Annotated in this window: 43 protein-coding genes and 2 riboswitches; of the genes, 24 read left to right on the forward strand and 19 right to left on the reverse strand. The window is 71.4% G+C overall.

The window, feature by feature from the left end; translation table 11 throughout:
• Both ACWGKT_RS31595 and ACWGKT_RS31600 read right to left on the reverse strand, forming a co-directional pair.
• Positions 1-749, reverse strand: a 749-nt coding sequence (locus tag ACWGKT_RS31595; protein ID WP_453276373.1) for a maltotransferase domain-containing protein, incomplete at its 3' end; no start/stop codon positions are given.
• Positions 750-965: 216 nt separating this feature from the next.
• The gene (locus tag ACWGKT_RS31600; protein WP_453276374.1) at positions 966-2,168 is read right to left on the reverse strand and encodes a S8 family peptidase; all 1,203 of its coding nucleotides are present in this window, start codon (positions 2,166-2,168) and stop codon (positions 966-968) included.
• Between the two features lie 423 nt (positions 2,169-2,591).
• On the opposite strand from ACWGKT_RS31600, the gene ACWGKT_RS31605 reads away from it, so the two are divergent.
• A complete protein-coding gene (locus ACWGKT_RS31605; RefSeq protein ID WP_453276375.1) occupies positions 2,592-5,222 on the forward strand; it encodes a glycosyltransferase family 1 protein in 2,631 nt (876 codons plus the stop codon).
• Positions 5,223-5,330: 108 nt separating this feature from the next.
• Here the strand turns inward: ACWGKT_RS31605 and ACWGKT_RS31610 are convergent, their stop codons facing one another.
• The 8 genes from ACWGKT_RS31610 to glgX form a co-directional block, all read right to left on the reverse strand.
• Complete coding sequence (locus tag ACWGKT_RS31610) at positions 5,331-5,852, reverse strand: DUF1990 domain-containing protein (RefSeq protein WP_453276376.1); 522 nt, start codon at positions 5,850-5,852, stop codon at positions 5,331-5,333.
• Positions 5,853-5,925: 73 nt separating this feature from the next.
• Positions 5,926-7,584 (reverse strand): M4 family metallopeptidase, encoded by a 1,659-nt coding sequence (locus ACWGKT_RS31615; protein WP_453276377.1) that lies wholly within the window; start codon positions 7,582-7,584, stop codon positions 5,926-5,928.
• A gap of 246 nt (positions 7,585-7,830) precedes the next feature.
• Positions 7,831-9,873, reverse strand: coding sequence for a M4 family metallopeptidase (locus ACWGKT_RS31620; RefSeq protein WP_453276419.1), 2,043 nt, complete (start codon positions 9,871-9,873; stop codon positions 7,831-7,833).
• Positions 9,874-10,278: 405 nt separating this feature from the next.
• The gene (locus ACWGKT_RS31625; protein ID WP_453276420.1) at positions 10,279-12,024 is read right to left on the reverse strand and encodes an ABC transporter ATP-binding protein; all 1,746 of its coding nucleotides are present in this window, start codon (positions 12,022-12,024) and stop codon (positions 10,279-10,281) included.
• A gap of 8 nt (positions 12,025-12,032) precedes the next feature.
• On the reverse strand, positions 12,033-13,739 hold the full coding sequence (locus ACWGKT_RS31630; RefSeq protein WP_453276378.1) for an ABC transporter transmembrane domain-containing protein: 1,707 nt from the start codon (positions 13,737-13,739) through the stop codon (positions 12,033-12,035).
• Between the two features lie 22 nt (positions 13,740-13,761).
• Complete coding sequence (locus tag ACWGKT_RS31635; RefSeq protein ID WP_453276379.1) at positions 13,762-15,675, reverse strand: ABC transporter ATP-binding protein; 1,914 nt, start codon at positions 15,673-15,675, stop codon at positions 13,762-13,764.
• Positions 15,672-17,531 (reverse strand): ABC transporter ATP-binding protein, encoded by a 1,860-nt coding sequence (locus ACWGKT_RS31640; protein WP_453276380.1) that lies wholly within the window; start codon positions 17,529-17,531, stop codon positions 15,672-15,674. The genes ACWGKT_RS31635 and ACWGKT_RS31640 overlap by 4 nt, the downstream gene beginning before the upstream one ends.
• Before the next feature lie 108 nt (positions 17,532-17,639).
• Entirely contained in the window at positions 17,640-19,817 is a 2,178-nt protein-coding gene (glgX, locus tag ACWGKT_RS31645) for a glycogen debranching protein GlgX (RefSeq protein WP_453276421.1), read from the reverse strand.
• A 537-nt stretch (positions 19,818-20,354) separates the two neighbouring features.
• Here glgX and ACWGKT_RS31650 point away from each other — a divergent pair.
• The 6 genes from ACWGKT_RS31650 to ACWGKT_RS31675 all read left to right on the forward strand — a co-directional run bounded on the left by ACWGKT_RS31650 (position 20,355) and on the right by ACWGKT_RS31675 (position 26,734).
• Complete coding sequence (locus tag ACWGKT_RS31650) at positions 20,355-21,584, forward strand: L,D-transpeptidase (RefSeq protein ID WP_356155085.1); 1,230 nt, start codon at positions 20,355-20,357, stop codon at positions 21,582-21,584.
• Between the two features lie 158 nt (positions 21,585-21,742).
• Complete coding sequence (locus ACWGKT_RS31655; RefSeq protein ID WP_453276381.1) at positions 21,743-22,984, forward strand: L,D-transpeptidase; 1,242 nt, start codon at positions 21,743-21,745, stop codon at positions 22,982-22,984.
• A 78-nt stretch (positions 22,985-23,062) separates the two neighbouring features.
• Complete coding sequence (locus tag ACWGKT_RS31660; RefSeq protein WP_453276382.1) at positions 23,063-23,830, forward strand: enoyl-CoA hydratase/isomerase family protein; 768 nt, start codon at positions 23,063-23,065, stop codon at positions 23,828-23,830.
• Between the two features lie 296 nt (positions 23,831-24,126).
• Positions 24,127-24,630: an ATP-binding protein gene (locus ACWGKT_RS31665; RefSeq protein ID WP_356155092.1), complete on the forward strand. Its 504-nt coding sequence runs from the start codon at positions 24,127-24,129 to the stop codon at positions 24,628-24,630.
• Between the two features lie 113 nt (positions 24,631-24,743).
• Positions 24,744-25,544 carry a polysaccharide deacetylase family protein gene (locus tag ACWGKT_RS31670; RefSeq protein ID WP_453276383.1) on the forward strand — a complete coding sequence of 267 codons (801 nt, stop codon included), beginning with the start codon at positions 24,744-24,746 and terminating at the stop codon, positions 25,542-25,544.
• Positions 25,544-26,734 carry a YVTN family beta-propeller repeat protein gene (locus ACWGKT_RS31675; RefSeq protein ID WP_453276384.1) on the forward strand — a complete coding sequence of 397 codons (1,191 nt, stop codon included), beginning with the start codon at positions 25,544-25,546 and terminating at the stop codon, positions 26,732-26,734. The genes ACWGKT_RS31670 and ACWGKT_RS31675 overlap by 1 nt, the downstream gene beginning before the upstream one ends.
• Here ACWGKT_RS31675 and ACWGKT_RS31680 read toward each other — a convergent pair.
• Positions 26,705-27,379, reverse strand: a complete 675-nt coding sequence (locus ACWGKT_RS31680) for a GNAT family N-acetyltransferase (RefSeq protein ID WP_453276422.1) — start codon at positions 27,377-27,379, stop codon at positions 26,705-26,707. The two genes, ACWGKT_RS31675 and ACWGKT_RS31680, sit on opposite strands and share 30 nt — an antisense overlap.
• Before the next feature lie 185 nt (positions 27,380-27,564).
• Between ACWGKT_RS31680 and ACWGKT_RS31685 the strand changes: the two genes are divergently transcribed.
• The gene (locus ACWGKT_RS31685) at positions 27,565-27,777 is read left to right on the forward strand and encodes an EF-hand domain-containing protein (RefSeq protein ID WP_031172885.1); all 213 of its coding nucleotides are present in this window, start codon (positions 27,565-27,567) and stop codon (positions 27,775-27,777) included.
• Positions 27,778-27,876: 99 nt separating this feature from the next.
• Complete coding sequence (locus tag ACWGKT_RS31690) at positions 27,877-28,590, forward strand: NADPH-dependent F420 reductase (RefSeq protein WP_453276385.1); 714 nt, start codon at positions 27,877-27,879, stop codon at positions 28,588-28,590.
• An 88-nt stretch (positions 28,591-28,678) separates the two neighbouring features.
• Here ACWGKT_RS31690 and ACWGKT_RS31695 read toward each other — a convergent pair whose 3' ends face one another.
• The gene (locus tag ACWGKT_RS31695) at positions 28,679-30,652 is read right to left on the reverse strand and encodes a beta-N-acetylglucosaminidase domain-containing protein (RefSeq protein WP_453276386.1); all 1,974 of its coding nucleotides are present in this window, start codon (positions 30,650-30,652) and stop codon (positions 28,679-28,681) included.
• A gap of 234 nt (positions 30,653-30,886) precedes the next feature.
• Here ACWGKT_RS31695 and ACWGKT_RS31700 point away from each other — a divergent pair, with 234 nt between their 5' ends.
• The 6 genes from ACWGKT_RS31700 (at position 30,887) to ACWGKT_RS31725 (ending at position 39,465) form a co-directional block, all read left to right on the forward strand.
• Entirely contained in the window at positions 30,887-31,774 is an 888-nt protein-coding gene (locus ACWGKT_RS31700) for a hypothetical protein (protein WP_356155106.1), read from the forward strand.
• Positions 31,771-34,098 carry a hypothetical protein gene (locus ACWGKT_RS31705; protein WP_453276387.1) on the forward strand — a complete coding sequence of 776 codons (2,328 nt, stop codon included), beginning with the start codon at positions 31,771-31,773 and terminating at the stop codon, positions 34,096-34,098. Before ACWGKT_RS31700 ends, ACWGKT_RS31705 begins: the two co-directional genes overlap by 4 nt.
• Entirely contained in the window at positions 34,095-35,906 is a 1,812-nt protein-coding gene (locus ACWGKT_RS31710; RefSeq protein ID WP_453276388.1) for a hypothetical protein, read from the forward strand. The genes ACWGKT_RS31705 and ACWGKT_RS31710 overlap by 4 nt, the downstream gene beginning before the upstream one ends.
• 82 nt (positions 35,907-35,988) lie before the next feature.
• Positions 35,989-36,645, forward strand: coding sequence for a vWA domain-containing protein (locus tag ACWGKT_RS31715; protein ID WP_453276389.1), 657 nt, complete (start codon positions 35,989-35,991; stop codon positions 36,643-36,645).
• A 1-nt stretch (position 36,646) separates the two neighbouring features.
• Positions 36,647-37,771, forward strand: a complete 1,125-nt coding sequence (locus ACWGKT_RS31720; RefSeq protein WP_356155116.1) for a protein phosphatase 2C domain-containing protein — start codon at positions 36,647-36,649, stop codon at positions 37,769-37,771.
• Positions 37,768-39,465, forward strand: coding sequence for a hypothetical protein (locus ACWGKT_RS31725; protein ID WP_453276390.1), 1,698 nt, complete (start codon positions 37,768-37,770; stop codon positions 39,463-39,465). Before ACWGKT_RS31720 ends, ACWGKT_RS31725 begins: the two co-directional genes overlap by 4 nt.
• A 20-nt stretch (positions 39,466-39,485) precedes the next feature.
• Here the strand turns inward: ACWGKT_RS31725 and ACWGKT_RS31730 are convergent, their stop codons facing one another.
• The 3 genes from ACWGKT_RS31730 to ACWGKT_RS31740 all read right to left on the reverse strand — a co-directional run bounded on the left by ACWGKT_RS31730 (position 39,486) and on the right by ACWGKT_RS31740 (position 41,983).
• On the reverse strand, positions 39,486-40,163 hold the full coding sequence (locus ACWGKT_RS31730; RefSeq protein ID WP_453276391.1) for a Crp/Fnr family transcriptional regulator: 678 nt from the start codon (positions 40,161-40,163) through the stop codon (positions 39,486-39,488).
• Positions 40,164-40,292: 129 nt separating this feature from the next.
• Complete coding sequence (locus ACWGKT_RS31735) at positions 40,293-40,850, reverse strand: GH25 family lysozyme (protein WP_453276392.1); 558 nt, start codon at positions 40,848-40,850, stop codon at positions 40,293-40,295.
• Positions 40,851-40,942: 92 nt separating this feature from the next.
• The gene (locus ACWGKT_RS31740; protein ID WP_453276393.1) at positions 40,943-41,983 is read right to left on the reverse strand and encodes a phosphatidylinositol-specific phospholipase C domain-containing protein; all 1,041 of its coding nucleotides are present in this window, start codon (positions 41,981-41,983) and stop codon (positions 40,943-40,945) included.
• 443 nt (positions 41,984-42,426) lie between these two features.
• Between ACWGKT_RS31740 and ACWGKT_RS31745 the strand changes: the two genes are divergently transcribed.
• On the forward strand, positions 42,427-42,864 hold the full coding sequence (locus ACWGKT_RS31745; protein ID WP_453276394.1) for a hypothetical protein: 438 nt from the start codon (positions 42,427-42,429) through the stop codon (positions 42,862-42,864).
• Here ACWGKT_RS31745 and ACWGKT_RS31750 read toward each other — a convergent pair.
• The 4 genes from ACWGKT_RS31750 to gcvT all read right to left on the reverse strand — a co-directional run bounded on the left by ACWGKT_RS31750 (position 42,851) and on the right by gcvT (position 47,238).
• Positions 42,851-44,218: an L-serine ammonia-lyase gene (locus tag ACWGKT_RS31750; RefSeq protein ID WP_356155132.1), complete on the reverse strand. Its 1,368-nt coding sequence runs from the start codon at positions 44,216-44,218 to the stop codon at positions 42,851-42,853. The genes ACWGKT_RS31745 and ACWGKT_RS31750 overlap by 14 nt on opposite strands.
• 104 nt (positions 44,219-44,322) lie before the next feature.
• Entirely contained in the window at positions 44,323-45,600 is a 1,278-nt protein-coding gene (gene glyA / locus ACWGKT_RS31755) for a serine hydroxymethyltransferase (RefSeq protein ID WP_453276395.1), read from the reverse strand.
• Between the two features lie 14 nt (positions 45,601-45,614).
• Positions 45,615-45,995 carry a glycine cleavage system protein GcvH gene (gene gcvH, locus ACWGKT_RS31760; protein WP_235456524.1) on the reverse strand — a complete coding sequence of 127 codons (381 nt, stop codon included), beginning with the start codon at positions 45,993-45,995 and terminating at the stop codon, positions 45,615-45,617.
• Positions 45,996-46,119: 124 nt separating this feature from the next.
• Positions 46,120-47,238, reverse strand: a complete 1,119-nt coding sequence (gene gcvT / locus ACWGKT_RS31765) for a glycine cleavage system aminomethyltransferase GcvT (protein ID WP_356149221.1) — start codon at positions 47,236-47,238, stop codon at positions 46,120-46,122.
• 39 nt (positions 47,239-47,277) lie between these two features.
• A riboswitch (glycine riboswitch) is annotated at positions 47,278-47,392 on the reverse strand.
• Positions 47,393-47,493: riboswitch (glycine riboswitch) on the reverse strand.
• 171 nt (positions 47,494-47,664) lie between these two features.
• Here gcvT and ACWGKT_RS31770 point away from each other — a divergent pair.
• The 8 genes from ACWGKT_RS31770 to ACWGKT_RS31805 all read left to right on the forward strand — a co-directional run bounded on the left by ACWGKT_RS31770 (position 47,665) and on the right by ACWGKT_RS31805 (position 56,761).
• A complete protein-coding gene (locus tag ACWGKT_RS31770; RefSeq protein WP_453276423.1) occupies positions 47,665-48,339 on the forward strand; it encodes an AAA family ATPase in 675 nt (224 codons plus the stop codon).
• Positions 48,340-48,420: 81 nt separating this feature from the next.
• Positions 48,421-49,212, forward strand: a complete 792-nt coding sequence (locus ACWGKT_RS31775; RefSeq protein ID WP_453276396.1) for an enhanced serine sensitivity protein SseB — start codon at positions 48,421-48,423, stop codon at positions 49,210-49,212.
• Positions 49,213-49,327: 115 nt separating this feature from the next.
• The gene (locus ACWGKT_RS31780; RefSeq protein WP_453276424.1) at positions 49,328-50,083 is read left to right on the forward strand and encodes an enhanced serine sensitivity protein SseB C-terminal domain-containing protein; all 756 of its coding nucleotides are present in this window, start codon (positions 49,328-49,330) and stop codon (positions 50,081-50,083) included.
• A gap of 362 nt (positions 50,084-50,445) precedes the next feature.
• Positions 50,446-51,444: an ABC transporter permease gene (locus ACWGKT_RS31785; RefSeq protein ID WP_356149216.1), complete on the forward strand. Its 999-nt coding sequence runs from the start codon at positions 50,446-50,448 to the stop codon at positions 51,442-51,444.
• Between the two features lie 27 nt (positions 51,445-51,471).
• Positions 51,472-53,223 carry an ABC transporter substrate-binding protein gene (locus ACWGKT_RS31790; RefSeq protein WP_356149214.1) on the forward strand — a complete coding sequence of 584 codons (1,752 nt, stop codon included), beginning with the start codon at positions 51,472-51,474 and terminating at the stop codon, positions 53,221-53,223.
• Between the two features lie 90 nt (positions 53,224-53,313).
• Positions 53,314-54,324, forward strand: a complete 1,011-nt coding sequence (locus ACWGKT_RS31795; protein ID WP_356149211.1) for an ABC transporter permease — start codon at positions 53,314-53,316, stop codon at positions 54,322-54,324.
• The gene (locus ACWGKT_RS31800; RefSeq protein ID WP_453276397.1) at positions 54,321-55,409 is read left to right on the forward strand and encodes an ABC transporter ATP-binding protein; all 1,089 of its coding nucleotides are present in this window, start codon (positions 54,321-54,323) and stop codon (positions 55,407-55,409) included. The genes ACWGKT_RS31795 and ACWGKT_RS31800 overlap by 4 nt, the downstream gene beginning before the upstream one ends.
• Positions 55,406-56,761, forward strand: a complete 1,356-nt coding sequence (locus ACWGKT_RS31805) for an ABC transporter ATP-binding protein (protein ID WP_356149206.1) — start codon at positions 55,406-55,408, stop codon at positions 56,759-56,761. The genes ACWGKT_RS31800 and ACWGKT_RS31805 overlap by 4 nt, the downstream gene beginning before the upstream one ends.
• Positions 56,762-56,837: the final 76 nt, after the last annotated feature.

The raw sequence follows: 56,837 nt of genomic DNA on the forward strand, positions 1-56,837 counted from the left end.
TACAGGGCACGTTCACGCTCCACCAGCAGCGGCAACGGCTCCGAAGCGGTCACCAACTCCCGCAACGGACACCGCGCGAGCACCTCGCCCACCTCCGGCGCCAGTGCCGCCGCGAGTCGCCAGGGGGAGGGGCGGTTCTTGTCGCGCAGCGTCGCCGCCGCGGCGAGGACGACGTCCCGGTCGGGGCCCCGCGGGACTCCGGCGGCCGCACGTTCGTACAGCCGCGCGCCCTCCTCCAGGACCAGGTCCGTGTCGATCCCCGCGGGGATCTTGATCTGTGCGTGGTGGCGCCAGGTGGTGACCGGATCTCCCCACGCCTCGACCGCGTAGGTCCAGCGGCCCGGCGCGTCCGGCGTGACGTCCGCGCCCCAGCGGTCGGTGCCGGGGGCGAGTTCACGCATCGGCGTCCACGGGCCCGGCCGGCCCATGGGGTCCTTCAGAACGACATTGGCGGCCACGGCGTCGTGTCCCTCTCGAAACACCGTGGCTGAAACCTCGAACGTCTCTCCAGTGACCGCCTTGGCGGGCCTGTAGCCGCGTTGGACGACCGGGCGGACGTCGAGGACGGGTATGCGGCCGACGGCGGTGCCCTCACGCGCGGAGGGCTGCTCCCGGGACGGGGGGCCGGGGTCGGCCGGGGCGGCGGGGGGCGGCGTGGCGGCCGCTGTTCCGGCCGCCGTGCCGGCGTCGCCCTGCGTGCTGTTCCTGCTGGTGGTCGGGGGTGCTGACGAGTGGTGCGTGGCGGGCATGACCGCTCCTGTCCGCGTCAACGAGGGTGTGGCGGATGAGGTGTGGGGAGGTGGGTCCTGCGGGTGTACCTGTGGTGCGCCTGTGAGCCGTACCGGAGGAGCCTTCCCACCCTATTCGGGTGGGCAATCCGGCACTTTGTTAACTACTCACGCGTATGTCTACGCACAAGACCGGCCCCGTCCGGTGCGAACGGGGCCGGTGGTGTCACTCTGCCATCACGGCCTTGACGTCTGCAGGAGTTTGTCCGGTGAACCCGGGCCCGCCCTCGACACCTTGCCGTTCACCGCCTCGGAAACGAGGGCCTTGGCCACCCGGGCGGGGCCCGCCTTCGGGTGTGCGGACAGATAGAGCGCGGCCGCGCCCGCCGCGTGCGGGGACGCCATCGACGTACCGGAGCAGGTCGCCCGGCCGGTGTCGCTCGCGGAGGACGCCGAGGTGATCGACACCCCCGGGGCGAACAGATCGAGAGCGGCACCGAAGTTGGAGAACGCGGCCCGCCGGTCCGCCCGGTCCGTCGCGCCGACGGTGATCGCCTCCCGCACGTCGGCGGGGGAGTACAGCCCGGCCGGAAGACCGTCGTTGCCCGCCGCGATCGTGTAAGTGACGCCGGACCGGATGGAGTCGCGTACGGCGGCGTCCAACTGGGCGTTGTGGTAGCCGCCCAGACTGAGGTTGGCGACGGCCGGCTTGCGGGCGTGCCGGGTGACCCAGTCGATGCCCGCGATGACCTGGGCGATGGTGCCGGAACCGGCGTTGTCCAGCACCCGTACGGCGACGACCTTCGCCTTCTTGGCGACGCCGTACCGGGCGCCCGCGATCGTGCCGGCCACATGGGTGCCGTGCCCGTTGCCGTCCCCCGCGCTCCCGTCGTTCCCGACGAAGTCCCAGCCGTAGCTCGCCCGGCCGCCGAAGTCCTCGTGCGTGATCCGGATGCCGGTGTCGATCACGTACACCGTCACCCCGGCGCCCGCGGGCTCCCGCCACGAGTAGCGCTTGTCCAGCGGCAGGCCGCGCTGGTCGAGCCGGTCCAGGCCCCAGGACGGCGGGTTCCGCTGCGCCCGGTCGAGGACCACACGGCTGTCGTGGACGACCGAGGCGACCCGGGAGTCGGCCGCGAGCAGTCCCGCCTGTCCGCGGTCGGCCCGTACCGCGTAGCCGTTGAGGACGCTGCCGTAGACATGGCCTATTTTCGCTCCGTACGTCGCGGCGACGGCCCTGCCCGCCGTCGACGGAGCCCGTATCCCCTCCCTCAGCGTCACCAGATAGCTCCCGACGACGGAGCCGGGCTCCCCGGTGCCGCCGATCGTCCGCTCCGGTGCGGCGTGCGCGGGCAGGGTGCCGGCCGACAGCACCGCGGCCGTGACGACCGCGATCAGGCCTCCCGCCCGGCGCAGACGCCCGCTTCGCGTCCGTGCCATGGTCCGAGTTCCCCTCCTCGACTTCAGGGGAGCGTCTCGTGCGGGCCGGGAGCCCACAAGAACGCCTGGGGCCCGTCGTCCAATTCCCGTCGTCGCCCGAAGGGCGGCCCTGCGGCGTCTGGCGTGCTCTCGGCGTGCCGGGCGGAAGTCCTCGTACTGGACGTACTCGGGCTTTCGCCCGGTGCGGCGAGTGGGGGTCCCGCCTGCTCGAAGAGCCTGGGGGAGCGTGCCGGGCGTCGCGGGGCAGGCGGGATTTGGACGACGGGCCCCAGGGGCGGCATCGGTCTTGTCGGCCGATTGCCAACCGCCCGGTGCGACTTTCCACAGCCGCAGCGGGGCCGGACACAACACCGGTACCGTCGTCAGAGACGTCGAGTCGCACACCGCCGTGCGCCTCCAAAAGCAACCGCGCCGAGGTGGAATGTGAAGGCGATCCGCCGGTTCACCGTCCGTCCCGTTCTCCCCGAACCCCTCCGGCCGCTGAGTGATCTGGCGCGCAATCTGCGCTGGTCATGGCATGCGGAAACGCGCGATCTGTTCCAGTCCGTCGATTCCGAACACTGGGCCGCCTCGCAGGGCGACCCGGTCCGCCTCCTGGGCGGCGTCAGCCCCGGTCGGCTCGCCGAGCTCGCCGAGGACCGCCGCTTCCTGCGCCGTCTCACCGCGGTCGCGGACGACCTCGACGACTACGTGACCGGCGACCGCTGGTACCAGTCGCAGCCCCCGTCCGCCGAACTCCCGGACGCCATCGCCTACTTCTCGCCCGAGTTCGGCATCACGGCCGCCCTGCCCCAGTACTCCGGCGGCCTCGGCATCCTCGCCGGCGACCATCTGAAGGCGGCCAGCGACCTCGGCGTGCCCCTCATCGGGGTCGGCCTCCTCTACCGGCACGGCTACTTCCGGCAGACCCTCTCCCGGGACGGCTGGCAGCAGGAGCACTACCCGGTGCTCGACCCGAACGAGCTGCCGCTGGCGCTCCTGAAGGACGCCGAGGGCACCCCCGCCCAGGTCTCCCTCGCGCTGCCCGGCGGCCGGCAGCTGCACGCCCGGATCTGGCTGGCCCAGGTCGGCCGCGTGCCCCTGCTCATGCTGGACTCGGACGTCGAGGACAACCACCTCGGCGAACGCGGGGTCACCGACCGGCTGTACGGCGGCGGCAGCGAGCACCGGCTGCTCCAGGAGATGCTGCTCGGCATAGGAGGCGTGCGCGCCGTACGGGCGTACTGCCGGCTCACCGGCCACCCCGAGCCCGAGGTGTTCCACACCAACGAGGGGCACGCGGGCTTCCTCGGCCTGGAGCGCATCGCCGAACTCTGCGACCAGGGGCTGGACTTCGACGCCGGACTGGAGGCCGTGCGGGCGGGGACCGTGTTCACCACCCACACGCCCGTCCCGGCCGGCATCGACCGCTTCGACCGCGAACTGGTCGCCCGCCACTTCGGCCCCGACGCCGAACTCCCGCGCATCGAGGTCGAACGCGTCCTCGGGCTCGGCATGGAGACCTACCCGGGCGGCGAGCCGAACCTCTTCAACATGGCCGTGATGGGCCTGCGCCTGGCCCAGCGCGCCAACGGCGTGTCCCTGCTGCACGGGCAGGTCAGCCGCGAGATGTTCGCGGGACTGTGGCCGGGATTCGACCCCGACGAGGTGCCGATCACCTCCGTCACCAACGGAGTGCACGCCCCCACCTGGGTCGCCCCCGAGGTCTTCCGGCTCGGCGCCCGCCGGCTCGGCGCCGAGCGCACCGAGGACGAGCTGTCGGCCGGCGGCGCCGATCGCTGGGACGTGCTCACGGACGTCCCGGACCAGGACATCTGGGAGCTGCGCCGCGCCCTGCGCGAGCAGCTGGTGGCGGAGGTACGGGACCGGCTGCGCGCCTCCTGGCGGCAACGCGGCGCCGGAACGGCCGAGTTGGGCTGGATCGACGGCGTCCTCGATCCCGACGTCCTCACCATCGGCTTCGCGCGCCGGGTCCCCTCGTACAAGCGTCTGACCCTCATGCTGCGCGACCGCGACCGGCTGATGGACCTGCTGCTGCACCCCGAGCGGCCCGTCCAGATCGTGGTCGCCGGCAAGGCCCACCCGGCCGACGACAGCGGCAAGCGGCTCGTCCAGGAACTGGTCCGCTTCGCGGACGACCCGCGGGTACGCCATCGCATCGTCTTCCTGCCGGACTACGGGATGGCGATGGCGCAGAAGCTGTACCCCGGCTGCGACATCTGGCTGAACAACCCCCTGCGCCCGCTGGAGGCCTGCGGCACCAGCGGCATGAAGGCCGCCCTGAACGGCTGCCTCAACCTCTCCGTCCTGGACGGCTGGTGGGACGAGTGGTTCCAGCCGGACTTCGGCTGGGCGATCCCCACCGCGGACGGCGACGCCGGTACGGACCCCGACCACCGGGACGACATCGAGTCGGCCGCCCTCTACGACCTCCTCGAACAGCGCGTCACGCCCCGCTTCTACGAACGCGGCCAGAGCGGGCTGCCCGACCGCTGGATCGAGATGGTCCGCCAGACCCTGACCCTGCTCGGCCCGAAGGTGCTGGCCGGCCGCATGGTCCGCGAGTACGTCGAGCGCCTCTACACCCCCGCCGCCCACGCCGACCGCGCCCTGTCGCCCGAGGCGGCGGGCGAACTGGCCGCCTGGAAGGCCAGGGTGCGTGCCGCCTGGCACGGCGTGCGGGTCGACCACGTCGAGACGACCGCCGCGGCGGCCACCGCGGAGCTGGGCACGACGGTCGGCCTGCGCGTGCGCGTGGCCCTCGGCGCGCTCGGGCCCGACGACGTCGAGGTCCAGGCGGTCTCGGGCCGGGTGGACTCGCAGGACCGCATCGCCGACGCGACGACGGTCCCGCTGAAACCGGCGGGCGGTCCCGACCCGGAGGGCCGCTGGGTCTACGAGGGCCCCCTCTCCCTGGACCGCACCGGCCCCTACGGCTACACGGTCCGCATCCTCCCCGACCACCACCTCCTCGCCTCCGGCGCGGAGCTCGGACTGCTGTCGGTGCCGTCGGAGGACGTGGTGGAGGGGGCCGCCGGGGTGCTGCTGCGCTGAGTCAACTCGTCCGATCCCGCATCGGTCTCATGACCACATGCGGCGGCCCCACCGGATTTCTTCCGGTGGGGCCGCCGAGGTGTTCCGGACGGTCGGGCGGCACAGCGGTCAGAGCTGCTCCTCATCGGCGCACAGCCTGCGCAGAACGGTTCCGCACCGCCGCGCATACGCATGCTGCAACCCCCGCGTCGCCGCCCCGCCCGCGCGGGCGTACCACTTGGCCGCCTTGCTGAACGCGGCCACCGTCAGCCAGACCGTGCCGTCGCCCGTGCGGTCGACCACGAAGGCCTCCTCGCCGCATTCGGGGTGGCCGGTCAGGGTGCCGTAGGCCCAGCCGGCGCGGCGGGGTTCCTCGACCGTCCAGACTATGCGGCAGGGGGCCTTGATCAGGCCGGCCAGGGTGACGGTGACGTCCACGTCGGGGGCGGCGCGGTCGGCGGTGGCGTCGATGCCGACGCCCATCGCGCGGTGCATCTCCCAGGTGAGGACCGCCTCGGCGGCCCGGCGGAAGACCTCGGGTCCCTCGCCGATCCGCGTGCGGACGTGCATCGGGTGGAAGCCGGGCGGGCAGAAGCTCAGGTCGTCGCGGGTCGCGCCGACCGGCTCGTAGGTGAAGGACGCCGAGGGCATGGGTCACAAGAGTAGGGCGGTACCCGGAACGCTTCCGTCCCGGGTACCGCCCTTGAGCCGATTGTCCGACAGGTCAGCTGACGTTGACCGCCGACCAGGCCGCGGCCACCGTCTTGTACTCGGTGCTGGTGGAGCCGTACAGGGCGGCCGCCGCAGACAGGGTGCCGGTGCGGGCCGACTTGTAGTTGGTGGTCGACGTGAAGTACGTCGTCAGCGCCTTGTACCAGATCTGCAGCGCCTTGGCGCGGCCGATGCCGGTGACCGTGGAGCCGTTGGAGGTCGGCGAGTTGTACGTCACGCCGTTGATCGTCTTCGAACCGCTGCCCTCCGAGAGGAGGTAGAAGAAGTGGTTCGCGACGCCGGACGAGTAGTGGACGTCCAGGTTGCCGACCGAGGAGGACCAGGAGTCGGCGGAGCCGCCGTCCTTGCTGGGCTTGTCCATGTAGCGCAGCGGGCTGCCGTCGCCGTTGATGTCGATCTTCTCGCCGATGAGGTAGTCACCGGGGTCGGAGGCGTTGTTCGCGTAGAACTCCACGCCCGTGCCGAAGATGTCCGAAGTCGCCTCGTTCAGGCCGCCGGACTCACCGCTGTACTCGAGACCGGCGGTGTTGGAGGTGACACCGTGGCTCATCTCGTGGCCGGCCACGTCCAGGGACGTCAGCGGGTGGGTGTTGGACTCGCCGTCGCCGTAGGTCATGCAGAAGCAGTCGTCGTCCCAGAAGGCGTTGACGTACGCGCTGCCGTAGTGCACCCGGGAGTAGGCCGCGACGCCGTTGTCCTTGATGCCGCTGCGGCCGAAGGTGTTCTTGTAGAAGTCCCAGGTGACCTGCGCGCCGTAGGCGGCGTCGACGGCCGCGGTCTGGTCGGCGGTGGAGCTGGAGGCCGTACCGGTGCCCCAGGTGTCGTCCGCGTCGGTGAACAGCGTGCCCTGGGACGTGCTGCTGCTGTGCTTCTTGTTGTACGTCTTGTGGCCGCCGCGCGTGCTGTCGTTCAGCTGGTACGTCGTACCCGACTTGGTGGTGTTCAGGGTGACGGTGCCGGAGTACAGGCTCTTGCCGGTGCCGGTCTCGATGCCCTGGTACTCGTAGAGCTTCTTGCCGGTGGCCGCGTCGGTGATGACGTGCAGCTGGTTCGGGGTGCCGTCGTCCTGGAGACCGCCGACGACCGTCTCGTAGGCGAGGACCGGCTTGCCGGAGCCGGCCCAGATCACCCTGCGCGCGCCGTCGGCGGCGGTCTTGGCGGAGCCGGCGGCCTTGGCGGAGGTCAGCGCCTGCTTCTCGGCCTTGCCGGCGGTGATCTGCGGCTTGAGCGAGGCCACCTTGATGGCGGACTTCGTCGCCTTGGTGACGCCTTCGGTTCTGCCGGACTTCGCGGTGTGGACGACGAGGTCGCCACCGAGGACCGGCAGGCCCGCGTAGGTGCGCTCGTAGCGGGTGTGGACGGTGCCGTCGGCGTCCTTGACGACGTCCTTGACGACCAGCTTCTCCTTGGCGCCGAGGCCTATGTGCTGGGCGGTCTCGGCGGCGCCCGCCCGGGCCTGCTGGATCAGGGTGGTGCGGGCCGCCGCGGTCAGTGCGGTCGGGGCGGCGGCGAGGGTCCTGGTGGCGGCGCTGCCGCTGGGGGTCTGCGCGGAGGCGCTGCTGGTCAGTCCGGTGGTGAGCAGGGCTCCGGCCGCGACAGTGGTGGCGATGACCAGAGTGGTGCGCTTGTGACGCGCGTAGAGGGGGCTCACTCAAGCTCCTTCTTGTGGGGGAGTCCGATGCGGCGTGGGGTTGCCGGTCGGAGTGGTGATGAAGTTGCTGTGTTGCGCGGCGGGTGAGGGAAGAGTGACATCAAGGCCGCGTACATGTCATGACCCTGAAGTGATGTTGGCCGAAAACCAGCTGTCCGGTTAACGTTTCAGGGAGGTAAAACGGGCGCCGCCCCGGGGAGTTGAACCTCCGGAGCGGCGCCCTGCTCCTGCGCCCGTGAACTGCGGTTACGGGAAGGTCACCTTCCAGCTGTTGATGGTGCCGACGTCATACGCCGCCTGGTCCTGGACCTTCAACTTCCAGGTCCCGTTGGCCGATTCGGAGGAGGCGTTGACCGTGTACGTTTCGTTCACATTGTCCGCCGAGTCCGACGAGCTGAAGTTCTTCAGCCGGTAGGACGCGCCCGACGGTCCGACCAGGTCGATGACGAGGTCACCGCGCCAGGTGTGCGTGATGTCGACGGTCACCTGGAGGTTGTTCGGCGCGTTGCCGGTCCGGCCGGAGACGGTGATCGACGAGGTGACCGCGGGCCCGTTGTCCGGGATGGACACCGGGGTGGTGTTCTCGTACGACGTACCGCCGCCGCCCCCGCCACCGGACCGCGAGCCGACCGCGACGCCCGCCCACGCGTCCTGCACCGCCTTGTACTCGGTGCTGGAGGTGCCGTACAGCTCACCCGCCGCCGCGAGGGTGCCGGTGCGCGCGCCCGCGTAGTTGGTGGTGGACGTCCACTTGGTGGTCAGCGCCCGGTACCAGATCTGCAGCGCCTTGGCGCGGCCGATGCCGGTGACCGGGAGGCCGTCCGCGGTCGGCGAGTTGTACGTGACACCGTTGATGACCTTGGTGCCGCTGCCCTCGCTGAGCAGGTAGAAGAAGTGGTTCGCGGGGCCCGAGGAGTAGTGCACGTCGACGCCGCCGATGCCGGAGTACCAGCTGTCCTTGGACGCGCCGTCCTTGCTGGGCTTGTCCATGTAGCGCAGCGGGGTGCCGTCGCCGTTGATGTCGATCTTCTCGCCGATGAGGTAGTCGCCGACGTCCGAGCTGTTGTTGGCGGCGAACTCCACGCCGGTGCCCATGATGTCGCTGGTGGCCTCGTTGAGGCCACCGGACTCGCCGCTGTAGTTGAGGCGGGCGGTGTTGGCGGTGACGCCGTGGCTCATCTCGTGGCCCGCGACGTCGATCGCGGTCAGCGGCTTGCTGTTGCCGGAGCCGTCGCCGTACGTCATGCAGAAGCAGCCGTCGTCCCAGAAGGCGTTGACGTACGAGTTGCCGTAGTGGACGCGCGAGTAGGCGCCGACGCCGTCGTTCTTGATGCCGCTGCGGTTGAAGGTGTTCTTGTAGAAGTCCCAGGTGACGGCGGCACCGTAGTGGGCGTCCGCGCCCGCGGTGGCGGCGTTCGAGTTGGTGCCGTTGCCCCAGGTGTCGTTGGTCTGGGAGTACAGTGTGCCGGTGCCGGACGAGCCGTGGTTCAGGTTGTACGTCTTGTGGCCGCCGCGCGCCCCGTCGGTCAGCGTGTAGTTCGACCCCGACTGGGTCGTCGTCAGCGTGACCTGGCCGCTGTACTGCGTGTTGCCGATGCCGGTCTCGATGCCCTGGTACTCGTAGAGCTTCTTGCCGGTGGTGGCGTCGGTGATGACGTGCAGCTGGTTCGGGGTGCCGTCGTCCTGGAGACCGCCGACGACCGTCTCGTAGGCGAGGACCGGCTTGCCGGAGCCGGCCCAGATCACCTTGCGGACGCTGTCCGCGGCGGACTTGGTGCCACCGAGGGCCTTGGCGCGCTGGACGGCCTGCCGCTCGACGGCCGCCTTACCGACGGCCGGAGTGAGGTCGGTGACCTTGAGGGTGGCGTTGGTCGCCTTGATGACGCGCTGGGTGGCGCCGGACTTGGCGGTGTCGACGATCAGGTCGCCGCCGAGGACCGGGAGGCCGGCGTACGTCCGCTCGTACCGGGTGTGCAGCGTGCCGTCGGCGTCCTTGACGACGTCCCGGGCGACGAGCCTCTCCTGCGCGCCGAGGCCGATCGCCCGGGCGGTCTCGGCCTTGGCGGCGCCGGCGTCGCGGAGCAGTTCCGCGCGCTGCGAGGCGCTGAGCTTGACGGCCACGTGGGCCGGATTGACCTTGCCCGCCTGGGGCTTGGCCGCGGGGGCGGCACTGGCGGCGCCGGACTGGACGGCCGCGGCGATCAGGGCGGCGACGCCGGCGAGGGCGACGGCTGCGGTGCGACGGTGCGTGGTGTGGGAGGTGCGTCCGCGAGATGAACTGCTTCTCAACATGACTCCTTCTGCATGGCCGCGGGTCGCGCGGCCAGGGGAGACCGGACGGTGGGTTGGGACGTCCGGGCAGAACAGGGCGTAACGCGGAACCACGTGCGCGTGCGAGGCCGGCCCGAACAGCGGTGCGTAGCTGTGGGGTTGCTGTGGGTCGGCCGTGGGAAGAGTGGCAGGGGATCACGCCACCTGTCAGGACCGCGTCAGAAACTTGGCCGGAATTGGTTCGTTGACCGGATGTTCATGTTCGGTATGCGAACCGTTCGGTTGTGAGGGGCTCTGCGCGCCCGTGGGCGGGAAGGCCCGTCAAGGGCGGTGGAAAAGTCCGTGAAAACGAGGTTAAATCCCCCGACTTGGCGCGCCCGGGCACCGAAGAGCAACAGGGCCGGTCACCCGCCGGCCCGAACCCTACGCCCTGTCGCCGTGCCACGTCCGCCACAACGCCGCATACGCGCCCTCGGCCGCCACCAGCTCCTCGTGCGTGCCGAGTTCGGTGAGGCGGCCGTCCTCCATCACGGCCACCCGGTCGGCGTCGTGCGCGGTGTGCAGGCGGTGGGCGATCGCGATGACGGTGCGCCCTTCGAGCACCGCCGCGAGGGCGCGCTCGGTGTGCCGGGCGGTCGTCGGGTCCAGCAGGGCCGTGGCCTCGTCCAGGATCAGCGTGTGCGGGTCCGCCAGGACCACCCGGGCCAAGGCGAGTTGCTGGGCCTGCGAGCCGTCCGTGGCGTGACCGTCCGCGCCCAGCCGGGCGTCGAGGCCGTCCGGCAGCTCGCGCACCCACTGCGCGGCGCCTACCGCCCGCAGCGCCGCCCACAACTCCTCGTCGGTGGCCGACGGTTCGGCGATCAGCAGGTTGTCCCGGAGCGAGCCGAGGAAGACATGGTGCTCCTGGGTGACCAGGACGACCTGCCGGCGCAGCCGTTCGGGCGCGAGTCCGGCGATCGGCACCCCGCCCACGGTCACCGTCCCCGCCCCCGGCGCGTCGACACCGGCGAGCAGCCGGCTCAGGGTCGTCTTGCCGGCGCCCGAGGGGCCGACCACCGCGAGCCGCTCCCCGGGCCGTACCGTCAGATCGACCCCGCGCAGCACCTCGCCGCCGCGCTCGTAGGCGTACCGCGCCCCGCACACGTCGATCCGGTCGTCCGCGGGCACCACCGACGCACCGTCCGCCTCGGACCGCGGCGCCCCGGCCAGCCCCTCCACCCGGGCGAACGAGGCGCTGCTGCTCTGCAGTTGCTCCACCCGCATCAGGATCTGGTCCAGCGGATCGGTGAACTGCCGCAGATACAGCGCGGCCGCCACCACCGCGCCCAGGCCCACCTCGCCGTGCGCGTGCAGCACCCCGCCGACCAGCAGCACTCCGGCCACCGGGACGGTGTACGACACCTCGACCGCCGGGAAGAACACGGACCGCAGGAACAACGTGTACAGCCGGGTCCGGCGGGACGTCTCCAGCGCGTCCCGGCTCGCCGCGGTCCGCCGCTCCTGGAGCCGGAACGCCTCCACCGTACGGGCCCCGGTCGCGGTCGCCGCGAGGATCTCCGCGACCTCGGAGGTGGCCGCGCCCTCGGCGAGATAACCGTCCCGGGCCCGGCGCAGATACCAGCGCAGCGCGAGCCAGATCGGCGTCAGGCCGAGCACCCCGAACAGACCGAGCAGCGGGTCGAGCACGAACACCGCGCCCAGCACGAACAGCGCCTGCACCAGGCAGACCAGCAGCTCGGGCCCGATGTCCCGCAACGTGGTGCCGACCGTGGCCACGTCGGCGGTGCCGCGCGCGGTCAGGTCGCCGGCGCCCGCACGCTCCACCGCCGCCGCGGGCAGCGCCAGCGCCCGGTCGACGAACTCCTCGCGGACCCGGGCCAGCGTGCGCTCCCCGAAGCGATGGCCCACGTACCGGGCCCAGCGCGCCAGCAGCAGCTGGGCCAGCGCGCACACCAGGATCCACACCGCGAGCCGGTCGACGGCCCCCACCCCGTGCCCGGCCCGCACCTCGTCCACGATCCGCCCGACCAGCCACGGCCCGGCGAGCCCCGCCGCCGCGGCCAGCGCGTTCAGCGTCAGGACGGCGGCGAACGCACGCCGGTCGGCCCGCACCAGCCGGACCGACGCCCGCCGCACCTCGGCCCGTTCGGCGACGGGCAGCTGACCCATGACCGGCGTCACCGGACGACCTCCTCCGTGTCGCGGGCCACGAGCGCCCGGTAGCCCGGCTCCTCCACCAGCAGCCGTTGGTGCGTGCCGCTCGCCGTGACCTTGCCGTCGACCAGGTAGTGCACGGTGTCCGCGCGGTCCAGGACCAGCGGGGAGGTCGTGGTCAGCACGGTCGTACGGCCCTCGCGTGCGGCGCCCAGCCGGTGGGCGACCGTGGACTCCGTGTGGGCGTCCAGCGCCGAGGTGGGCTCCACGGCGAGCAGCACCTCGGGGTCGGCCAGCAGCGCCCGGACCAACCGCACCCGCTGCCGCTGGCCGCCGGAGAGGCTGCGGCCCTGCGCGGCCACGGCCGAGTCCAGGCCGTCCGACAGGCCCTGCACGATGTCGTCGGCGGCCGCCGCGCGCACCGCCCGCCGCACGGCGTCGTCGTCCCGGTCCCGGTGCCCGGCCACCACCTCCCGCAGGGTTCCGGCGAACAGGTCGGCCTCGTTGTCGGCGACCAGGATCCGCGCCCGCACCTCGGCCAGCGGCACCGCGTCCAGCCGCACCCCGCCCCAGGTGGCCGCGGACGGCACGTACCGGCCCAGACGGTCGACCACGGCGGCGGCGTCGGCCGGCCGGGCGCCGACCAGCGCGGTCAGCCGCCCCGGCGGCACCCGCACGCCCGACGCGGGATCGTGCAGCACGGACGGCTCCGCCGGCGCGGACAGCGTGCCCTCGTCCGGCTCCGGCTCCAGGCGCAGCAGTCGTACGACCCGACGCGCGGCCACCACGCCCCGGCTCAGCTGGTAGCCCATCTCCAGGAAGAACGCCACCGGTCCCACCAGGACCGCGACATAGCCGTACACCGACACCAGCTCGCCGATGGTGAGCTCCCCCTGGGCGGCCAGCCGGGCCGCCAGCCAGGTCACCACGGCCAGGAACAGCGTCGGCAGGCCCACACCCAGCGCCTGCACCCAACTGGCGACCGCGCCCACCCGGTAGCCCTGCGCCCGCAGCCGCTGCGAGTCCCGCCGGAAGGCGTCCGCGAACAGGCCCTTGCCGCCGAGCCCGTTGAGCACCCGCAGTCCGCCCGCGAGGTCGCCGATGCGGGCGGTGAGCACGCCCTGCCGCTCCCGGTACCGGGTCTCCTCGCCCTGCAGCCGCTTCGTCAGCGGCCCGGCGATCAGCGCCACCACCGGCACCCCGAGCAGCACCACCGCGGCGAGCGGCGGCGAGATCGTGAGCAGCAGCCCGGCCACCACCGCGTACACGACCACGGAACCCACCCCGGGCCCGACCACGGTCAGCGACTGGGAGATGGTCAGCACGTCGCCGACGCCGATCGTGACGACCTCCCCGGCCCCGGCCCGGCGCGGCAGCGCGGCACCCAACCGGACCGCGTGCCCGACGACCACCTTGACGGTGCGGAAGTTGGCGTCCATCCGCACCCGGGTCATCGTGCGGTGCCGCATGATGCTGACCCACGCGTTGACCGCGCCGACCAGGAACAGCACCAGGGTCCACCGGGTCAGCGCGCCCAGGTCGCCGTGGACGAGCCCGTCGTCGATCGCCCGGGACATCAGGTACGGCGCCGCCGCCAGCAGCACCATCCACACGCTGGCCAGCAGCGCCCCGGCGGCCGACCGGCCCGGCTGGCGCAGCACCAGCCACCACAGGAAGTGCCAGCCGCCCCGGGTGTCGGGCGTGCCGGGATCCTCGTACGCGTCGATCATCGCTGCCCCCGTCGTCGTGCCGTCACGCCAGGCTGTCCCGCCAGGCCCGGTGCAGATCCGCGAACCGGCCCGTGCCCGCGACGAGTTCCTCAGGGCCGCCGTCCTCCACGATCCGGCCGTGCTCCATGACCAGCACCCGGTCCGCGATCTCCACGGTCGACAGCCGGTGCGCGATCACCACCGCCGTACGGCCGTGCAGCACCGTGGCCATGGCGCGCTGCACCGCCCGTTCGCCCGGGACGTCCAGCGAACTGGTCGCCTCGTCCAGGATCAGCACCGCCGGATCGGCGAGCAACGCCCGGGCGAACGCCACCAGTTGGCGCTGTCCCGCCGAGATACGGCCGCCCCGTTTGCGGACGTCGGTGTCGTACCCGTCCGGCAGCGCGCTGATGAACTCGTGCGCGCCGATCGCCTTCGCGGCCCGCTCGATCTCCTCCCGGCCGGCGTCCGGGCGGCCGATCGCGATGTTCTCGGCGACCGTGCCGGAGAACAGGAACGCCTCCTGCGTCACCATGACCACCCCGCGCCGCAGTTCGGGCACGGCGAGCTCGCGCAGGTCCACACCGTCGAGCAGGACCCGGCCCTCGGAGGCGTCGTAGAACCGGGCCAGCAGCTTGGCCAGCGTCGACTTGCCCGCGCCCGTGGAGCCGACGACCGCGACCGTCTGGCCGGCCGGGATCGTCAGGTCGAAGCGGGGCAGCACCTCGCCGCCGGTGCGGTACGCGAACCGGACGCCGTCGAAGACGACCCCGCGGCCCGGGTGCTCGCCTTCGAGAGGCGGCAGCTGTCTGGGCGTGGCCGGCTCGGGCACGGACGGGGTTTGCGCCAGCAGCCCGGCGATCTTGGCCAGCGAGGCGGCCGCCGACTGGTACGAGTTGAGGAACATGCCCAGCCGGTCGATCGGGTCGTACAGCCGCCGCAGATAGAGCACCGCCGCCGCCAGCACACCCAGCGCCAGCGAACCGGACGCCACGCGGTAGGCGCCCCACAGCACGATCCCCGCGACGGCGGTGTTCGCGACCAGCCGGGAGCCGACCACATAACGGGCCATCTCCAGGAGCGCGTCGCCGTTGGTCCGTTCGTGCCGCCGGTTCAGGACGCGGAAGTCGGCCTCGTTCGCGGCCTCCCGGCGGAAGGTGCGCACCGGCCGGATGCCGTTCATCGTCTCCACGAACTTCACGATCACGGCCGCGATGGCCGTGGACCGCGCCTCGAACACCCGCGCGGCGCGCCGCTGGTACAGCCGGACCAGCAGGTACAGCGGCACGAACGAGGCCACCGCGATCGCGCCGAGGCCCAGATCCAGCCAGAGCAGCATCGCCGCGATGTACAGGAACGACAGGACGACCGTGACCAGCTCCTGGAGCCCCTCGTCGAGCAGCTCCCGCAGCGACTCCACGTCCGTCGTCGACCGGGATATCAGCCGGCCCGAGGTGTACCGCTCGTGGAAGTCGACGCTCAGCGCCTGCGCGTGCCGGAAGATCCTGCCGCGCAGGTCGAGCAGCACGTCCTGGTTGACCCGCGCGGAGGTCTCGATGAACGCGAACTGCAGCACGCCGGAGACCAGCGCGCACAGCAGATAGCCGACACCGACCAGGATCAGCGGGCCGTGGTCGTGGTCCCGGAACGCGGGTACGGCGCGGTCGATGGCGTACGCCACGAGCAGCGGGCCCGCCTGCACGGCCGCCTGCTGGAGCAGCAGGAGCAGCGAGGTGACGGCGACCCGGGCCTTCATGGGGGCGAGCAGCGAGCGCAGGAGGGCGGCCGTGGCGCCGGGCGGGGTGGGCAGGACGTCACGGTCGAAGGGGTCGCCCGTGTCGCCGGGGCGGGGGAGTTGTTCGTCCTCGGCGGGAGAGGCGGCGGACAGGGGAGTGGGGGTGTCGGGGGTGCCTGAGGGGCTGGAGGAGCTGGAGGCTGACGTGGTGGGGGCGGTCATCGTGCGTCCTCCCGTTCGGATTCCCCGGACATCAGGTGCGCGTACTCGGCGTTGCCGCGCAGCAGTTCGTGATGGGTGCCGACGGCGGTGATCCGGCCGCCCGACAGCAGGGCGACGCGGTCGGCGAGCAGCACCGTGGAGGGGCGGTGGGCCACGATGAGCGCGGTGGTGTCCGCGAGGACCTGGCGCAGCGCGGCCTCCACGGCGGCCTCGGTGTGCACGTCGAGGGCGGACAGCGGGTCGTCCAGGACGAGGAACGGGGGCCGGCCGACCACCGCCCGGGCCAGCGCCAGCCGTTGCCGCTGCCCGCCGGACAGGCTCAGGCCCTGCTCGCCGACCCGGGTGTCCGTCCCCTGCGGCAGCGCGTGCGCGAACTCGGCCTGGGCGACGGCGAGGGCCCGCCCCAGCTCCGGCGTGCCGGCCTCGGGACCGGCACCCATGAGGACGTTCTCGCCGACGGAGGCGGAGAACAGCGTCGGCTCCTCGAAGGCCACGGCCACCTTGGACCGCAGCTCCTCGCGCGACATCGCGGTGATGTCCCGCCCGTCCAGCGTGATCCGCCCGGAGGTGACCTCGTGCAGCCGGGGGACGAGCGCGGTCAGCGTCGTCTTGCCGCTGCCGGTGGCCCCGACCAGGGCCATGGACTCGCCGGGACGGACGTGCAGGTCGATGAGGTCGAGGACGGGAGCGGAGTCGGGCGGGGCGTCGGGGTAGCGGAACCGCACGCCCTCGAAGCGCAGCCCGCGCGCGGCCTCGGGCAGCCGGTCCCGCACGGCCAGGGGGCTCCGGTCCGGCGTGGTGTCGGGACGCGCGGGTGCCTTCGCCGCGGGCCCGGCACCGCCCACGCCCGGTTCCTCCGGCTCCGCGTCCATCACCTCGAAGTAGCGTTCCGTCGCGGTCGCCGCCTCCTGGGTCATCGCCAGCAGGAAGCCGATGGAGTCCACCGGCCAGCGCAGCGCGAGTGCCGTGCTCAGGAAGGCGACCAGGGTGCCCGCCGACAGCTCGCCGTCGGCCACCTGGACGACGCCCAGCACCAGCGCGGACCCGATCGCCAGCTCCGGCAGCGTCACGATGACGCCCCAGATCGCCGCGAGCAGCCGGGCCTTGCGCAGTTCGGTCCCGCGCAGCGTCCGCGACAGCTCCCGGAACGCCCGTGCCTGGCTGCGGTGCCGCCCGAAGCCCTTGATGATCCGGATGCCGAGCACGCTCTCCTCGACCAGGGTCGTCAGGTCCCCGACCTGGTCCTGGGCGCGCCGCGCCACCGTCGCGTACTTCCGCTCGAAGACCACACAGGTCCACATGACGGGCAGGGCGGGCCCGAGGATGACAAGGCCCAGCGTCCAGTCCTGCAGCAGCATGATGATCACGCCGACCAGGATCGTCACCCCGTTGACCAGCAGGAACGTCAGCGGGAAGGCGAGGAACATGCGCAGCAGCATCAGGTCGGTCGTGGCCCGGGAGAGCAACTGGCCGGAGGCCCACCGGTCGTGGAAGGCGACCGGCAGCCGCTGCAGATGCCGGTACAACTCCGCCCGCATCTCCGCCTCGACGTGCGACAGCGGCCGCGCGACCAGCCACCGCCGCAGCCCGAACAGGCCCGCCTCGGCCACGCCGAGCAGCAGCAGGTACAGCGCGCCGAGCCACACCCCGCCCGGATCCCGGTCCGCCACCGGACCGTCCACCATCCACTTCAGGACGAGCGGGATCACCAGCCCCAGACACGAGGCGACGACCGCGACGAACGCGGCGGTGAACAGCCGCACCCGCACCGGCCGGACGTGGGGCCACAGCCGCAGCAGCGTGCGCACGGCTGAACGGTCAGTAGGGTCCTGGGTGGTTGCGCATGTCGTGGGCATCACCGGTGAGCCTACGGATCGGCACCGACGACGCCCACCGAGTTTTGGCCGGACCCGGATCCGCCGCCGGTCCTACGACCTGCGCGTTCGAGGTGCCGGACGGGCGGCCTAGGAGGCCACCCGCAGCAGCAGTACGGACCGGGCCGGCACCGTGAGCGCCGCGCCCGCCGGATGCGACACGTCCGGTGTCTCGCGCTGCTCCTCCTGGGAGGTGTCCACGACGACCTCGTAGCGCTCCGCCCACGGGGGCCCCGGCAGCACGAAGCTGACGGGACGGTCGCCGGCGTGCACGACGGCCAGGAAGCTGTCGTCCAGGATCGGCGCGCCCCGGTCGTCCCGGCCCGGTATGTCCCGCCCGGACAGATACATGCCGAGGGTGGCCGCGGGCGCGTACCAGTCGCCTTCCGTCATCTCCGTGCCGCGCGGGGTGAACCACGCCAGGTCGCGCAGCCCGTCCGCCGAGTGCGCCCGCCCGGAGAAGAACGCGCGGCGGCGCAGCACGGGGTGCTGGTGGCGCAGCGCGATCAGCCGGGAGGTGAGGTCGAACAGCGCCCGCCAGTTCGGGTCCTCCAGCAGCCCCCAGTCCAGCCAGCTGATCTCGTTGTCCTGGCAGTAGGCGTTGTTGTTGCCGCGCTGCGTACGGCCCAGCTCGTCCCCGGCCACCAGCATGGGCACGCCGGTCGACAGCAGCAGCGTGGTGAGGAGGTTGCGCAACTGCCGCCGTCGCAGCGAGCGGATCTCCTCCTGGTCCGTCTCGCCCTCCGCCCCGCAGTTCCAGGAGCGGTTGTCGTGCGTGCCGTCCCGGTTGTTCTCGCCGTTGGCCTCGTTGTGCTTGCCCTGGTAGGAGACCAGGTCGCGCAGGGTGAAGCCGTCGTGCGCGGTGATGAAGTTGACCGAGGCGTAGGGGCGGCGGCCGCCCCAGGCGTACAGGTCGCTGGAGCCGGACAGGCGGTAGCCGAGGTCGCGCACGTCCGGGAGCGCGCCGCGCCAGAAGTCGCGGATCGCGTCGCGGTAGCGGTCGTTCCATTCCGTCCACAGGGGCGGGAAGGCGCCGACCTGGTAGCCGCCGGAACCGACGTCCCAGGGCTCGGCGATGAGCTTCACCCGGCGCAGCACCGGGTCCTGGGCGATCACCGCCAGGAACGGGGAGAGCATGTCGACGTCGTGCATCGAGCGGGCGAGCGCCGCCGCGAGGTCGAAGCGGAAGCCGTCCACGCCCATCTCGGTGACCCAGTAGCGCAGCGAGTCGGTGATCAGGCGCAGCACCTGCGGCTGGACGACGTGCAGGGTGTTGCCGCAGCCGGTGTAGTCCGCGTAGCGGCGCGCGTCGTCCTGGAGGCGGTAGTAGCCGCGGTTGTCGATGCCCTTCAGGGACAGCGCCGGGCCCAGCTCGCCCGCCTCCGCGGTGTGGTTGTAGACCACGTCGAGGATGACCTCGATGCCGGCCGCGTGCAGCGCGCGGACCATGCGCTTGAACTCGCCGACCTGCTGTCCCGTCGTACCGGAGGCGGCGTAGGCGGCGTGCGGGGCGAAGTAGCCGATCGAGTTGTAGCCCCAGTAGTTCTTCAGACCGCGGCGCAACAGGTGGTCCTCGTGGGCGAACTGGTGGACCGGGAGCAGTTCCACGGCCGTCACGCCGAGGTTGACCAGGTGCTCGATGGCCGCCGGGTGCGCCAGACCGGCGTAGGTGCCGCGCAGTTCCTCGGGGATCCCGGGGTGCAGCTTGGTGAAGCCGCGCACGTGGAGTTCGTAGATCACGGAGTCGGCCCACGGCGTCTTGGGGCGGCGGTCGTCCTCCCAGTCGTCGTCATCGTCGACGACGACTCCCTTCGGGACGAACGGCGCCGAGTCCCGGTCGTCGCGCACGGTGTCCGCCACCTGCTGCTCCGGCCAGTCCCGGACATGGCCGTACACCTCCGGCGGGAGGCTGAACTCGCCGTCCACCGCGCGCGCGTACGGGTCGAGGAGCAGCTTCGCCGGGTTCCAGCGGGCGCCGATCCACGGGTCCCAGCGGCCGTCCACCCGGTAGCCGTAGCGCTGTCCTGGCATCACGCCCGGCACGAAGCCGTGCCAGATCTCGTGCGTGAGCTCGCTCAGCCTCAGCCGTGTCTCGCGGCCCCGCTCGTCGAACAGGCACAGCTGGACCGCCTCCGCACCGGCCGCCCACAGGGCGAAGTTGGTGCCGGCCACCCCGTCCGGACCCACTCGGAAGCGTGCACCCAGTGGAGTGGGCGTGCCCGGCCAGACCTGCGGGGCGGGAAGGGTGGGGCGTCGGCCGCCGCTCATCGCGGCGGACCCGGGGCCGGTCTCGACCACCGCGGCCGACGCGGGGCCCCGTTCGACCACCTCGGCGGCCGCGGGGCGGCTCTCGATCACCACGGCGGGCGCGCCCCCGCCGTCGACCATCGCGGCGGGCGCGCCCCCGCCGTCGACCATCGCGGCGGTCACCGGACCGCTGTCGACCATCGCGGCGGTCATCGGACCGCTCTCGATCACCGCGGTGGTCCCAGGACCGTGCTCGACCACCGCGGCGGCCGCGGGGCCGCCCTCGACGGCCCATTCCTGAGCCACTGTCTGCTGCTCGGCTGTGCTCGACACCTTGCGGCCCCTTCGTTCGGCTCGTTCGCCCCAGGAGCGCTCCCCGCCGGCTCCGGGCACCCGGCCGGGCCGGCACCCATGGGTCCGCGGCACGGCCGACCTCCGGCACCGGCACCCCGCGGCACACGGGCGCGGCTCCCCATCGCGTCGTCCTCCCCACTGTTCTGCCCAGCGCTTGCGTCGCACTCACGTTTCCCCAGGGCGGGGCCGGTCGTTGAGTCACCCGTGAGGTATGCACACGGGCGCGCACGGCGCGCGGGGGCCGCGCTGGCCGCCGTACTGACATGGGCAGGACTGCTGGCCGGGGCCGCCGGCTGCACCCCGGGCGGGGGCGGGACCGGGCTTGAGGGGGTGTTCGGAAAATCCAGGGCACCGAAGGAGGTCATCCGCGTCACACCGGACGACGGCGGCAAGTCCGTACGTTCCGGCGACCGGCTGCGCGTGAGGGTGCCCGGCGGGCACCTGGAGTCGGTGAGCGTGGTCAGGTCCCAGGACGCCCAGGACACGCCGGTGACCGGGCACATCAGTGCCGACGGCACGACCTGGGAACCCGACGAGGACAAGCTGGCACTCGCCGCCAAGTACACCGTCGACGTGGTGGCGACCGACGAGAACGGGCGGCGCACCGCCCGGCACACCACATTCACGACGTACGTCCCCGACCAGCGGTTCATCGCGTACGTCACCCCGGAGAACCGCGCGACCGTCGGCACCGGGATGATCGTCTCCCTGGCCTTCAACCGGGAGATCGCCGACCGCGCCGCCGTCGAACGCGCCGTCCGCGTCACGGCGAAGCCCGCCGTCGAGATCCGCCCGCACTGGTTCGGCAAGGACCGACTGGACTTCCGCCCCGAGAGGTACTGGCAGCCCGGGACCCAGGTCACCGTGGACCTGCGGCTGCGCGACGTGCAGGGGGCACCCGGCGTCTACGGGCTGCAGTACAAGACGTTCTCCTTCACCGTCGGCCGCAGCCAGGTCTCGCTGGTGGACGCGGCCGACCACACCATGGAGGTGCGCCGCGACGGCCGGCTCATCGCCACCGTGCCCATCACCGCCGGGGCACCCGAGCACACCACCTACAACGGGAAGATGGTGGTGATGGACATGCTCGAAGTCACCCGTATGAACAGCCGTACGGTCGGCTTCGGTGGTGAGTACGACATCCCGGACGTCCCGCACGCCATGCAGCTCACCGACTCCGGGACCTTCCTGCACGGCAACTACTGGGCGCCGGACGCCCCGGGGAGCGCCAACGTCAGCCACGGCTGCATCGGCCTGCGGGACGTCAAGGGCGGCAGCGCGGACACGCCGGCCGGCTGGTTCTTCGACCGCAGCCTGGTCGGAGACGTCGTCGAGGTCGTCCACAGTAATGACAAAAAGGTCTCTCCCGACAATGGGCTCGGAGGGTGGAACATGGGGTGGAAGGAGTGGAAGGCGGGCGGTGCGGGCAAGTGACCTGGTGGGGGCCGAGGTTGAGCCGTGGGGGCGGACGGTGGAAGTTGCGACGAAACAGTGACATTCGGCTGACGCGAACCTCAAAACCCGCCAGTTAATATGCGCGCACGAACGTGGTGGGGTGCGGGCCTGACCAGGCCCGCCGAGGGGAGAACAACTTGAACGTGCGGCCGATATCGGGGGCGTCGGTGGGCGCGCGGGTGCGGGGCCGGAAGAGAGCGGGGGCGCTGATGACCGGCGTCCTCCTCCTGGCCGTCACCGCGTGCGGCGGAGGAGGAGAATCCGACTCGGGGTCCGGGGACGGAAAGGGCAAGGACCACTCGACCCAGCAGGGCAAGCAGTCGGAGGCCGTCGTCACCATCGCGCCCAAGGACGGGGCGAAGTCGGTCGACACGAGCGGCGCGCTCAAGGTCGGCGCCGCCAAGGGCAAGCTGACCGAGGTCGAGGTCAAGGACGCCAAGGGCGCCAAGGTCGAGGGCGCGATAACCGGCGGCGGCGCCACCTGGACGCCGTCGACCCATCTGGCCGCCTCCACCAAGTACACGGTGCACGCGGTCGCCAAGGACTCCGCGGGCCGTGCGGCGGCCGAGGACTCCAGCTTCACCACCCTGACGCCGCAGAACACCTTCGTCGGCTACTTCACTCCCGAGGACGGCTCCACCGTCGGCGTCGGCATGCCGTTCTCCGTGCACTTCACCCGGGGCATCACCAACCCGGAGGGCGTGGAGAAGGCCATCAAGATCAAGACCGAGCCGGCCGTCGACGTCGAGGGCCACTGGTTCGGCAACGACCGCCTGGACTTCCGCCCCGAGCAGTACTGGAAGGCCGGCACGAAGGTCACCGTCGAGCTGAACCTCGACGGAGTCAAGGGCCGCTCCGGTGTCTACGGCAAGCAGACCAAGACGGTGAAGTTCACCATCGGCCGCAACCAGGTCTCCGTCGTGGACGCCAAGAAGCACACGATGAAGGTCACCCAGGACGGCAAGGTCATCAAGACCATCCCGGTCACCACCGGCAAGCCCGGCTACGACACCTGGAACGGCCAGATGGTGATGAGCGAGAAGCTCACGGTCACCCGCATGAACGGCGAGACGGTCGGCTACGGCGGCGAGTACGACATCAAGGACGTCCCGCACGCCATCCGTCTGACCAACTCCGGCACGTTCATCCACGGCAACTACTGGGGCGGCGGCGTCTTCGGCAACTCCAACGCCAGCCACGGCTGCGTGGGCCTGCGCGACGTGCGCGGCGGCTACAGCAAGAGCGTGCCGGCGGCCTGGTTCTTCAACCACTCGATGATCGGTGACGTGGTGGTCGTCAAGCACTCCAACGACCGGACCGTCGACCCCGACAACGGCCTCAACGGCTGGAACATGTCCTGGGAGAAGTGGAAGTCATAGCCCTTCGGCGTGAAGGGGCCCGGTGCTGTGACGGACGGCACCGGGCCCTTCGTCGTTAGTGGCCGTTAACCTGCTGCCATGACCGTCACTCTCGAAGTCGCCGAAGGCGTCGGCACGCTGCGTCTGGACCGTCCGCCGATGAACGCGCTGGACGTCGCCACGCAGGACCGGCTCAAGGAACTCGCCGAGGAGGCCACCCGGCGCGACGATGTGCGCGCCGTGGTGATCTACGGCGGCGAGAAGGTGTTCGCGGCGGGCGCGGACATCAAGGAGATGCAGGCCATGGACCACACCGCGATGGTCCTGCGCGCCCGCGGACTGCAGGACTCGTTCACCGCCGTGGCCCGCATCCCCAAGCCGGTGGTCGCGGCCGTCACCGGCTACGCCCTCGGCGGGGGCTGCGAACTGGCCCTGTGCGCCGACATCCGCATCGCCGCCGACAACGCCAAGCTGGGCCAGCCCGAGATCCTGCTCGGCCTGATCCCCGGGGCCGGCGGCACGCAGCGGCTGTCCCGGCTGATCGGCCCCTCCAAGGCCAAGGACCTCATCTTCACCGGCCGGATGGTGAAGGCCGACGAGGCGCTGACGCTGGGCCTGGTGGACCGGGTCGTCCCGGCCGCCGAGGTGTACGCCGAGGCGCACGCGTGGGCGGCGAAGCTGGCGCAGGGTCCGGCGATCGCGCTGCGCGCGGCCAAGGAGGCGATCGACACCGGTCTGGAGACGGACATCGAGACCGGGCTCGCCGTCGAACGGAACTGGTTCGCGGGGCTGTTCGCCACCGAGGACCGCGAGCGGGGCATGCGCAGCTTCGTGGAGGAAGGGCCGGGCAAGGCCAAGTTCCTCTGAGGCCCGCTGAGTTCCTCTGATTTTTCGCCTGAACCCTCTTGCAATTGACGCGATGTCTGACCCGGGGTCCCTCGATGGGGCGGTTTATGGAAACCTTAAGGCAACCTTAAGCCTGTCTTGTCGAGGGCGCCTGTCGCTTGCCCGTGAGGGCACCGTCCGCGCAGGTCAGGCGGGCCGTAGCGGGGTCCGAAATGCCGTCGGCATATGACAATCGGACGGCGCGGAATGGAAGCTTCCGGGGGGCGTATTCTTCCGGAACGCCCCCGGGGGGCGCTTCGGGCGGCCATGATGGGGGCATGGCGGGGCTGGAGGGCATCGAACAGCCGCGGGGACACGGCCGTGCGACGGCGGCGCGCTGGTCGCCCGCGGTGGAGGACGAACGGGCGCTCAAGGCACTTGAGTTGTTCGGCAATCCGACGGAGGCCGAGGTTCCGCTGCCGTCCCGCCCGGAGTCGGCGGCCACCGCCCGCCGGCTCGCCCAGGTCGTCGTCCTGCGCCAGTGGGGGCTCACCCCGAAGATGACCGAGGACGCGGTCTTACTCGTCTCCGAACTCGTCGGCAACGCCGTACGGCACACCGGCGCCCGCGTGTTCGGCCTCCGCATGCGCCGCCGCCGCGGCTGGATCCGCATCGAGATCCGCGACCCCTCGCGCGGCCTGCCCTGTCTGATGCCGGTTCAGGAGATGGACATCAGCGGCCGCGGCCTGTTCCTGGTGGACAAACTCTCCGACCGCTGGGGCGTGGACCTCCTGCCCCGCGGCAAGACGACCTGGTTCGAGATGCGGGTGGCCGACCGGTAGGACGGGTCCGCGAAGCCCCCGTCGTCGCGGTCCTGTCGGGGTCGCGAACACGGCGACCCGCTTCGATCGCCCTTTCGGGTCAATCGGCTGTTTTCTTACCCAACGTGCCTTAAATGGTGCGCGTGACCACGACCGACCGCCGCGGGGCGTTGCGTGCCGGTGCCGGGCTCGTCGCCGGTGGTGCCCTCGCCGCCGGGTGCTCCACCGCCTCCGGCTCCGTCGCGCAGCCCACCCCCACCCCCACCCCCACCCCCACGCCCACCGCCGCGAAGGCCACGCCCCCCGCCGCGCCCGCGCCCCGGGCCTTCCCCCGACAGCCGACCCAGATCACCCACGGCCCCCGCGACCACCCCCGCGTCGCGCTCACCTTCCACGGCCAGGGCGACCCCGCGCTGGCCCGCGCCCTGCTCACCGAGGCCGAACGGCGCGGCGCCCGGGTCACCGTGCTCGCCGTGGGCAGTTGGCTCGACGAACACCCGCAGATGGCCGGCCGGATCCTCGACGGCGGCCACGACCTGGGCAACCACACCCAGCGGCACGTGGCCGTCAACGCCCTGTCCGAGGACGGCGCCCGCGCCGAGATCGCGGCCTGCGCGGACCGGCTGAAGCGGCTCACCGGTTCGATCGGCACCTGGTTCCGCCCCTCGCGTGCCCCGACGGCCACCCCGCTCGTTGCCCGGCTGGCCCGCGCCGCGGGCTACCCGCACGTGCTGTCGTACGACGTCGACTCGCTCGATTACACCCGGCCCGGCGCCGACGCCGTCACCCGAACGGTCCTGGCCGAGGTAAGGAACGGATCCGTCGTGAGCCTGCACTTCGGTTACCCGGACACGGTCGCCGCCCTCCCCGCCGTACTGGACGAACTCGACCGGCGCGGACTGCGCGCGGTCACCACCACGGAGCTGCTGAGCTGATGCAACCCACCCACGCCGCCCGCGTCCTGGCCGCCGGCGCCGCCCTCGCCGCCCTGACCCTGCTGTCCGCCTGCGACAGCGGCTCCGAGCCCCGCGCGACCGAGACGTTGGCCAGTGCCGCGCCGGTCAAGACGCAGCAGAAGCAGGTCCCGCCGGTCGACGGCCTGCCCGGCATGCCGCCCGTGCTCGACCCGAAGGACGTCTACGTCGCCGACCGCCCGGGCAATCTCTCCCCGGTGGTCAAGGACTTCCCGTCCCGGATCTACGTCCCGAACACCAACTCCGACACCGTCACCGTCATCGACCCGACGACGTACCGGATCATCAAGACGATCCCGGTCGGCCGGCAGCCGCAGCACGTCGTGCCCTCCTGGGACCTGAAGACCCTGTGGGTGAACAACGACAGGGGCAACACCCTCACCCCGATCGACCCGAGGACGGGCCGGGTGGGCAAGCCGGTCGACGTGCACGACCCGTACAACCTCTACTTCACGCCCGACGGCAAGTACGCCGTCGTCATGGCGTCCCTCGACCGTCAGCTCGTCTTCCGCGACGCCCACACCATGAAGCGCGTGAAGACAGTCCCGGTCAGCTGCTACGGCGTCAACCACGCCGACTTCTCGCTCGACGGCCGCTACTTCATCGTCTCCTGCGAGTTCAGCGGCGAGCTCCTGAAGGTCGACACCGAGCGGATGAACGTCGTCAGGCAGGAGAAGCTGCCGTTCCACGGCGCCATGCCGCAGGACGTCAAGGTCTCGCCCGACGGGAAGCGGTTCTACATCGCCGACATGATGGCCCACGGCGTGTGGATCCTGGACGGCGACAAGTTCGACCGGCCCCGCTTCCTGGCCACCGGCAAGGGCTGCCACGGGCTGTACGTCAGCCGGGACTCGCGCGAGATGTACATCTCCAACCGGGGCGAGGGCACGATCTCCGTCTTCGACTTCGCGCGGAACCGGCTGACGAAGAAGTGGCACCTGCCTGGTGGCGGCAGCCCCGACATGGGCGGCGTCTCGGCGGACGGCAAGGTCCTGTGGCTGTCCGGCCGCTACAACTCCGAGGTGTACGCCATCGACACCCGCACCGGCACCCAGCTGGCCCGCATCAAGGTGGGCAGCGGCCCGCACGGCCTCGCCGTCTACCCGCAGCCGGGCCGCTACTCACTGGGCCACACCGGCATCTTCCGCTGACGGCCGCTCGGCCTCGGGCGTCGCCAGCAGCGCCTCCGCTCCGACCGGTACGTAGCCCGCCGCCTGGAACGCCCGCAGGCTGCGGGCGTTCCCCGGGGCGATCTGGGCCCACAGGGGTTCGTCCGCGAGGTGCCGGGCGGCCGTCACCAGGCGCCGCCCCAGCCCCCGCCGCCGTACGTCCTCGTCCACCTCGACCGAGACCTCCAGCCGCCCGGCCACCCCGCGGCCCAGCGCCAGTACGCCGCCCTCCGCCGCCCAGGCGCGCACCCCGTCGCGCCGCTTCCTCGCAGAGGCCACCCGCGCATGGCCGGGGTCGGTGATCTCCTCCAGCGCGAGCGGCGGTTCGCCCGGCAGCGGGGCGCCGACCAGGAGGGCGTCGATCGTGTCGGTCGTCCGTCCCGTGCGGTCCATGAAGGCCGCCAGGAACCGCGCGTTCATCGTCGCCGCGAGCGCGTCGCAGCGCAGCGAGCGCAGCGTCTGCCGCACCCACCGGGGGTCCTCGTCCGTGAACACCACCGAGTGCGCGGTGAAGGCGATGACACCGGCGTCGCGGGGGGAGTGCTGGGGAACCACGGTCGCATTGCCGTCCGGCGGCGGGAAGACGCCCCGCGCCGCCGCGTCGAGAATGTCTCGCAGGCTCTGCACCACGGCCGCGCACCCCGCTCCTTGAGTCTCCACCACCACAAGGCCCAGACTCCCAGACGGGCGCCCGAGGCCGAGGAGCGGGTCGGCCGGGTGGTCGCTGCGTTCCCGGTTCGGGCGGGCGGCTACTCTGACCAGCGGCAGTAGGCCAGTATGACCCGAACAACGTGACAAAAAGGGGCGGATCGGTGGCGGACATCGAGGAAGCACGCAAGCAGTTCCAGCGGATCGATGCGGACGGCGACGGTTTCATCACCGCTGCCGAGTTCAAGTCCGCCCTGGCTCAGGAGGGCGACTGGAACGTCACCGAGACGGTGGCGGCGGCCATCATCAAGACCCGCGACCTCAACGGCGACAAGGTCCTGTCGTTCGACGAGTTCTGGGCGTACCTGAACAAGTGACGTGAACGGAAGGGGGGCACCCGGACGGGTGCCCCCCTTCGCCGTGCCCGTCGGCGGAATAGTCACCGGCCCGCCGGGGTTGCCGTCGCGAGAGAAAACATGCGTGTACATGAATCGCAGCGATCGCACACCACTCCCGGAGGGTCCGGCATGAAGATCGGCATCATCGGCGCGGGGAACATCGGCGGCAACCTGACCCGGCGGCTCAGGGAACTGGGCCACGACGTCTCCGTGGCCAACTCGCGCGGCCCGCACACCCTCACCGGGCTGGCCGCGGAGACGGGCGCGACGCCCGTCCCGGTCGAGGAGGCGGCGCGCGGCGCGGAGGTCGTCGTGGTGACCGTCCCGCTCAAGGCGGTCCCGAACCTTCCCGCCGGCCTGCTGGACGGCGCGGCCGAGGGCGTCGCCGTGATCGACACCGGCAACTACTACCCCCAGCAGCGGGACGGACGGATCGCGGGGATCGAGGACGAGGGGCTCACCGAGAGCCGCTGGACCGAGCGGCACGTCGGCCACGCGGTGATCAAGGCGTTCAACGGGACCTACGCCCAGGACCTCCTGGACCGCCCCCGACCGGCCGGCGCCCCCGACCGGATGGCCCTCCCGGTGGCCGGCGACGACGAGGCCGCGAAGCGGGTCGTACGCGACCTGATCGACGAACTCGGCTTCGACACGGTCGACGCGGGCGGTATCGACGACTCCTGGCGCCAGCAGCCGGGTACACCGGTGTACGGCCTGCAGGCGGGCACCGCCGTAGTCACCAAGGCCCTGGCGGAGGCGTCGCCGGAGCGGACGGCGGACTTCACGGCGTAGGGCTCCGCCGGCTGCGGCCCCGCGCTCCGGAGTCGGCTCCGGCTCCGCGCTCCGGAGTCGGTTCCGGCCCGGTGCGCTGGAACCGGATCTAGCCCAGTGCCTTAGACACGAAGGTGTCCAGGACGCCCGTGCCCACCTCGACCGTGCGTCTGCGTCCCTGCCAGTCCACGATCGTGTGGGAGCGGGCCGCGGCGCGCAGGGACCGGACCTGGGCGCGCGTGCTCCTGCCGGAGCGGAGGTCGAGCGCGGCCAGGGCGGCGCGGGCCCAGTCGCGGGCCGAGGCCAGCCAGGGCGCGGCCGAAGTGCGCAGCGACGCGGGCACCGTGTCCGGCACCGACGCGAGGACCCGGAGGTGCTCGCGCAGGGCGCTCTCCGCCCCCGCGCCGCCCTTCCGGTACGCCGCCGTCAGCGCCGCCAGCCGCGGCGCCTGCGTGGAGTCCAGCCGGGAGGCCCGGTTGACGTCCGCGAAGGCGCGCAGGGCGGTGAGGGCGCGCGCGTCGCCGTCGGCCAGCACCGACAGACCCGCGTCCAGCGCGGCGGCGGGCCGGTAGGCGGCGGGGTTCCAGGTGTACGCGGCCATCGAGAACAGCGCCGGGTCGGAGGCGGCGGCCTGGTTCATCGGGTTGGCCAGCAGGCCCGCGACCGCCCCGGGCAGGCTGTCCTGGCGGCCGGTGTAGGGGCCGAGCAGCAGATGGTCCGCCGTGTAGTCGTTGACCGGGTAGTTGTCCCACACCAGCAGCGGATGCCCGTACAGCCGTGCCGCCTCGCGCGCCTGCGCGGTGCGCAGGGCCGGGGAGACGACCAGCGGCCCGGTCCACATCACCTCGACGCCGCGGTCCAGCCCCGCCGCCAGCGCCGCCTTGTACGCGCTGCCCCGCGCCCCGTCGTACTCCGTCGGCACGGTGATGAGCGGCGCGGCGCCGTCGCGCGCGTCGAGGAACTGGTGCTGCACCTTGTTCAGCAGGTCCGCCTGCGCCCGCCCGACCGCGCCCCGCCCGCTGCCGTACACCGCCGCGTCGCGCGCGCAGTTCCAGCGGTCGATGTCGATGTCGTCCAGCGGCACGGCGAAGGCCCGCACCCCGGCGTCGTCCCACAGCTGCCGGAACTTGCGGATCAGCGCGGCGGTGTCGCTCGCGGACGAGTAGCACACGGACGGGCCGGGGGAGAGCGCGTACACCAGGGAGATGTGGTCGGTGGAGGCCTGCCGGGCCAGCGCGCGCAGGTCGGCGAGGCGTGACTCGGGGTACGGGTCGCGCCAGCGGGCGCGCAGATAGGGGTCGTCCTTCGGACCGTAGAGGTACGTGTCGAGCTTCCAGCGCGCCGCGAAGTCCAGCTGCTCCAGGCGTTCGCGCTGGGTCCACGGCGTGCCGTAGAAGCCCTCGACGATGCCGCGGGCGGCGGTGGCGGGCCAGTCCCGGACGCGGACGGCGGGCAGCGTGCCGCGCGCGGCGGACGAGCCGACGGGGCGCACCAGCTGGGCGAAGGTCTGCGCGGCGTGGAAGGCGCCGTCGGCGTCGACTCCGGCGAGGACGGCCCGGGGCCGGTCGTGGTCGCGGCCGACGGCGAGGACGTAGCCGCCGGGGGCGAGACCGGTGGGCTGGTCTACTCCCAGCGTTCGCAGGGCGGTCGACGGACCGGACGACGTCACCGTCACCAGCAGTTCGCCGGATCTCGGACCGTCCCCCAGCCGGACCTCGTCCGCGCCGCCCGCCCGCAGCGCCCGGGTCACGGCGTCCAGGGTGGCCGCGTCCGTCCCGGAGTCCGCGCGCACCGCCACGCCGTGCCCGATCGGCACCGTGCCCGCGTCCCGGCGCACGCTGCGCGGCGCCGGCCACAGGGCGGGCAGGTTCGCCGGCGCGCTCCCGGCGCGGGTGGTGTGTGCCTTGCCGTCGTCCGCGGGGGCCGCCGCCGAAGCCCCCTCGGACGTGCCGGAACCGGGGCCGCAGGAGCGGGCCAACAGGACCACCACGAGCCCGAGAACGAAGCCGATCACCAGCTGCGGCGGGAGGCGTAACTGGCGCACCCGGGCCCCCTCGACCATCCGTCTGCGCTTGCCGTTCACAGTGAACTACGATCTGCCGCACAGATTATGACGGAACGACAGTTTCTGTTCGGGGGGTTCCGTGAATGTCGCCGGGGCATATTACGCGTTCGTGTGACGATCCTTCGGAAACGCTGGCGAAGACGCTGACAAGAGGGCACTGTGCGCCAGATGGCGTAGACACTCCCCACAGCGGGTTCTATCCAGAGATGCGCGGGGCGAACGCGGTCCTGCTCGAAGCACAGGAGGTCGCACATGGTGGTGGTTCCGGAAGATCCGCACAGCCACTGGATCGTGCTCCTCGACATCGAGGACTTCAGTCTGCGCGCGGAGACCACCCAGGCGACGCTGCACGACGACCTGTACCACGTGGTGGAGTTCGCGTTACGCCGCGCCCGGCTCGATCCGGAGCGCTGCGCGGTGCAGGACCGCGGTGACGGCGTCCTGCTCCTCGCCCCGCCGGACACCAAACCCACCCTGCTGTTACGGGAGTTGGTGCGCGGTCTGGAGGACGCGCTGGCGCACCACCGGGACACGTACAACCACGACCACCGGATGCGGCTGCGGGTCGGACTGCACGAGGGACTGGTCAACCGGAACGGCGAGCGCTGGACCAGCAACGCCATCAACGACCTGGCACGGCTGGTGGACGCGGGCCCGGTCAAGCAGTCGCTCGCCCGGGCCGGCCGCGCCCACCTGGTGGTGGTCGTCTCGGACGACGTGCACCGCAAGGTGGTGCGGGGGCGCTACCCGGGCATCGACCCGGCGGCCTATCTGCCCGCCGACTTCGTCACCAAGCACGGCGAACCGCGCCGGGGCTGGGTCACCGTACCCGGCTACCCGGCGCCGCCCGGACTCCCCGCGGACTCGGGGGAGCCGCCACGTGACAGAACCAGACCGGGGGCAGCCCCCGGCACGGGCGGCACCGCGGGAGGGGCGGGCGGCGGGACCGAACCGGGGAGCCCGGTCCCGTCGCCCTCGCTCCACTTCGGCGGTGACATGACGGGCGGCCAGATCGCCTTCGGGAACATCGTCAACGGGGACTGGGTGCAGGGCGACAAGACCGAGCACCGCTACGACGGCAACGACGCCGACGCCGGTCGGGGCGCACCCCGCCGCGACACCTCGGCGGACGGCTCGTGAGCACCCCGCCCGCGGCCGGAGCGGGAGCCGGGGCCGGCGCGCCCGCTCCCACCCCGACCCCCTCGTCGGCACCCGCGCAGGGCTCACCCCCGCCCGGAGGCGGCGCGTCCGCCCAGGGCGGCGGCAGCGGGGCGCCCCCTTCCGGCCAGGGAGCCGGCGGCGCGGAGGGCGCGGCGACCCCGCAGGGCGGCGCGCAGACACCCGCCGCCGCACCCGACAACACCGTCGGCGCGGGCAGCACCGCCAGCATGGCCACCGCCCGGGCCGGCCAGGGCAGTCTGCGCGCCGGCCTGCTGCGCACGGCGTGGTCGCACTTCGGCGGCGACCGGGTCCAGGGCGACAAGATCGTCATCCATGCCGGGGGCGAACGCGGCGTCGTCCTGCGCCCCCTGGCCGCGGCCATCGTGGAGACCGTCCGCCACACCTTCCAGCCACCCGACCGCTGGGACGACGTCGTCGCCGACGCCTGGCAGCGCCGCTCGGTCGTGCTGCGCGGCCCGGGCGGCGCCGGCAAGACCGCCGCGGCCGTCCGTCTGCTCATCGCCGCCCAGGCCAAGAACTTCTACCTGCTCGACTCGGTGGCCGAACTGACCCGGCTGACCGAGCTCAAACAGCTCGGCAGCGGCACCGGCCTGCTGCTCGACCGGCCCGCCGACCTCGCCGAGCTGCGCGGCTCCCAGCTCGCCGGACTGGAGGACCTGCTCCAGCAGGCCGAGGCCCACCTGGTGCTGATCGCCGGTCCGGAGGCCGAACTCGGCCGCGGTGTCGGCGAGTACGTGCAGCGCATCGCCCGCCCCGACGGCCTGCGCGCCGTACTCCTGGCCCACCTCGGCCACCGGCTCGGCGAGACGGACGCCGACGGCGCGCTCGCCTCCGACGGCGTCGGCGACCTCGTCTCCCTGTTGCTGGACGCGAGCGCCGCCTGCCGGGACGCCGCCCGGCTGGCGGAGGTCCTCGCCCACGAACACGGCGGCGGCGCCATCGACCCGGAGCGGGTCCGCGCCCGCATGGACCACACCGGCGGCGAGGGCCCCGAGGAGTGGTTCGAGGGGCTCGGCGACACCTGGCTGCGCAGCCAGGCCATCGCCCTCGCCGTCCTCGGCGGACTGCCCCAGGAGTACGTGGCCCTGGCCGCGAGCACCCTCCTCGACCGGTTCCGCAGCGACCGGGGCGTGCTCACCGCCAGCGTCGACCACGGCCCCGTACCGCTGCGCCACGACCCCTTCACCCAGTCCCGCCGCCTGCTCGCCGAGAAGCTGCGCGCCCGTACCGTCACCGCGGTCACCCGCGGCGACCTCGGCTGGCTGCCGTGCACCATCGCCGAGTACCGCAACCCCGACTACCCGCCCCGGGTCGTCCGGCACGTCTGGTCCGAGTACCTCGTCCAGGGCGAACTCCTCGACTGGCTCGCCGAACTGGTCGACAAGCCCTCGCAGCAGGTGCGCAGCTTCGCCGGGACCGCGCTCGGCCTGATCGCCACCGAGTCCTTCGAGGCCATCGCCACCCAGGTCTTCCCCGGCTGGATCCAGGACGAGGACCACGGTCAGCTGCGCCGCGAGGCCATCGCCTACGCCCTGCGGGTGTGCGCCCGCGACCCGCAGGTACGGCCCGTGATGCGTGGCCTCGTCGAGAACTGGTACCTCAGCGGCACCTGGGAGTTCCAGGCCGCCGCCGCCCGCGCCTACGGCCTGTGCCTGGGCGGCGCCGACCTGCCCACGGCCGTACAGACCCTCACCCGGCTCGGCACCGTCGACCACATCCAGGTCGCCATCGAGATCGGCGACGCCTTCGCCGACCTGATGGAGGAGGACGTGACCGCGCACGCCCCGGTGGTGCTGCGCGCCCTCGCCGAGATGTCCCACGAGACCGCCAGCCGCCCCTCGGGGCACCTCGCCTTCCTGATCCTCGCCTCCACCCTGGCCACCGACGAACCCGCCGTGGGCACCGCGCCCCGGCGCAGCCGCCCCACCCTGCTGCGGCTCGCCGCCGAGAAACCGCCCGGCGACGAACTGCGGCGGCTGCTCGGCTACCTGTGGTCCGAGGTGATCGGCGGCGAACTCTTCTCCGACGAGGCCGGAAGCGTCCTGGAGGGCTGGGCCACCCAGGCCGAGGCCGACCCCCAGCTCCTCGACGACCTGGTCCGCGTCCTCGTCGAGGACGTGGCGGTCCGCGGCTCCCGCGCCTCGATGCTCCTGGAGCGCTACGCACGGCACTGGACCGACCGTGACCGCTTCCGCCCCCTGCCACGCTCCGCGGCGGTGCTCGGCGCCGCCCTGCGGGGAGCCTCATCCGCCCGAACCGCTCAGCCAGGAGGTGGCCGGTGACCGAGCCGGTCTCGTTGATCGTCAACCAGACTCCGGTGCCCCGCATGGCCGTGGGGCCGACCAAGGCGACCCAGCCGCACCTCGCGGTCGTCTACGCCACCGCCTCCGGCGAGGTGGAGTGCTTCGAGGGCCGCCCGATGAAGCCCTCGCAGCAGGTCTTCTCCAAGTTCCGCACCCGCTACGAGGTCGACCTGCGCCCGCAGCAGCGCAGCGCCGTCCTCGGCCGCAACCCGCTGGTCTCCCGGGACGGCGTGCATGCCTTCGAGGTCAAGGTCGACTTCGCGTTCCGGGTCGACAGCTGGGAGGGCGCCAAGAACCTGGTGCGCTCCGGCATCAGCAACCCGCTGCCCCTGGTGCACAACTACCTCACCAGCCTGTTCCACGGGGCCGGACAGCGCTTCGCCATCGAGGACTCCTTCGGCCTCCAGCACTACCTCAACCAGCGCTGCGGACAGCAGGTCACCCTCGCCCAGGGGCTGATCATCTTCGGCTGCCAGGTGACCGTGCAGCCCGACGAGAAGTCCAAGGCCTACCTGGAGTCGCTGATCGACGCCGGCCGGCGGGAGACGCTCGGCCAGGCCGAGCACCTGCCCAACATGGGGAACGTGCTGCGCGAGGGCCAGATATCGGCGAAGAAACAGGAACAGGAGATGGAGGCCGCCGCCCGCCAGGCCGAGGCGCTGCGGCACGTCTCCATCGACAGCGAGGGCCTGATCCGGCAGTACATGAACACGCACCCGGAGGACGCCGCCGGCGCCTTCGACATGCTGCGCAAGCTCGAAGAGGCCCGCTTCGCCACCGCCGAGCTGCAGAACCAGCGCGCGCTCGCCCTGTTCCAGGCCATGGCCGACAAGAACCTGGTCCAGGCCGGCGACCTGGAGGTCATGCGGCAGCTGCTGACCGACGTGGTCGGCCGCGCCACCGGCGGCGCCCAGCTCCCCGCCGCCACCACACCCCAACTCCCCGGCGCCCGGCCCTGGGACGCCCCGGCCCAGCTGCCCGCCGCGTCCACCGCAGGACCGGCCGGACCGGCCGCACCGGGCCAGAGCCACCCGCAGGCACCGCGGTACGGCGCCCCGGGCCAGGGCCCCGGGTCCACCGTCGTCGGCGACCACCTGCCCCCGTACGCGGGCCGGCCCGCCGTACCCACCTACGCCGCCCTGATCTACCTGGTGCTCGACGAGTCCCTCGAACGCGCCTGCCTGGAAGAGCTCAACCGCGGTCTCAGCGACCTGCACGCCGCGCTCTGCGGCGCGCCCGAGGTCTCCGCGGCCGTACGCCTCTCCGTCCTCGGCATGGCCGCCACCACCGAACCCCGGCTGCAACTGGAGACGGTGACGCAGGGCACCCGCACCCCCATCCTCACCGGCCGCCCCGGGCTGTCGTACAGCGCCGCCTTCCAGCTGCTGCGGACCGTCGTCGGACAGGACGTCGCCGTGGTCAAGGGCGAGGGCGCCCAGGTGCTGCGGCCGATCGTGTACTTCGTCACCGGCGGCCCGCCCGAGGAGGGCAACGGCTGGCGAGACGTCCACCACACGCTCACCGACACCGGCGGCAACCCCGCCGCGCCGAACCTCATCGCCCTCGGCCTCGGCCGGGCCGACACCCTGACGGTCCGCGCCGTCGCCACCCGGCCCGAGCTCGGCTTCATGGCCCCGCCCAACCAGGACGCCGTCTCGGCCGCGCACAGCTGCGCCGCCTTCCTGCGCGACAGCGTCGTGGGCTACGGGCGGCGCCTCGCCTCCGGCGACCCGCAGTTCTCGGTCAACCCGCCCGACGGCTTCCGGCGGGCCGAGGACGCCTTCTGACCACCACCCCCCACGCAAGACACCCACACAGTCCCCATCTCGCAAGAACGGAAAGACGATGATGGAAAGCAATAGGGGGCACTTGCTCCCCATCTACGTCCTCGCCGACGAGTCGGGCTCGATGACCGAGCACATAGACGACCTCAACGACGGCCTGCGGTCACTGCACCAGGCGCTGCTCGGCGAACCGATGGCCGCGGCCAAGGTGCGCTTCTCGGTCCTGGGCTTCTCCGACGACGTCATCGAGCGCGTCCACCTGGTCGACCTGCGCAGCGCCAACGAGTTCCCGCAGCTGACGACCCGGGGCATGACCAGCTACCTCGCCGCCTTCGAAGACCTCATCCACCGCATCCCGAACGACGTGGGCGCCCTCAAGCGCGAGGGCTACCAGGTGCACCGGCCCGCCGTGTTCTTCCTCAGCGACGGGCTGCCCAACCACGGCGAGGACTGGCGCGACGCCCACCGCAGGCTCACCGACCGCTCCACCACCCTCGGCGCGCCGAACATCATCGCCTGCGGCATCGTCGACGCCGACGCGCACACCATCAACCAGGTCGCCACGGAGCCGCAGTTCGGGTTCGTCGCCAACAAGGGGGTCGATGTCGGCGCCGCCATCGCCAAGTTCTGCACCGCCCTCACCAAGAGCGTGATCTCGTCGGGCCGTTCGCTGGGCTCGCCCCAGCCGCAACTGGTGGTCGACAAGCCGGAAGGCTTCACCGTCGCGATCGATGTGATCTGACGTGAGATTCGGCAGGAACCCCGACGACGGCCGGGAGCAGCCGCACGTACCGCCGCCTCCCGGCCCGGCCCCCTCCCTGTACCAGCGCGACCCGTCCGAGTCCTACGACCGGCCCGACCCCGCGGCGTCCGCCGGCTACGACTGGCACGGCAACCAGTCCTGGCCGCCGGGCGTACCGGCCCCGCACGTGCCCGGCAGCGACGGTCCGGCACCGCCGCCCGCCCACCCGGGCACCCTCGCCGAGCGCTGGCGGACCATCGCCGTCGACGGCGCCGTCCCCGTGTTCGACCCGAGGCCGCCGACCGGCGGCCTGTCGTACCGTCCCGACACCGTCTGCGACGGCTGGTCCACGGTCGCCGTCGACCTGCGGCTGGCCTCGGTGCGCGGCTACGCGCACCGGGCCGAGGGCCGGCCCCGCGAGGACGACGCGGCGGCCGCCTGGGACGAACACAGCGGCACCGTGGTGTTCGCCGTCGCGGACGGCGTCTCCGACGCCCGCCAGCCGCACATCGGCTCGCAACTGGCCTGCCGAAGCGCCGTCGACGAGCTGCTCGGCCAGATCCGCGGGAGCGGCGGCTTCGTCACCGACTGGCGCAAGCTCCTGAACACGGTCCACTGGCAACTGGTCGTACAGGCCCGCCGTCTGCTGCACCAGGAGGAGGCCTCCGTCGCCGAGACGGCCGACCTGCTGGCCACCACCCTGGTCGCCGGAGTGGCCGTGCCCACCCCGGAGGGGGTGCGGGTGGCGCTGGTGTCGGTGGGCGACTCCGGGGTGTGGGCGATCAAGCACCAGCAGCTGTACCCGCTCAGGGGCGGCAAGGCGGTCGGCGCGGACGGGCTGGTCTCCTCGGCGGTGCAGCCCCTGCCGTACGTTCCCGCCGACATCGCGCCCTACGAGTACCTCCTGGACCCGGGCAGCGTGCTGCTGGTCGGCACGGACGGGTTCGGCGACCCCGTCGGCGACGGGCGGGGCGCGGTGGCCCATCTTTTCGCCCGTGAACTGGAGCGTCCGCTACCGCCGTTGGCCTTCGCCCATCTGCTCGACTTCTACCGGGAGACCTTCGACGACGACCGCACCCTGGTGGCGTTGTGGCCGCGCGCGGCCGCCCCCGGAGGATCGCTGTGAGCAGTGTGACGGTGCCCTGGGTGCTGCCCGACAAGCTGGGCAAGTACACCGACCACGGCCTGGGCAACGGCGGCCAGGGCATCGTGTACGGGGTGCCCGATCCGCCCGGGAAGTTCAAGGGCGAGTACCTGGCGTACAAGGAGTACCTGCCGACCGTCGCGTACAAGAGCGACGCCCTGTACGACATGGTCTGCTTCCGCCAGTTGCTGTCCCAGGCCGAGCGCGACTTCCTGGACGAGCGGCTGACCTGGCCGCTCGCGCTCGTCTACCGGGGCGCGACCCCGACGGACCCGCGCCCGTCGGGCAACCCGCACACCAAGGTGGTCGGGTTCCTGATGCGGCGCGTGGTCCAGGCCTACGAGCTGCGCATGCCGCAGACCAACGAGGTGAAGCTGCAGGCGCTGGAGTTCCTGCTCAACGACGACGCCTACATGACCCGCGTCGGCCTGTTCGTCGACGACGCGCACCGGGTGGAGCTCCTGCTCGACCTGGCCCGCACCCTCGACTGGCTGCACCGGCGCGCGGTGGCGGTGGGCGACCTCTCGCCGAAGAACGTCCTGTTCACGCTCGGCGGGCGGGGCCGCTGTCTGTTCATCGACTGCGACTCGATGCGCCACCGGAGCCAGGACGTTCTCGCCCAGGTGGACACCCCGGGCTGGGAGGTGCCGGAGCCGCAGAAGGCCACCACTGCCTCGGACTCCTTCAAGTTCGGGCTGCTCGCCCTGCGGGTGTTCAACCGGGACCAGGACAGCGTCGACCCCGGCCCGCTGCGGGCGGTCTCCACGGAGCTCGCCCAGCTCGCCAACCGTGCGCAGAACCGGGACCCGCAGCGGCGGCCACCCCTGTCCGAGTGGCTGCCCGTGCTGGAACTGGCGCACAACCGGGCCAAGCAGCGCCCGCGGCGGATGGCGCGGACGCCGCAGCCGCAGGCGACCCCCACCGCCACGGCGACCACCGCGCCCCCGGGCTGGCAGCCCTCTTCCGGGCCGCCGCGGCAGCCCGTCCCCCTCTACACCCCGACGACCCCGGCCCGCCAGAACACCTCGTGGGGCAGCAGGGTGGCGTCCTGGCTGCTCGGCGCGGTGCTGGTCGGCGGGGTCGCCGGGTACGCGGCGACCCACATGGACACCTCGGACGGCTCGCCCCCCTCGGTGGCGGAGTCCGACGGGGTCTACACCTCCGGCGGCTCCGTGACCGGGGGCTCGACCGACGGGGGCTCGACCGACGGCGGCGACACCACGGAACCCACCGAGACCCCGTCCGACCAGGCGCAGGCGCCCGGCGCCACGGTGGACTACTCCGCGGTCGCGAACGACTCCGAGGCCGAGGACGTGGCCTCGATGTTCGCCCACTTCTTCGGGGCCATCAACGAGCAGGACTACGACACGGCCCTCGGCTACTACGACCCGACCAGCGGCGTGGTGGACGTCGGCTCCAGTTCCAGCCGCTCCCAGTGGAAGCAGGTCATGTCCACCACGCGGGACAGCGACTTCGTGCTCAGCGACCTCAGGACGGAAGGCTCCTACACCCTGGCCACCCTGAACTTCACCAGCCACCAGGACGCCGGTTACGGCCCGGCGGGCAGCCCGGACGACACCTGCGACGAGTGGACGGTCACCTACCAGCTGACCGACAGCGACGGCTACCGGATCTACAAGGCGCCCAAGGACGGGGTGCACTATGCGTCCTGCTGAGCCATCGTCCGGGGCGGCGTTCACCCGTCGAAGGCCTGCGCCTTCAGCTGGTCCACCGAGCGGATCAGCAGTGACTGACGTCCCGTCACGATCCAGCCCTGGGCCCGCCACTGCTCCAGCACGCGGCTGACGGTGCGCCGCGAGGTCAGCAGCAGCCCCGCCAGGTCGTCCTGGGAGAGGGACAGGGCGATGCGGCGGCCGGTGCCGTCCGGTTCCGGGCGCCCGCAGCGATCCATCAGATCGAGCAGCAGGGCGGCCAGCCGGGCGGGCACCGGCTCGGTGATGCCGGCGCGCTGCAGGTCGGCCTCGCGCAGCCGCCGCGACAGGGTCTGCTCCAGGACGGCGGCGATGCCGGGGCGGGCGCGGGCCAGCACGTGGAAGCGGGTGGCGGGTAGTTGCAGCAGGTCGACCGCGGTGGCCGTGACCAGGGAGGCGGAGCGGCGTCCGCTGTCCACCGCGGCCTGCTCACCGAGGAGTTCACCGGGGCCGCGCAGGGCGAGCAGGGCGCGGTAGCCGGTGTACGACTGGGCGACGACCTTGACCCAGCCGTCCAGCAGCACGACCAGATGATCCGAGTCCTCCCCCTGGGTCACGAACTGCCGGTCCGCGTCGAGCCCCAGCCGCGTCGCCGCCCGCATCAGGGCGGCCCGGTCCCCGGACTCCAGGGTCTCCCAGAAGGGGGCGGGTCGCAGGGCCACGTCCCCCACCTCCCGTAGTCGGCCGCCGCACCGGGACGGCAACAGTGTGGCCCCACGTGACGGCTCCAAAACCTCGGGGACCCGAAAACGAGGCTCAGGACACGAACGGCCGCTGATGCATCAGGCGGATCAGGCGTCCGCCGCCCACTCTCTGAGGGACGTCCTGCTCGCGAAGTCCGCCACGTTCTTGTCGTGGGGGTCGCTGGTGTACTGGTGGAAGCGCCACTTGGCCTTGATGCGGGGCTTGCCCGCGGTGACGTAGTCGGCGATCCAGAGGCCGTCGCCCGCGTACGAGGTCGTGTCGACGTTCAGCCAGAAGTCCCGGTTCGTGTAGAGGATCACCTGGTTCGCCGGCCGCAGTTCCTTCAGCTTGCGGATGAAGAGGTCCTTGTCCGCGTTGCTCGCGTGGGTGCCCTCGCTCGTGGTTTCCCAGTCGACGGCGAGGATGTCGCCCGGCCTTTCTGGGGCGTGTTTGACGAAGTACTCGGCCTGGGCCGTGAGATGGCCGGGCCACAGGAAGTGGTAGAAGCCGACGACCAGGCCGGCGTCGCGGGCGTGTTTCGTCTGGGCGGCGAGCCTCGGGTTGATGTACGAACGGCCCTCCGTCGCTTTGACGAAGGCGAAGGAGAGGCCGTCCGTGTCGAAGGAGGACGACTGGAACGCACTCACGTCTATACCGTGCAACATGGGGAGACTCCCTCAAGCGTCAGTGGGGTGACAGGAGTTGAATGGTGTATGCCCCACCTTTGCACAGGCGATCCGTCCAGGCGCCCGGAACCTCAGCTTCTGCCGGTCACCGAACCGAGCACCGCCGCCGACTTCGTCGACCAGTCGGAGGTGATGACGCTCGCGTGGTCCGCGGCGAGCAGCGCGAGGCGGGCGGCCACTTCCGCGTCCGTCGGGGACGTCGACGAGATCGCCGGGGACACGCCGTCGGCACCCGTCATGATCAGGAAGTAGTGGTTGGCGGAGTAGAAGGACGTGTCGTACGCGTTGTTGACGTAGGTCGCCGCGTCCCCGTCGAAGAACACGAACCAGGGGCGGATCGAGGCGTCGTAGCGGCCGGTGCGCGGGTCGCCGTTCTCCGCGCCGAGCACCGCCGGGAAGGCCTCGGCCGCCGAGATCCGGCCGGCCGCGTACAGATCGCGCAGGTGGTCGCCGTACTCCTCGTCCGTCCAGTACGAGTCGAAGGGGTTCGCCTGCTCGACGGTGCCGGGGATCAGCTCGAAGATGAACTTGCCCTTGAGGGCGTCCCGCGCGGGCCACGCGTTCGCCCTGGCGGCGGCGTCCAGCGAGGAGTACGTCCCGCCCAGCAGGTCGGCCGGCCTGAAGACGCTGTTGCCGAGCCTCTGCGAGACCAGGGTGTCGAACTCGTCCGGGCCGAGGCCGCCCTTGTCGTTGAAGCCGACCTTCATCTCGACCTTGAAGACGATCGGGGGGTGGTCGGGGTGGAGCTGGTTCCAGGCGGCGATGTTGTCCAGGCAGCCGCCGAGGTCCTGGTTGCGGCTCTTGCTGTACAGCTCGGCCGGGGTCTTCGCGGCCTCGCAGTTGTTGTTGTTCCCCAGCGGGTTGCTGTGGCTCACCCGCCAGCGCTTGGTCAGGCTGTCGACATAGACGTCCAGCTCCAGCAGCGAGGCCCCGGAGTCCAACGCCTGTGCGAAGTACGTGTACTTGGCCTTGTCGTACGCGTTGTGCGTGCCGATCGCCGTCGTCTCGGAGAACTTCGGCGACGCCGCGTGGGCGTCCACCGGCACCGCCACCAGCAGCGCGGCGGCCCCCACGAGGGCCGCCACCCGTCTCACCGCACGAACTGCGCCCATGTCCCAACTTCCCTTCTCTGCAGTCGAGTTGGCGGCAGAGTAGTGGGAGGCGGTTACTGATGGGTAGAGCCTGGGCGAACGCCGATGCGGGGCTACGCGCCGAGGTCGTTGCAGGACGCCGGCAGCTGCTCTCGCGGGCGGCCGTAACCCGAATGGGCTATATGTTTCAAGGTTGCAGAAATGCGCCAATTTTGACGTTCAGTGAGCGGTTGGCGTGTGGCGGCAGGCGAGTCGTGGGGCACGGCGGTCTACTGGTGCTCTCGGACGCAGGCGGGAGAGCGTATGAAGAACCTCAGCCGTGACAAAGCCGGGAGAGCCGCATCCGCCGGGACGGGGGCCGTGGCGCGCCCGTTCAGCCGGGCGTCGTCGGCATCGCGCTCGCCGCCCTGCTCACCTTCGCACTGGCGCAGGGGCCCTGGCAGTGGTTCGCCACGTACATCGGCGTGACGCTGCTGGTGATGGTCTTCTCCTTCTACCGGCCGCCGATGTGGGTGCCCGAACTCCGCAGCTCGTACGTGCAGGGTCTGACGGCGTACGCGCTGACCATGGGGCTGTGCGTGGCGATCGCGCTGGCTCCGGCGCTGCAGCGCTGGGCGTGGTTGTTTCCCATGACGGGCACCCGGGGCCGGTGCCTCAGGCTGGGGGAGTACGAGCGCCTTCGGGTGGAGGCCGCGCTGGCGGACCTCGCCGGCCGCGACGGTGCCGCCCTGGCGTCGGCACAGGCCTTCCACCGCCATGAGGCCGTCGCCGACTGTCTGGCGTCGACGACGACCCTGTGGCTGCCGGTCCACGGAATCGGGGCGGCCGTACTGGCGGGCCTGGGCGTGTGGACCGTCGACCGCGCCCGCCTGCGGCGGGGGACCCGGCCTAGCACTCGATGATGTTCACCGCCAGCCCGCCCCGGGCCGTCTCCTTGTACTTCACGCTCATGTCCGCGCCGGTGTCCTTCATGGTCTTGATGACCTTGTCGAGGGAGACCTTGTGGGAGCCGTCGCCGCGCATGGCCATGCGGGCGGCCGTGACGGCCTTCACCGCGGCCATGCCGTTGCGCTCGATGCACGGGATCTGGACCAGGCCACCGACCGGGTCGCAGGTGAGGCCGAGGTTGTGCTCCATGCCGATCTCGGCGGCGTTCTCGACCTGCTCGGGGGAGCCGCCGAGGACCTCGGCGAGGGCGCCCGCGGCCATCGAGCAGGCGGAGCCGACCTCGCCCTGGCAGCCGACCTCGGCGCCGGAGATGGAGGCGTTCTCCTTGAAGAGCATGCCGATGGCGCCCGCGGCGAGGAGGAAGCGGACCACGCCGTCCTCGTCCGCGCCGGGGATGAAGTTGATGTAGTAGTGCAGGACCGCGGGGATGATGCCCGCCGCACCGTTCGTCGGGGCGGTCACCACCCGGCCGCCGGCCGCGTTCTCCTCGTTCACCGCCATCGCGTAGAGCGTGATCCACTCCATCGCGTGCGCCAGTGGGTCGCCCTCGGCGCGCAGCTGGCGGGCCGTCACGGCCGCCCTGCGCTTGACCTTGAGCCCGCCCGGCAGGATGCCCTCGCGGGACATGCCGCGGGAGACGCACGCCCGCATCACCTGCCAGATGTCCAGCAGGCCCGAGCGGATCTCCTCCTCGGTGCGCCAGGCCCGCTCGTTCTCCAGCATCAGCGAGGAGATCGACAGGCCGGTCTCCTTGGTCAGACGCAGCAGCTCGTCGCCCGTGCGGAAGGGGTACTTCAGGACCGTGTCGTCCAGCTTGATGCGGTCCTCGCCGACCGCGTCCTCGTCGACGACGAAGCCGCCGCCCACCGAGTAGTACGTCTTCGACAGCAGCTCGGTCCCGGCGGCGTCGAACGCCCAGATCGTCATGCCGTTCGCGTGGTACGGCAGTGCCTTGCGGCGGTGCAGGACCAGGTCGTCGTCGAAGGAGAAGGCGATCTCGTGCTCGCCGAGCAGGGACAGGCGCCCCGACTCCTTGATCGTCGCCACGCGCTCGTCCGCCGTCTCCACGTCCACCGAGCGCGGCGACTCGCCCTCCAGGCCGAGCAGCACCGCCTTCGGCGTGCCGTGGCCGTGGCCGGTGGCGCCCAGGGAGCCGTACAGCTCGGAGCGTATGGACGCGACGGAGCCGAGCAGGCCCTCGTTGCGCAGGCGGAGGGCGAACATGCGCGCCGCGCGCATCGGGCCGACCGTGTGGGAGCTGGACGGGCCGATGCCGATCGAGAACAGGTCGAAGACCGAGATGGCCACGGTGACTCCTCAATACGGGGTGGTGCGGGGAGAGGGGCGGGCACCGCGCCCACGGAGATACGGTTTTCCTCCAGTGTGCGCGGTGCCGCTCGAAGACAACTGAACTACTTGTTCAGCCCGGGGTACAGCGGGTGCTTGTCGGCGAGGGCGGTCACCCGGGCCTTGAGAGCCTCGGCGGTGGCCTCCGGGAAGGGGGAGGGCGCCTTGAGCGTCTCGGCGATCACGTCCGCGACCTCGGCGAAGTCCTCGGCCGTGAAACCGCGGGTGGCCAGGGCCGGCGTGCCGATCCGCAGACCCGACGTCACCATCGGCGGGCGCGGGTCGTTCGGGACCGCGTTGCGGTTGACCGTGATGCCGACCTCGTGGAGGCGGTCCTCGGCCTGCTGGCCGTCCAGCTCGGACTCGCGCAGGTCGACCAGGATCAGGTGCACGTCGGTGCCGCCGGTCAGGACGTTCACGCCGGCCTCGCGGGCGTCGGCCGCGGTGAGCCGCTCCGCGAGGATCCGCGCGCCCTCGACCGTACGGCGCTGGCGCTCCTTGAAGTCCTCCGAGGCGGCGACCTTGAAGGAGACCGCCTTGGCCGCGATCACGTGCTCCAGGGGACCGCCCTGGAAGCCCGGGAAGACGGACGAGTTCAGCTTCTTCGCGAAGTCCTTCTTGGCGAGGATGATGCCGCCGCGCGGGCCGCCCAGCGTCTTGTGGGTGGTGGAGGTGACGACATCGGCGAACGGCACCGGGTTCGGGTGCAGACCCGCCGCGACCAGGCCCGCGAAGTGCGCCATGTCGACCCACAGGTACGCCTCGACCTCGTCGGCGATCCGGCGGAACTCGGCGAAGTCCAGCTGACGCGGGTACGCCGACCAGCCCGCGATGATCACCTTCGGGCGGTGCTCCTTGGCGAGCCGCTCGACCTCGGCCATGTCGACCAGGCCGGCGTCGTCCACGTGGTAGGCGACCACGTCGAACTGCTTGCCGGAGAAGTTCAGCCGCATCCCGTGGGTGAGGTGGCCGCCGTGGGCCAGGTCCAGACCGAGGATGGTGTCGCCGGGCTTGGCCAGCGCGAAGAGCGCGGCCTGGTTGGCCGAGGCGCCGGAGTGCGGCTGCACATTGGCGTACTCGGCGCCGAACAGCTCCTTGATCCGGTCGATGGCGATCTGCTCGGCGACGTCGACGTGCTCGCAGCCGCCGTAGTAGCGGCGGCCCGGGTAGCCCTCGGCGTACTTGTTGGTCAGGACCGAGCCCTGGGCCTCCATCACCGCGAGCGGCGCGAAGTTCTCGGAGGCGATCATCTCCAGCGTGGACTGCTGGCGGTGCAGCTCGGCGTCGACCGCGGCGGCGATCTCCGGGTCCAGCTCGTGCAGGGACGTGTTCAGGACAGTCATACGGCTACCCCTCCTCAGCCCGCGTTCTGGGCGGTGTACTCGTCGGCCGAGAGCAGGTCGGCCGGCTCCTCGGTGACGCGGACCTTGAACAGCCAGCCGCCCTCGAAGGGAGCGGAGTTCACCAGCGACGGGTCGTCGACCACGTCCTGGTTGGCCTCGACGATCTCACCGGTGACCGGGGAGTACAGGTCGGAGACCGACTTGGTCGACTCCAGCTCGCCGCAGGTCTCGCCCGCGGTCACCGTGTCGCCGACCTCGGGGAGCTGGGCGTAGACGACGTCACCGAGCGCGTTGGCCGCGAACTCGGTGATGCCGACCGTCGCGACGCCGTCCTCGCCGGCGGCCGACAGCCACTCGTGCTCCTTGCTGTAACGCAGCTGCTGGGGGTTGCTCATGGCCTGAATTCTCCTGTACGCGAGGGTGTGCTGATGACGAGGGGACTGATGAAACCGCTGGTGGGCAGGGGTGCTGTGCCCGGCGTCACAGCTGGGCGCGCCGGGGCCCCTGGAAGATCAGTCTTTACTTCTGACGCTTGTAGAACGGCAGTGCCACGACTTCGTAGGGCTCGTGGTTGCCGCGGATGTCCACACCGACGCCCGCCGTGCCCGGCGCGGAGTGCGCCGCGTCGACGTACGCGATGGCGATGGGCTTGCCCAGCGTGGGGGAGGGGGCACCCGAGGTGACCTCGCCGACGACCTCGCCGCCGGCGACGACCGCGTACCCCGCGCGCGGGACGCGACGCCCCTCGGCCACCAGGCCGACCAGGACGCGCGGCGGGTTCTGCTCGGCGCGGGAAGCGGCCTCGGTGAGCGCCTCGCGCCCCACGAAGTCGCCCTCCTTCTCGAACTTCACCACGCGGCCGAGACCGGCGTCGAACGGGGTCAGGTCCGTGGTCAGCTCGTGCCCGTACAGCGGCATGCCGGCTTCGAGGCGCAGCGTGTCGCGGCAGGACAGGCCGCAGGGGACCAGGCCGACGCCCTCGCCGGCCTTGGTCAGCGCCTGCCAGAGCTCGACGGCGTGCTCCGGCTTCACGAACAGCTCGAAGCCGTCCTCGCCGGTGTAGCCGGTGCGCGCGATCAGGGCCGGGACGCCGGCGACCGTGCCGGGCAGGCCCGCGTAGTACTTCAGGCCGTCCAGGTCGGCGTCGGTGAGGGACTTCAGGATGCCGGGGGACTCGGGGCCCTGGACGGCGATCAGCGCGTAGGCGTCGCGGTCGTCGCGCACCTCGGCGTCGAAGCCCGCCGCGCGCTCGGTCAGCGCGTCGAGGACCACCTGGGCGTTGGAGGCGTTGGCCACGACCATGTACTCGGTCTCGGCCAGCCGATAGACGATCAGGTCGTCCAGGATGCCGCCGTCGGACTGGCAGATCATGGTGTAGCGGGCGCGGCCGACGCCGACGGAGGCGATGTTGCCGACCAGGGCGAAGTTCAGCAGGCGCGCGGCCTCGGGGCCGGTCACGGTGATCTCGCCCATGTGGGAGAGGTCGAAGAGCCCGGCCTTCGTCCGCACGGCGACGTGCTCGTCGCGCTCGGAGCCGTAGCGCAGCGGCATGTCCCAGCCCGCGAAGTCGGTCATGGTCGCACCGAGCGCGCGGTGCAGGGCGTCGAGCGCGGTGTGCCGGAGTTCGGTACTGCTCATCGGTCGGTCGTCTCCCAAAGGCATGACAGGCGAGGTCGTTCCTCCCCATCTGTCATCGGAACCTGAGAGGTTCGCCATGACCACCCCTATAGGGAGGACACGGTTTGCACCTTGGGTGGAGCCACTGTCACAGCGGCCCGCTTTTCAGATGTGCCTCGCCCGCGCGGTAACGGTGCCTGAGAGATTCAAGGGAGGGACTTGCTCCTTCGGCGCCCCGGCGCAGCTGGCTGCTGGGGACTCTCCCGCGCGGATTCAAACGGCCGGTATGCAGTTGGCGCGCACATCATTGCACGCCTCGCCCGCGCATGGCAGGGTCCGCATCTGTAACCGGGCTGTGGCAGTACGCGAACGAAAACACGAGACACCGCGCATTACCTTCTCTTTACACTCGATGGGCAGGGATTCTCCGGGCCCTAGGGGAGGACGATCACGGTGAACAGGCACACGGCGTACGCGACGACCACGGGCATCGCGATGCCCGAGCAGCCCGCGGCACCGGCCCGCGAGCGGTGCGAGGAGCGCTCCGCGGCCGTCGTCCGCGATCTGCGCGAGCGGGCCGGCCGCAGCCCGCAGGGCCTGCTCTTCGGCCCCCGCGACCTGGTCGTGATCACCGGGCTGCCCGGCAGCGGCAAGTCGACGCTGATGCACCGGGCGGTGCGGGGACTGCGCATCGACTCCCAGGACACCCGCGACCGCTGGGCGGCCCGCCTGCCCCGCTTCCTCCCGTACGCGCTCTACCGCCCCCTGGTCCGCCTCGCCCACTACGCCGGGCTGCGCCGCGCCCTGCGCACCGGCGACGGGGTCGTCGTGCACGACTGCGGTGCGCAGGCCTGGGTGCGCGACTGGCTGGCCCGCGAGGCCCGCAGGCGCGGCGGCACGCTGCACCTGCTGCTCCTCGACGTCACCCCGGGCACCGCGCGCGAGGGCCAGCGCGAGCGCGGCCGGGGCGTCTCCCGCTACGCCTTCCTGCGCCACCGCAGGGCCGCCACCCGCCTCGTGCGCGCGGTGGAACAGGGCCGCCCGCCCGCCGGCTGCGGCTCGGCGGTGCTGCTGGACCGGGCGGCGGCGGACGCGCTGCGCCACATCGGCTTCTGGCGGTGAGGCCCACGGTGGGGACGCCCTGTCACCCGCACCCGCTAGCCTTTCCAGCCACACCAGTGGTTCCCAGCAGGCGGTAGGCAGATGGACTTCCCGGCGGACATTCCCGCGGACTTCCCGGCACAGGCGCACCCCCATCCGCACGGCGGATGGCCCGGCAACGAGCTGGAGGAGGTGCTGTCGGCCTCGATCGGCGTCCCCTCGGCGGGCGGCCGCGTCATCGAGGTCCTGGGCCGCAGCTTCCTGTGGATCCCGCTGCCCAACGGCGGCGGCCCGGACAGCGGCAACCTCGACCTGCCCACGATGGAGATCGACGGCCAGGTCTACGTCCCGGTGTTCAGCTCCGAGGAGCAGTTCCGCCAGGTCGTCGGCGGCCACATCTCGTTCACCATCGCCCCCGCCGTCGAGTTCGCCCGCGGGCTGCCCCCGCAGGTGGGCATCGCCGTCAACCCCGACGGCGTGGTCGGGATCCCGCTCCCGCCCGAGGCGGTGGCCGAGCTGTGCCGCGCGGGCCGCACCCCGCTGGACGGTCCCGCCTCCGGCGGCCGCGTCCGCCTCTTCGAACCGGACTGGCAGGACGACCCGGTCGACTTCCTCGCCGCCGCCTCCGCCGAGTTCGCGGCCACGGGCGTCGTCCGCACGGCCCGCCGCTGCCTGGCCGTGATCGAGACGGCGGACCCGGTGATGTTCGTGGGCGTCGAACTCTCCCAGTGGGAGGGCGACCTGCGCGCTCAGCCCCTGGAGGCACTCGGCCGCGCCCTCGGCAAGGTCCCGCTCCCGTGGCCGGTCAACCTGGTCCTCCTGGACGTGGCCGAGGACCCGGTGGGCCACTGGCTCAGGGAGAACGTCCGGCCCTTCTTTCAGCACGGCGGCTGACGCACGGCCTACGGGCCCCGCGCTTCAGGGCGCTTAAGCTGTCTCCGAACGCGGGGAACGAATTGAAGGGGCGGTACGACAGGTGAGCCCGAGCCGCAGCGGCAGCGTCGAGCACATGCTGCGCCAAGTCACGCCCGGGCGCTACGACGCCTACGAGGCACTGCTGCGCGCGCTCGCGACACCGAACTCCGGCCAGATCTGGATGCTCCTGTGGCACGGCCAGGCCGGCTCGCCCGACGCCCAGTACGGAAACATGGAGGTCGACGGCTTCGGCTACGCCCCCTGTGTGACCTCCGCGCAGGAGCTGTCGGCCAGCGGCTGGAACCGGTCGTACGAGGTCGTCGACGGGCTTGACGTGGCCCGCACCCTCTATCCGGACCAGTACGGCCTCTGGCTCAACCCGCACGCCCCGGGCGGCGGCGTCGGCGTCCCCTGGCTGGACCTGCGCCGCATCGCCACCGGCCTGGACCGCCAGCCCGCCGGCCCGCTGCGCCTGTCGGAGCCCGGCATCGAGATCCCCCAGTTCTACGCCCTGCTCACGCAGAACGCCCATCGCACCCCGGCGATCCGCTCCCTGCGCCGCGCCTGGGTGCAGCCGGCGCTCGGCGCGCCGTACCTCGCGATCGGCCTGGACGTCTACGACACCAGGCCGCCCGCCGTCGACTCGGTGCGCGCGATGATGCAGCAGTCCGTCGGAGCGGTCCCGGACGGACTCCCGGTGTCGACCGTGGCGATGACCGACGAGTACGACCCGGTCGTGATGTGGATGCGGGAGAACGCCCGCCCCTTCTACGACCGTGAGGCGCACGCCCCCCAGCCGCCGGCCCCGGCCGCCGGTTACGGTTACCCACCGGCACACGGCGGCTACTGACGTACAACCGAACCGAGCCCGAAGGGCCCGTTTTTCGGTCTCCCCACAGTTTTTACGTCCCCGACACATCTCTGCGCGCGTAGACAGAGATCCAACACGGCGAAGCGCGCAAAATCGCCGTTGTGTCCTAACTGTCCGGTGTCCGAGAGGCATTACCCGCTGTTCGGATAACGGAATCCCCTTCACTGCATCACGGTTGCGCATACTTTCGCCATCAGCTCTGGCGGGTGATCGCGGCCACGCTGAAGACTCGCGACTCAGACACCGGGTCGGTCGATCCGGTGATCGATGGCAAGTCGACAAAGCCGCAATCCGCGGCAGGCGCAGGCCGGTCACCACCGGCGAGAGGGGTCGGGTTCACTGTGACCGCACCGATCGAGACCACCGGGGCCGAGGCCGAGACCCCGCCCGAGGCTGTGCTCGCCGGGGTCAAGAAAGCCCAGATCGAAGGGCGTTCGCTCTCGCAGATCGCCTGGACTCGGTTCAAGCGGGACAAGCTGGCCGTGGCGGGTGGCGTCGTCGTCATCCTGCTCGTGCTGATGGCGGTGCTCGCGAAGCCGATCGAGTGGGTTTTCGGTCTGGACCCCAACCAGTTCCACCAGGACCTCATCGACCCGGCCCTGCTGGCCCCCAAGGGCAGCTGGGGCGGTATGAGCTGGGCCCACCCGCTGGGCGTGGAGCCGCAGTACGGCCGCGACATGCTCGCCCGCATCATCGAGGGCTCCTGGGTCTCGCTGCTGGTCGCCGGTGGAGCCACTGTGCTGTCGGTGCTCATCGGTACCGTGCTCGGCGTGGTCGCCGGCTACTACGGCGGCTGGGTCGACAGCGTCATCAGCCGGCTGATGGACACCTTCCTGGCGTTCCCGCTGCTGCTGTTCGCCATCGCCATCTCGGCCTCCGTGCAGGACGGTTTCTTCGGGTTCAACGGGCTGTCGCTGCGCATCGGCGTGCTGATCTTCGTGATCGGCTTCTTCAGCTGGCCGTACATCGGCCGTATCGTCCGCGCCCAGACGATGAGCCTCGCACGGCGCGAGTTCGTGGAGGCGGCCACCAGTCTGGGCGCCCGCGGCCCGTACATCCTGTTCCGCGAGCTGCTCCCCAATCTCGTCGCGCCGATCCTCGTCTACTCGACGCTGATCATCCCGACGAACATCCTCTTCGAGGCCGCGCTGAGCTTCCTCGGAGTCGGTATCGCACCGCCGCAGGCTTCTTGGGGCGGAATGCTCAGCAATGCTGTGGATCTCTACACCGCAGATCCGCAGTTCATGTTCGTGCCCGGACTGGCGATCTTCATCACCGTTCTGGCATTCAACCTGCTGGGTGACGGGCTGCGTGACGCGCTCGACCCTCGCAGCAAGTGATCCAACGATCGAGGGGGCATTCCTCACGTGAAGACGAGAAGGGTTACCGCCGCCGTGGCGACGGTCCTGGCGGTCTCGCTCGGCGCTGCCGCGTGCGGCGGCGGTAACGACAGCAAGAACAACAACGGTGGTGGCAGCAGCGGCGCGAAGGACTCGGCGCTGAACTCCATCGTCAACGCGTCGAGCAAGAAGGGAGGGACGGTCAACCTTGAGGACTCCGACGTTCCGGACTCCCTCGACCCGGGCAACACGTACTACGGCTTCGTGCAGAACTTCTCGCGTCTGTACGCCCGTACGCTCGTCACGTTCAAGCCGGCTGCCGGCAAGGACGGCCTGACCGTCGTCCCCGACCTCGCCGACTCCCTCGGCAAGGCCAGCGCCGACGCCAAGACCTGGACGTACCACCTGCGTTCGGGCCTGAAGTTCGACGACGGCACGCCGATCACGTCCAAGGACGTCAAGTACGCGGTCGAGCGCTCCAACTTCGCGCCCGAGGCCCTGTCCAACGGTCCGACGTACTTCAAGGCGTACCTGAAGGGCGGCGACAAGTACAAGGGCCCCTACAAGGACAAGAAGGGCCTCGACTCGATCGAGACCCCGGACGACCAGACGATCGTCTTCCACCTGGCCAAGCCCTTCGCCGACTTCGACTACCTGGCGACCTTCTCCCAGACGGCCCCCGTGCCGCAGGCGAAGGACGACGGCGCGAAGTACGTCCAGCACATCGTGTCCTCGGGCCCCTACAAGTTCGCCTCGTACGAGGAGGGCGCCAGCGCCTCCCTCGTCCGCAACCCGAACTGGGACCCGAAGTCGGACCCGATCCGCAAGGCGCTGCCGGACAAGATCAACGTCAAGTTCAAGGTCAACCCGGTCACGGTCGACAACGACCTGCTCGCCGACAAGATCACGGCCGACATCACCGGCGCCGGTGTGCAGCCGCAGACCCAGCCGAAGATCCTGAACGGCAAGTACGCCAAGCAGACGGACAACTCGTACGCGGGCGCCACGGGCTACATGGCCCTGAACCTGCACGTCGCCCCGTTCGACAACGTCCACTGCCGCAAGGCCGTCCAGTGGGCCCTCGACAAGCAGTCGGTCATCGACGCCATGGGCGGCTCGCCCAAGGGTGACGTGGCCACCACGCTGCTGCCGCCGTCGGTCAACGGCTACACCAAGTTCGACAGCTACGCCACGGCGGGCCACAAGGGTGACGTGGCCAAGGCCAAGGACGAGCTGAAGCAGTGCGGCAAGCCGAGCGGCTTCTCCACCACGCTGACGGCCCGCGCCGACCGCCCCGCCGAGGTCGCGGCCGCCACGGCCATCCAGAACTCGCTCAAGGGTGCCGGCATCAAGGTCGACATCAAGCAGTTCCCCTCCGGCAAGTACTTCTCCAACTTCGCCGGTGTCCCGAGCTACGTCCACCAGCACAAGCTCGGCATGATGATGATGGCGTGGGGCGCCGACTGGCCGACCGGCTACGGCTTCCTGGACCAGATCATCGACGGTTCGGCCATCAAGCCCTCGGGCGGCAACAACCTGATGGAGCTGAACGACCCGAAGATCAACAAGGCTCTGTCCGACGCCATCTCGAACACCGACTCCTCGGCCCGCACCAAGGCCTGGGGCGACATCGACAAGCTGGTCATGGACAACGCCTCGGTCGTCCCGCTGATCTACCGCAAGAACCTGCTGATCAGGCCTACGTCCGCGACCAACGTCACGGTCACGCAGGCGTACCTCGGCATGTACGACTACACGCTGCTGGGCTCCTCGAAGTAACAGCAGGCCGGATACCCCTGAAAGGCAGGTGAAGGCACCGGGCGGCCGGGACGGACACACTCCGTCCCGGCCCCCCGGAGCCGGACAGCTGTGGCTGCGTACATCATCCGACGCGTCTTCGGCGCTTTGGTGCTGCTGCTGGTGGTCAGCGCAGTCACCTTCGCAATCTTCTTCCTGGTCCCCCGCCTGGGCGGCCAGACGGCCACCCAGCTGGCCACCCAGTACGTCGGCAAGGACGCCAACCCCGAGTCCATCGCCGCGATCAAGAGGAACCTGGGCTTCGACCAGCCCATCTACATTCAGTACTGGGACTACATCAAGGGCCTGTTCGTGGGCGCCGACTACAAGTTCGGTCCGGACGCGACGCACTGCAACGCCCCCTGCTTCGGGTACTCCTTCAAGAGTCATGTCGAGGTGTGGCCGCAGCTCACGCAGCGGATCCCGGTCTCCTTCTCGCTGGCCGTCGGCGCGGCCGTGATCTGGCTGATCTTCGGTGTCACCACCGGCGTCATCTCGGCGCTGCGCAAGGGCAAGCCCGTCGACCGCATCTCGATGTTCATCGCGCTCGCCGGCGTCTCGCTCCCGATCTTCTTCACCGGCCAGGTCATCAACGTCCTGTTCATCTACCAGTGGCCCATCTGGGACAGCACCGACTACGTGCCCTTCACCCAGAACCCGGGTGAGTGGGCCTGGCACCTGCTGCTGCCCTGGGTCAGCCTCGCGTTCCTCTTCTCCGCCACCTACGCCCGGCTCACCCGGGCGGGCATGCTGGAGACGATGAGCGAGGACTACATCCGGACGGCCCGCGCCAAGGGTCTGCGGGAGAGCACGGTCGTCACCAAGCACGGCCTGCGCGCCACCCTCACCCCGATCGTCACCATCTTCGGCATCGACTTCGGCACCCTCATCGGTACCGCGGTCCTCACCGAGACGGTCTTCTCGCTCCAGGGCATCGGCGCGTACTCGATCCAGGCCATCAAGGACAACGACCTGCCCATCGTGATGGCCGTGACCCTGGTCGCCGCCTTCTTCATCGTCTTCTCCAATCTGGTCGTCGACCTGGTGTACGCAGCCATCGACCCCCGCGTGAGGTACTCGTGAGCAAGCTCGAAAAGGCGGCACTGGGCGAACCGGCCACGGACGTCGCCGCCCCTTCCGACGCCCAAGACGCGTTCCTCTCCGTTCGCGATCTGCGCATCCACTTCAGCACCGACGACGGTCTGGTCAAGTCCGTGGACGGCGTCAGCTTCGACGTGAAGCGCGGCCAGACCCTGGGCATCGTGGGCGAGTCGGGCTCCGGCAAGTCCGTGACGTCCCTCGGCCTCATGGGTCTGCACCGCGCGGCCAACGCCACGGTCTCCGGCCAGGTGTGGCTGGACGGCCAGGAGCTGATCGGCGCCGACCCGGACGAGGTACGCCGGCTGCGCGGCCGCAAGATGGCGATGATCTTCCAGGACCCGCTGTCGGCGATGCACCCGTACTACAAGGTCGGGACCCAGATCGTCGAGGCCTACCGGGTCCACAACAAGGTCAGCAAGAAGGTGGCCCGCACGCGCGCCATCGAGATGCTCGACCGAGTGGGCATCCCCGAGCCGGACAAGCGCATCGACGGCTACCCGCACGAGTTCTCCGGCGGTATGCGCCAGCGCGCCATGATCGCGATGGCGCTGGTCAACAACCCCGAACTGCTCATCGCGGACGAGCCGACGACCGCCCTCGACGTGACCGTCCAGGCGCAGATCCTCGACCTGATCCGGGACCTGCAGAAGGAGTTCGGCTCCGCGGTCATCATGATCACGCACGACCTCGGCGTGGTCGCCGAGATCGCCGACGACGTCCTGGTGATGTACGGCGGCCGGTGCGTGGAGCGCGGACCGGTCGGGGAGATCTTCGACCAGCCGCAGCACCCGTACACCTGGGGCCTGCTCGGCTCGATGCCGCGCATCGACCGCGAGACCGCCGACCGGCTCACCCCGGTCAAGGGCCAGCCGCCGAGCCTCATCAACGTCCCCTCGGGCTGTGCCTTCCACCCGCGCTGCCCGTACGCGGACCTTCCCAAGGGGAACGTCACCCGCACGGTGCGTCCCGAGCTGGAGCAGGTGGAGGGCGGCCACTGGTCCGCCTGCCACCTCTCGGCGGAGGACCGTACGCGGATCTGGACCGAAGAGATTGCGCCGAAGCTGTGAGTGAGACGAACAAGAAGGACACCGCCGGGACGGCTGCGGTCCCGCATCAGGCGTCGGCCCCCGAGGACGGCTCCGCCGAGCGTGAGGTGCTGCTCCGGGTCAAGGGCCTGACGAAGCACTTCCCGATCAAGAAGGGCCTCCTGCAGCGCCAGGTCGGCGCCGTGAAGGCCGTCGACGGCATCGACTTCGAGGTGCGCAAGGGCGAGACCCTGGGCGTCGTCGGCGAGTCGGGCTGCGGCAAGTCGACCATGGGCCGGGTCATCACCCGGCTCCAGGACCCGACCAGCGGCTCGATCGAGTTCGAGGGCCGGGACATCACGCGGCTGAGCACCGGGAAGATGCGCCCGATGCGCCGCGACGTCCAGATGATCTTCCAGGACCCGTACGGCTCCCTGAACCCCCGGCACACCATCGGCTCGATCGTCTCGGCGCCCTTCCGGCTCCAGGGCGTCGAGCCCGAGGGCGGGGTGAAGAAGGAGGTCCAGCGGCTCCTGGAGCTGGTCGGCCTCAACCCCGAGCACTACAACCGCTATCCGCACGAGTTCTCCGGCGGTCAGCGCCAGCGCATCGGCATCGCCCGTGCGCTCGCCCTGAAGCCGAAGCTGGTCGTGGCGGACGAGCCGGTCTCCGCGCTGGACGTGTCGATCCAGGCGCAGGTGGTCAACCTCATGGACGACCTCCAGCAGGAACTGGGCCTCACCTACGTGATCATCGCCCACGACCTCTCGGTCGTCCGGCACGTGTCGGACCGCATCGCGGTGATGTACCTCGGCAAGATCGTCGAGCTCGCCGACCGCGCCTCGCTGTACGAGGCTCCGATGCACCCGTACACCAAGGCGCTGATGTCGGCGGTGCCGGTCCCGGACCCGTCCCGCCGGGGTGCCAAGAGCGAGCGCATCCTGCTCCGCGGTGACGTGCCGTCCCCGATCGCGCCTCCCTCCGGCTGCCGGTTCCACACCCGCTGCTGGAAGGCGACGGAGATCTGCAGGACGACCGAGCCGCAGCTCGTCGAGCTGAAGATCGGCCAGCGCGTCGCCTGCCACCACCCGGAGAACTTCGCCGACCAGGCGCCGCAGGACACGGTCCTGCTCTCCGCGGCGAAGGAGGCCTCGGAGCTGGTCCCGGACGCGGTCCTGGAGGAGTCGGCGGCGGTGACGGAGGCGGCCACGGAGGCCGCGGAGGCTTCGGAGACCGCCGAGGACACGACGTCCGAGGCCAAGACCGACGCCGCTCCGGCGGCTGACGCCGAGGCCGAGGCCGAGACCGCGGAGGAGGCCCCCGCCGAGGCGGCGGCGGCCGACGCCGAGGAATCCACGGCGGACGCCGAAGCGGCGGAGTCGACCGACAAGTAGGGCGAGAAACGGGAGAGCGCGACCAGGGTCCGGGTCGGGGTCTTCTGGTTTTTTCGGCAGGAAACGGCCGCGGAAG

The sequence above is a fragment of the Streptomyces sp. NPDC054794 genome (assembly GCF_053611585.1).

Coding starts and splice junctions, on each gene's coding strand:
- ACWGKT_RS31600 (WP_453276374.1), bottom strand. CDS start 2,168: ATGGCACGGACGCGAAGCGGGCGTCTGCGCCGGGCGGGAGGCCTGATC.
- ACWGKT_RS31610 (WP_453276376.1), bottom strand. CDS start 5,852: ATGCCCTCGGCGTCCTTCACCTACGAGCCGGTCGGCGCGACCCGCGAC.
- ACWGKT_RS31625 (WP_453276420.1), bottom strand. CDS start 12,024: ATGGGTCAGCTGCCCGTCGCCGAACGGGCCGAGGTGCGGCGGGCGTCG.
- ACWGKT_RS31630 (WP_453276378.1), bottom strand. CDS start 13,739: ATGATCGACGCGTACGAGGATCCCGGCACGCCCGACACCCGGGGCGGC.
- ACWGKT_RS31635 (WP_453276379.1), bottom strand. CDS start 15,675: ATGACCGCCCCCACCACGTCAGCCTCCAGCTCCTCCAGCCCCTCAGGC.
- ACWGKT_RS31640 (WP_453276380.1), bottom strand. CDS start 17,531: ATGCCCACGACATGCGCAACCACCCAGGACCCTACTGACCGTTCAGCC.
- glgX (WP_453276421.1), bottom strand. CDS start 19,817: ATGAGCGGCGGCCGACGCCCCACCCTTCCCGCCCCGCAGGTCTGGCCG.
- ACWGKT_RS31660 (WP_453276382.1), top strand. CDS start 23,063: ATGACCGTCACTCTCGAAGTCGCCGAAGGCGTCGGCACGCTGCGTCTG.
- ACWGKT_RS31665 (WP_356155092.1), top strand. CDS start 24,127: ATGGCGGGGCTGGAGGGCATCGAACAGCCGCGGGGACACGGCCGTGCG.
- ACWGKT_RS31670 (WP_453276383.1), top strand. CDS start 24,744: ATGGTGCGCGTGACCACGACCGACCGCCGCGGGGCGTTGCGTGCCGGT.
- ACWGKT_RS31675 (WP_453276384.1), top strand. CDS start 25,544: ATGCAACCCACCCACGCCGCCCGCGTCCTGGCCGCCGGCGCCGCCCTC.
- ACWGKT_RS31690 (WP_453276385.1), top strand. CDS start 27,877: ATGCGTGTACATGAATCGCAGCGATCGCACACCACTCCCGGAGGGTCC.
- ACWGKT_RS31700 (WP_356155106.1), top strand. CDS start 30,887: ATGGTGGTGGTTCCGGAAGATCCGCACAGCCACTGGATCGTGCTCCTC.
- ACWGKT_RS31735 (WP_453276392.1), bottom strand. CDS start 40,850: ATGTTGCACGGTATAGACGTGAGTGCGTTCCAGTCGTCCTCCTTCGAC.
- ACWGKT_RS31740 (WP_453276393.1), bottom strand. CDS start 41,983: ATGGGCGCAGTTCGTGCGGTGAGACGGGTGGCGGCCCTCGTGGGGGCC.
- glyA (WP_453276395.1), bottom strand. CDS start 45,600: ATGACTGTCCTGAACACGTCCCTGCACGAGCTGGACCCGGAGATCGCC.
- gcvH (WP_235456524.1), bottom strand. CDS start 45,995: ATGAGCAACCCCCAGCAGCTGCGTTACAGCAAGGAGCACGAGTGGCTG.
- gcvT (WP_356149221.1), bottom strand. CDS start 47,238: ATGAGCAGTACCGAACTCCGGCACACCGCGCTCGACGCCCTGCACCGC.
- ACWGKT_RS31775 (WP_453276396.1), top strand. CDS start 48,421: ATGGACTTCCCGGCGGACATTCCCGCGGACTTCCCGGCACAGGCGCAC.
- ACWGKT_RS31780 (WP_453276424.1), top strand. CDS start 49,328: ATGCTGCGCCAAGTCACGCCCGGGCGCTACGACGCCTACGAGGCACTG.